General features: G+C 68.9%; 53 protein-coding genes, 2 tRNA genes and 1 pseudogene (2 of these 56 only partly in view). 21 read left to right on the top strand and 35 right to left on the bottom strand.

All coding sequences use genetic code 11. From position 1 onward, the window contains the following. From Aiant_RS28390 to Aiant_RS28370, 5 genes are all read right to left on the bottom strand, one after another. Positions 1 to 1563, bottom strand: partial view of a LamG-like jellyroll fold domain-containing protein gene (locus Aiant_RS28390; protein ID WP_212846532.1) — the 5' portion only. 900 nt of this gene lie to the left of the window's left edge; 1563 of the gene's 2463 nt are visible here — the first part of the coding sequence; the start codon lies at positions 1561 to 1563; the stop codon falls past the left edge of the window. Between the two features lie 96 nt (positions 1564 to 1659). Continuing rightward, entirely contained in the window at positions 1660 to 2196 is a 537-nt protein-coding gene (locus Aiant_RS28385) for a hypothetical protein (protein ID WP_189334682.1), read from the bottom strand. A 13-nt stretch (positions 2197 to 2209) separates the two neighbouring features. After that, positions 2210 to 2830 carry a hypothetical protein gene (locus Aiant_RS28380; RefSeq protein ID WP_189334681.1) on the bottom strand — a complete coding sequence of 207 codons (621 nt, stop codon included), beginning with the start codon at positions 2828 to 2830 and terminating at the stop codon, positions 2210 to 2212. A gap of 13 nt (positions 2831 to 2843) precedes the next feature. Then, positions 2844 to 4637 (bottom strand): hemopexin repeat-containing protein, encoded by a 1794-nt coding sequence (locus tag Aiant_RS28375; protein WP_189334680.1) that lies wholly within the window; start codon positions 4635 to 4637, stop codon positions 2844 to 2846. A 13-nt stretch (positions 4638 to 4650) separates the two neighbouring features. Then, positions 4651 to 5376, bottom strand: a complete 726-nt coding sequence (locus Aiant_RS28370; protein ID WP_189334679.1) for a hypothetical protein — start codon at positions 5374 to 5376, stop codon at positions 4651 to 4653. A gap of 82 nt (positions 5377 to 5458) precedes the next feature. Here Aiant_RS28370 and Aiant_RS46625 point away from each other — a divergent pair, with 82 nt between their 5' ends. The 4 genes from Aiant_RS46625 to Aiant_RS28350 all read left to right on the top strand — a co-directional run bounded on the left by Aiant_RS46625 (position 5459) and on the right by Aiant_RS28350 (position 11859). Further along, the gene (locus tag Aiant_RS46625) at positions 5459 to 8218 is read left to right on the top strand and encodes an AfsR/SARP family transcriptional regulator (RefSeq protein WP_189334678.1); all 2760 of its coding nucleotides are present in this window, start codon (positions 5459 to 5461) and stop codon (positions 8216 to 8218) included. A 10-nt stretch (positions 8219 to 8228) separates the two neighbouring features. Continuing rightward, positions 8229 to 8477 carry a hypothetical protein gene (locus tag Aiant_RS28360; protein ID WP_189334677.1) on the top strand — a complete coding sequence of 83 codons (249 nt, stop codon included), beginning with the start codon at positions 8229 to 8231 and terminating at the stop codon, positions 8475 to 8477. Positions 8478 to 8500: 23 nt separating this feature from the next. Next, positions 8501 to 10285: a RiPP maturation radical SAM C-methyltransferase gene (locus Aiant_RS28355; RefSeq protein WP_229831033.1), complete on the top strand. Its 1785-nt coding sequence runs from the start codon at positions 8501 to 8503 to the stop codon at positions 10283 to 10285. 110 nt (positions 10286 to 10395) lie between these two features. Beyond that, entirely contained in the window at positions 10396 to 11859 is a 1464-nt protein-coding gene (locus tag Aiant_RS28350; RefSeq protein WP_212846531.1) for an NF041680 family putative transposase, read from the top strand. Between the two features lie 131 nt (positions 11860 to 11990). Here the strand turns inward: Aiant_RS28350 and Aiant_RS28345 are convergent, their stop codons facing one another. Next, the gene (locus tag Aiant_RS28345) at positions 11991 to 13148 is read right to left on the bottom strand and encodes an FAD-dependent monooxygenase (protein ID WP_229831373.1); all 1158 of its coding nucleotides are present in this window, start codon (positions 13146 to 13148) and stop codon (positions 11991 to 11993) included. Between the two features lie 19 nt (positions 13149 to 13167). Continuing rightward, positions 13168 to 14460, bottom strand: coding sequence for a hypothetical protein (locus Aiant_RS28340; protein WP_189336115.1), 1293 nt, complete (start codon positions 14458 to 14460; stop codon positions 13168 to 13170). Positions 14461 to 14686: 226 nt separating this feature from the next. Here Aiant_RS28340 and Aiant_RS28335 point away from each other — a divergent pair, with 226 nt between their 5' ends. Further along, a complete protein-coding gene (locus Aiant_RS28335) occupies positions 14687 to 16081 on the top strand; it encodes a ricin-type beta-trefoil lectin domain protein (protein WP_229831374.1) in 1395 nt (464 codons plus the stop codon). A 6-nt stretch (positions 16082 to 16087) separates the two neighbouring features. Here Aiant_RS28335 and Aiant_RS28330 read toward each other — a convergent pair whose 3' ends face one another. Beyond that, the gene (locus Aiant_RS28330) at positions 16088 to 17119 is read right to left on the bottom strand and encodes a hypothetical protein (protein ID WP_189336117.1); all 1032 of its coding nucleotides are present in this window, start codon (positions 17117 to 17119) and stop codon (positions 16088 to 16090) included. Between the two features lie 160 nt (positions 17120 to 17279). Between Aiant_RS28330 and ppk2 the strand changes: the two genes are divergently transcribed. Further along, positions 17280 to 18095 carry a polyphosphate kinase 2 gene (ppk2, locus tag Aiant_RS28325; protein ID WP_189336118.1) on the top strand — a complete coding sequence of 272 codons (816 nt, stop codon included), beginning with the start codon at positions 17280 to 17282 and terminating at the stop codon, positions 18093 to 18095. Between the two features lie 4 nt (positions 18096 to 18099). Here ppk2 and Aiant_RS28320 read toward each other — a convergent pair whose 3' ends face one another. After that, the gene (locus Aiant_RS28320) at positions 18100 to 18690 is read right to left on the bottom strand and encodes a TetR/AcrR family transcriptional regulator (protein WP_189336119.1); all 591 of its coding nucleotides are present in this window, start codon (positions 18688 to 18690) and stop codon (positions 18100 to 18102) included. A gap of 79 nt (positions 18691 to 18769) precedes the next feature. Here Aiant_RS28320 and Aiant_RS28315 point away from each other — a divergent pair, with 79 nt between their 5' ends. Together Aiant_RS28315 and Aiant_RS28310 are read left to right on the top strand one after the other, a co-directional pair. Then, positions 18770 to 19810 carry an MBL fold metallo-hydrolase gene (locus tag Aiant_RS28315; RefSeq protein WP_189336120.1) on the top strand — a complete coding sequence of 347 codons (1041 nt, stop codon included), beginning with the start codon at positions 18770 to 18772 and terminating at the stop codon, positions 19808 to 19810. Between the two features lie 38 nt (positions 19811 to 19848). Then, a complete protein-coding gene (locus Aiant_RS28310) occupies positions 19849 to 21024 on the top strand; it encodes a cytochrome P450 (RefSeq protein WP_189336121.1) in 1176 nt (391 codons plus the stop codon). 24 nt (positions 21025 to 21048) lie between these two features. Here Aiant_RS28310 and Aiant_RS28305 read toward each other — a convergent pair whose 3' ends face one another. Further along, complete coding sequence (locus Aiant_RS28305) at positions 21049 to 21510, bottom strand: phage tail protein (RefSeq protein ID WP_189336122.1); 462 nt, start codon at positions 21508 to 21510, stop codon at positions 21049 to 21051. Positions 21511 to 22225: 715 nt separating this feature from the next. On the opposite strand from Aiant_RS28305, the gene Aiant_RS28300 reads away from it, so the two are divergent. From Aiant_RS28300 to Aiant_RS28275, 6 genes are all read left to right on the top strand, one after another. Beyond that, positions 22226 to 23515 (top strand): chymotrypsin family serine protease, encoded by a 1290-nt coding sequence (locus Aiant_RS28300; RefSeq protein WP_189336124.1) that lies wholly within the window; start codon positions 22226 to 22228, stop codon positions 23513 to 23515. 234 nt (positions 23516 to 23749) lie between these two features. Beyond that, positions 23750 to 24238, top strand: a complete 489-nt coding sequence (locus Aiant_RS28295) for a sigma-70 family RNA polymerase sigma factor (RefSeq protein ID WP_189336125.1) — start codon at positions 23750 to 23752, stop codon at positions 24236 to 24238. Between the two features lie 5 nt (positions 24239 to 24243). After that, complete coding sequence (locus Aiant_RS28290) at positions 24244 to 24993, top strand: hypothetical protein (RefSeq protein WP_189336126.1); 750 nt, start codon at positions 24244 to 24246, stop codon at positions 24991 to 24993. Positions 24994 to 25548: 555 nt separating this feature from the next. Then, positions 25549 to 25806, top strand: coding sequence for a hypothetical protein (locus Aiant_RS28285; protein ID WP_229831376.1), 258 nt, complete (start codon positions 25549 to 25551; stop codon positions 25804 to 25806). A 5-nt stretch (positions 25807 to 25811) separates the two neighbouring features. Further along, a complete protein-coding gene (locus tag Aiant_RS47050; protein WP_229831378.1) occupies positions 25812 to 28214 on the top strand; it encodes a hypothetical protein in 2403 nt (800 codons plus the stop codon). Positions 28215 to 28243: 29 nt separating this feature from the next. Then, positions 28244 to 28888 carry a hypothetical protein gene (locus tag Aiant_RS28275; RefSeq protein ID WP_229831379.1) on the top strand — a complete coding sequence of 215 codons (645 nt, stop codon included), beginning with the start codon at positions 28244 to 28246 and terminating at the stop codon, positions 28886 to 28888. On the opposite strand, the gene Aiant_RS45945 is transcribed toward Aiant_RS28275, so the two are convergent. The 10 genes and pseudogenes from Aiant_RS45945 to Aiant_RS28230 all read right to left on the bottom strand — a co-directional run bounded on the left by Aiant_RS45945 (position 28795) and on the right by Aiant_RS28230 (position 36789). Then, positions 28795 to 29151 carry a DEAD/DEAH box helicase family protein gene (locus Aiant_RS45945; RefSeq protein ID WP_229831380.1) on the bottom strand — a complete coding sequence of 119 codons (357 nt, stop codon included), beginning with the start codon at positions 29149 to 29151 and terminating at the stop codon, positions 28795 to 28797. The two genes, Aiant_RS28275 and Aiant_RS45945, sit on opposite strands and share 94 nt — an antisense overlap. A 144-nt stretch (positions 29152 to 29295) precedes the next feature. After that, positions 29296 to 30296: pseudogene (locus tag Aiant_RS45940) on the bottom strand (TOTE conflict system archaeo-eukaryotic primase domain-containing protein). Between the two features lie 215 nt (positions 30297 to 30511). Further along, complete coding sequence (locus tag Aiant_RS28265) at positions 30512 to 31687, bottom strand: hypothetical protein (RefSeq protein ID WP_229831383.1); 1176 nt, start codon at positions 31685 to 31687, stop codon at positions 30512 to 30514. Continuing rightward, the gene (locus tag Aiant_RS28260) at positions 31648 to 31866 is read right to left on the bottom strand and encodes a hypothetical protein (RefSeq protein ID WP_229831385.1); all 219 of its coding nucleotides are present in this window, start codon (positions 31864 to 31866) and stop codon (positions 31648 to 31650) included. Before Aiant_RS28260 ends, Aiant_RS28265 begins: the two co-directional genes overlap by 40 nt. A gap of 360 nt (positions 31867 to 32226) precedes the next feature. Further along, entirely contained in the window at positions 32227 to 32883 is a 657-nt protein-coding gene (locus Aiant_RS28255) for a hypothetical protein (RefSeq protein ID WP_189336129.1), read from the bottom strand. 64 nt (positions 32884 to 32947) lie between these two features. Continuing rightward, entirely contained in the window at positions 32948 to 33430 is a 483-nt protein-coding gene (locus tag Aiant_RS28250; protein WP_189336130.1) for a hypothetical protein, read from the bottom strand. A 155-nt stretch (positions 33431 to 33585) separates the two neighbouring features. Continuing rightward, a complete protein-coding gene (locus Aiant_RS28245; protein ID WP_189336131.1) occupies positions 33586 to 34236 on the bottom strand; it encodes a response regulator in 651 nt (216 codons plus the stop codon). Next, complete coding sequence (locus Aiant_RS28240; protein ID WP_189336132.1) at positions 34229 to 35365, bottom strand: sensor histidine kinase; 1137 nt, start codon at positions 35363 to 35365, stop codon at positions 34229 to 34231. The genes Aiant_RS28245 and Aiant_RS28240 overlap by 8 nt, the downstream gene beginning before the upstream one ends. Before the next feature lie 3 nt (positions 35366 to 35368). Further along, positions 35369 to 35908 (bottom strand): hypothetical protein, encoded by a 540-nt coding sequence (locus Aiant_RS28235; protein WP_189336133.1) that lies wholly within the window; start codon positions 35906 to 35908, stop codon positions 35369 to 35371. Further along, complete coding sequence (locus Aiant_RS28230) at positions 35905 to 36789, bottom strand: ATP-binding cassette domain-containing protein (RefSeq protein ID WP_189336134.1); 885 nt, start codon at positions 36787 to 36789, stop codon at positions 35905 to 35907. The genes Aiant_RS28235 and Aiant_RS28230 overlap by 4 nt, the downstream gene beginning before the upstream one ends. Positions 36790 to 37095: 306 nt before the next feature. On the opposite strand from Aiant_RS28230, the gene Aiant_RS28225 reads away from it, so the two are divergent. Both Aiant_RS28225 and Aiant_RS28220 read left to right on the top strand, forming a co-directional pair. Further along, positions 37096 to 37446, top strand: a complete 351-nt coding sequence (locus tag Aiant_RS28225) for a type II toxin-antitoxin system RelE/ParE family toxin (RefSeq protein ID WP_189336135.1) — start codon at positions 37096 to 37098, stop codon at positions 37444 to 37446. 3 nt (positions 37447 to 37449) lie between these two features. Beyond that, positions 37450 to 37749, top strand: a complete 300-nt coding sequence (locus tag Aiant_RS28220; RefSeq protein ID WP_189336136.1) for a helix-turn-helix domain-containing protein — start codon at positions 37450 to 37452, stop codon at positions 37747 to 37749. A gap of 742 nt (positions 37750 to 38491) precedes the next feature. On the opposite strand, the gene Aiant_RS47045 is transcribed toward Aiant_RS28220, so the two are convergent. Then, entirely contained in the window at positions 38492 to 39355 is an 864-nt protein-coding gene (locus Aiant_RS47045; RefSeq protein ID WP_368857329.1) for an HNH endonuclease, read from the bottom strand. Between the two features lie 697 nt (positions 39356 to 40052). Here Aiant_RS47045 and Aiant_RS28210 point away from each other — a divergent pair. Then, positions 40053 to 41096: a UPF0158 family protein gene (locus Aiant_RS28210; RefSeq protein ID WP_189336138.1), complete on the top strand. Its 1044-nt coding sequence runs from the start codon at positions 40053 to 40055 to the stop codon at positions 41094 to 41096. A 429-nt stretch (positions 41097 to 41525) separates the two neighbouring features. Continuing rightward, positions 41526 to 42461 carry a hypothetical protein gene (locus Aiant_RS28205; protein WP_189336139.1) on the top strand — a complete coding sequence of 312 codons (936 nt, stop codon included), beginning with the start codon at positions 41526 to 41528 and terminating at the stop codon, positions 42459 to 42461. Positions 42462 to 42503: 42 nt separating this feature from the next. On the opposite strand, the gene Aiant_RS28200 is transcribed toward Aiant_RS28205, so the two are convergent. From Aiant_RS28200 to Aiant_RS28170, 7 genes are all read right to left on the bottom strand, one after another. Continuing rightward, a complete protein-coding gene (locus Aiant_RS28200; protein ID WP_189336140.1) occupies positions 42504 to 42887 on the bottom strand; it encodes an aminoglycoside phosphotransferase family protein in 384 nt (127 codons plus the stop codon). 425 nt (positions 42888 to 43312) lie between these two features. Next, complete coding sequence (locus tag Aiant_RS28195) at positions 43313 to 44020, bottom strand: HAD family hydrolase (RefSeq protein ID WP_189336141.1); 708 nt, start codon at positions 44018 to 44020, stop codon at positions 43313 to 43315. Beyond that, positions 44017 to 45039 carry a winged helix-turn-helix domain-containing protein gene (locus Aiant_RS28190; protein ID WP_229831386.1) on the bottom strand — a complete coding sequence of 341 codons (1023 nt, stop codon included), beginning with the start codon at positions 45037 to 45039 and terminating at the stop codon, positions 44017 to 44019. Before Aiant_RS28190 ends, Aiant_RS28195 begins: the two co-directional genes overlap by 4 nt. Positions 45040 to 45076: 37 nt before the next feature. Continuing rightward, positions 45077 to 45153, bottom strand: a tRNA-Ile gene (locus Aiant_RS28185). A 47-nt stretch (positions 45154 to 45200) separates the two neighbouring features. Continuing rightward, positions 45201 to 45374, bottom strand: coding sequence for a hypothetical protein (locus Aiant_RS28180; RefSeq protein ID WP_189336142.1), 174 nt, complete (start codon positions 45372 to 45374; stop codon positions 45201 to 45203). Positions 45375 to 45398: 24 nt separating this feature from the next. Next, positions 45399 to 46661, bottom strand: a complete 1263-nt coding sequence (locus Aiant_RS28175; RefSeq protein WP_189336143.1) for an NAD(P)/FAD-dependent oxidoreductase — start codon at positions 46659 to 46661, stop codon at positions 45399 to 45401. A 221-nt stretch (positions 46662 to 46882) separates the two neighbouring features. Further along, positions 46883 to 46958: transfer RNA gene (locus Aiant_RS28170), tRNA-Asn, on the bottom strand. A gap of 221 nt (positions 46959 to 47179) precedes the next feature. Between Aiant_RS28170 and Aiant_RS28165 the strand changes: the two genes are divergently transcribed. Then, entirely contained in the window at positions 47180 to 47494 is a 315-nt protein-coding gene (locus Aiant_RS28165; RefSeq protein ID WP_189336144.1) for a hypothetical protein, read from the top strand. Between the two features lie 88 nt (positions 47495 to 47582). On the opposite strand, the gene Aiant_RS28160 is transcribed toward Aiant_RS28165, so the two are convergent. Next, entirely contained in the window at positions 47583 to 48449 is an 867-nt protein-coding gene (locus tag Aiant_RS28160) for an apurinic/apyrimidinic endonuclease family protein (protein ID WP_229831387.1), read from the bottom strand. A gap of 916 nt (positions 48450 to 49365) precedes the next feature. Between Aiant_RS28160 and Aiant_RS28155 the strand changes: the two genes are divergently transcribed. Further along, positions 49366 to 50544, top strand: a complete 1179-nt coding sequence (locus Aiant_RS28155; RefSeq protein ID WP_229831389.1) for a YihY/virulence factor BrkB family protein — start codon at positions 49366 to 49368, stop codon at positions 50542 to 50544. A 278-nt stretch (positions 50545 to 50822) separates the two neighbouring features. Here the strand turns inward: Aiant_RS28155 and Aiant_RS28150 are convergent, their stop codons facing one another. Genes Aiant_RS28150 through Aiant_RS28125 form a run of 6 tightly spaced genes read right to left on the bottom strand, consistent with a single transcriptional unit; the run spans position 50823 to position 57019 of the window. Beyond that, positions 50823 to 51632, bottom strand: coding sequence for an ABC transporter permease (locus Aiant_RS28150; RefSeq protein WP_189336146.1), 810 nt, complete (start codon positions 51630 to 51632; stop codon positions 50823 to 50825). Positions 51633 to 51651: 19 nt separating this feature from the next. Further along, on the bottom strand, positions 51652 to 52410 hold the full coding sequence (locus tag Aiant_RS28145; protein WP_189336147.1) for an ABC transporter permease: 759 nt from the start codon (positions 52408 to 52410) through the stop codon (positions 51652 to 51654). A gap of 2 nt (positions 52411 to 52412) precedes the next feature. Next, complete coding sequence (locus Aiant_RS28140) at positions 52413 to 53378, bottom strand: ABC transporter ATP-binding protein (RefSeq protein ID WP_189336148.1); 966 nt, start codon at positions 53376 to 53378, stop codon at positions 52413 to 52415. A gap of 10 nt (positions 53379 to 53388) precedes the next feature. After that, positions 53389 to 53913 (bottom strand): hypothetical protein, encoded by a 525-nt coding sequence (locus Aiant_RS28135; RefSeq protein ID WP_189336149.1) that lies wholly within the window; start codon positions 53911 to 53913, stop codon positions 53389 to 53391. Further along, complete coding sequence (gene dnaG, locus Aiant_RS28130) at positions 53910 to 55769, bottom strand: DNA primase (protein WP_189336150.1); 1860 nt, start codon at positions 55767 to 55769, stop codon at positions 53910 to 53912. The genes Aiant_RS28135 and dnaG overlap by 4 nt, the downstream gene beginning before the upstream one ends. A gap of 47 nt (positions 55770 to 55816) precedes the next feature. Next, positions 55817 to 57019, bottom strand: a complete 1203-nt coding sequence (locus Aiant_RS28125; protein WP_189336151.1) for a deoxyguanosinetriphosphate triphosphohydrolase — start codon at positions 57017 to 57019, stop codon at positions 55817 to 55819. A gap of 57 nt (positions 57020 to 57076) precedes the next feature. On the opposite strand from Aiant_RS28125, the gene Aiant_RS28120 reads away from it, so the two are divergent. Then, a protein-coding gene (locus Aiant_RS28120; protein WP_229831391.1) for a methyl-accepting chemotaxis protein crosses the window boundary here: on the top strand, positions 57077 to 57253 show its 5' end (the start). The gene runs 1389 nt beyond the window's last position; the window shows 177 of its 1566 coding nt (coding positions 1-177); its start codon is at positions 57077 to 57079; its stop codon lies beyond the right edge, outside the window.

Genomic DNA, 57253 nt, shown 5'->3' with positions numbered 1-57253 from the left:
CAGCCCGTACCCGCCGTGCTCGCCGTCGATCGACACCCGCTCGGTCGTCGGCCGTGGTGACGCCGGGCCCAGGTACTGGTGGAAGTCGATCACGTCGCCCCGGCCCGAGTCGCCCTTGGAGTTGCAGCAGTTCACCCCGCTGTGCGCGTTGACCAGGCGGGACGGGTCCTGCGCCTGGACCTCGTCGGCGATCCGGCCGGTGGCCGCCCGGTCCCACTCGCCCCAGCCCTCGTTGAACGGGATCCAGCCGACGATCGAGGTCCAGTTCTGGTGCTCGCGGACCATCTCGTGCAGCTCGGCCTCGAACTGACCGCGCCACTGCTCCGGGATCGGGCCGGTGTTCGACGACGGCATGTCCTGCCACACCATCAGGCCCAGCTTGTCGGCCCAGTAGTACCAGCGGTCCGGCTCCACCTTGATGTGCTTGCGCACCGCGTTGAAGCCCATCTCCTTGTCCTTCTTGAGATCCCACTTCAGTGCCGCGTCGGTGGGCGCGGTGTACAGGCCGTCCGGCCAGAAGCCCTGGTCGAGGTTGGCCATGTTGAACAGGATCTTGTTGTTCAGGGTGATCCGCAGCCGGCCGTCCTCGCCCTGGGCGGTGCCGACCGAGCGCATCCCGAAGTACGACCCGACCTTGTCGACGGTCGTCGTGCCGTCGATCAGGGAGACGTCGAGGTCATAAAGGTACGGGTCAGCGGGCGACCAGAGGTGCGGACGGGTGATCGGGAGTGCCAATGGCGTACCGGAAGGCCCTTGGATTTTGCCGGCCACCGCGCCGCTGCCTCGCGCAACGGCCTTGACCTGCAGGTCGTCGCGTCCCGCGACGTCGACCGTGAGGCGCAGGACGCCGGCGGCGAGATCCGGGGTGAAGCGCAGCCCGGTGATCGAGGCGGCCGGGACCGGCTCCATCCAGACGGTCTGCCAGATGCCGGAGCTGCCCTGGTAGAAGATGCCGTGGTCGCCGGTCCGGCGCTGCTTGCCGATCGGCTGGCCGGTGGCGTCGGTGAGGTCCTCGGCCCCGACGATCAGCTCCTGCTCGCCGCTGCCGGTGAGCGCGTCGGTGACGTCGGCGTCGAACTTGTCGTAGCCGCCGCGGTGCGTGGCGACCAGCTTGCCGTTGACGTAGACCTTGGCGTCGTAGTCGACCGCGCCGAAGTTGAGCTTGAGCCGGTTGCCGCCGCCGATGTTCCAGCCGCTCGGGACCGTGAAGGTGCGGCGGTACCACATCCGGTCCTCGTGCCGCTGGATGCCGGAGAGCGCGGACTCGATCGGATAGGGCACCAGCACCCGCTCGCCGAGGTCGGTCCCGGTCGGCACGGCCTGTCCGGTGGTGGCGCGGGCGAACTGCCAGACGCCGTTGAGGCTCTGCCACTTGCCGCGGGTGAGCTGCGGCCGGGGGTACTCGGGAAGGGCGTTGTCCGGGCCGACCTGGTCGGTCCACGGGGTGGCCAGCGGCGGGACGCCGGGGTGCCAGGCGGGCTCGGGATCGGCGGCGACGGCCGGTGGCGCCGCCGCCAGGACGGCGGCGACCACGGTCGCCACGGTGAGGATGTGTTTCTTCACGCGCGATGCTCCTTGAGGACGGTTCAGAAGCGCTCGTGTTCAACCGTGAGCAAACACAGTTGAACAATCGGCATCGACCGGCGTCAAGGTGTTCCGCTAGTCGGTTTGCGGAATCGGCGCCGAGCCGTCCTGGGCGAAGGTCACCGGGATGACCGTCCCGGCCGCCGCTCGCTCCAGGTCGAGGAAGAATTGATACAGGTCAACGCCACGGCGTTCGCCGTCCACGCCGCCGAGCACCTCGCAGACCGCCATGTGCAGGTGCGGCGGGATGCCGGCGTGGGCGAAGACGGTGCCGAGCAGGTCTCCGCGTTTCACCTCGGTGCCGATGCCCAGGCCGTCGGGGGTGCCGGTGAGGTGGGTGCAGAACGCGCCCATGCCGTCGTTCGGCGAGCGCATGAAGATCTGCGCGCCGTAGACCTTGCCGGAGTCGGTGGCCGGGTCGTGCGGCTGGAACTTGGTGATGTGCGCGTCGAACGGGGCGAAGACCTCGGTGCCCTCATCGGCGCCGAGGTCCATGCCGAAGGCGATGTACCAGTTCGGGCCGGTGTGGCCGCCCTGGCCCGGCCCGCCGAGGCCGTCCCGGGCACCGGCCGGGTCGACGGGCGCGGACATGTCGATGTCGAACGGTTCCATGGTGTCGGTCCTCTCAGGGCAGCAGGGCGGCGATCTCGGCGGGCAGGTCGGGCGAGTCGTACGCCAGGCTCTCCCCGGCCACCGCGCCCTCGATCTCGGTGATCTTGCTTTGCATGATCAGCATCTGGTCGTCGTCGAGGTCGCCGACGATCGCCGACTCGTCGACGCCGGCGGCGGCCGCGACGTCCTTGGCGTACCGGGCCGGGTCGTTGCCGTCCGAGGCGGGCGCGTACTTCTGGAACGCCGCCAGGACGGTGAGCCCGGCGTAGCCGGAGCCACGCAGCAGCTGGGCGATGGCGGCGAAGCCGGCGTCCCAGGTCGGGAAGATCAGGAAGTGGTGCCAGTTGAACTTGCCCGGGTACTGGCCGAAGTCCGGGCCGCCGGGCTGCCCGGTGATGTTGCCGGGGTTGTTGTTCAGCCAGGCGTAGGTGCCGGGGTGGTTGCGCATGTGCGGCTGCCCCCGGACGATCTCCGACTCGTACACGACGTAGTTGAAGATCTCGGTGCCGTGGCCCTGGTAGTCGGTCGGGCCCTGGAAGCCGGGGAACCAGTCGGCCTGCGGGATGCTCAGGTCGGTCGAGACGCGGCCGGTGGTGGACCAGTACCAGAGGTGGTCGCCGGGTTCGAGTGTCATGTCGGACTCCTGATCAGACGATGCCTGCGGTGGCGATGGCGGTGTTCGGGGTGAGGACGACCGGCCGCTCGACGTCGACGACGATCCCGTCGACCTCGATGGCGCGCACCAGGTTGCCCTCGGTGTCGGTGACCCGGAACGTGGTGCGCACCTTCGGGTCCACCGCGGTCCCGGCCTCGGTCAGCAGCGAGCGGTCGGTGCCGGTGGTCGCGTCGGTCACCGCGGAGAGCGCGGCGGTCACCGCCCGCGCCACGTCGGCGCGCACGGCCGGGTCGGCGAGGACCGCGTCGAGCAGCTTGCCCATGTCCCGGATCGGGACCGACTGGGCGGCCCGGTCGTCGCCGTTGCGGAACGCGAGCTGCGCGTCGACCAGACTGAGCACCAGGATGTACTCCTGGGTGAGCTGGAACAGCACGAAGTTGAGCGGCCGGTCACTGGCCAGGTTGTCGACCACCTGCCGGTACCCCTGCTCGGTCTGCTGGTCGATGCTGGTGTTCGTCTCCTCGGTGCGGACCTGCTGCGAGTGCCGGTCCTGGGACTCCTGCCGGGCGTTGTTGACCTGCCGCCCGACCGCCTTGGCGAACGACGAGCGCACGTCGTGGGTCTGCCCCTGCACGTGCAGCGTGGCGTCCACCTCGCCGCCGGTCAGCCCGGTCGCCTGGGCCTCGCCGTGGAACGAGGCGTCGGTGCCGTAGTCGTAGTCCTCCCGGCTCTGCTGCTCCGAGTCGTCGTGCCGGACCTGCTCGGAGAAGTTGTCGACGACCTGCTGCGAGCTGCTCTCCAGCAGGTTCGACGAGGTCTTCGTGTCGACCTTCTCCTGGCGGCGGGTGATCACCCAGACCTCGGTGCGGCTGCGGCCCTCGATCGTCCGGGTGCCGACCACGCCGCCGTTGCCGAGCCGGCCGTGGAAGGTGAACAGCTGGTACCGCTCGTCGAGGAAGAGCTGCGGGACCGGCATGTACCGGCCCAGGGCGGGCCAGCTCTCGACCGCCTTGGCGGGGCCCTCCACGACCCGGTCGGCGTCCAGGTCGTACCGGATGAACTGGTCGCCGCGGAAGAAGTAGATGTGGTTCTCGTGCGGCCCGGTGCCGTAGAACGCGAAGTCCACCCCGTCGGCGAAGGCCTCCGGCCAGTCCCGCCACAGCGGCGTGATGTCGGACGGGCCGAACTCGGTGACGTCGTCGCGCAGGTTGTAGCGGACGTACTTGCCGCCCTTGAAGAACCAGACGATGCCGAGGAACGGGCCGGCGCCGTGGATCACCGCGTCGAAGCCGGAACAGAACTCCGGCGGCAGGTTCCAGTTCCCGGCGATCGGCTGGGCCCCGATGATCACGGTGTCGCTGTTCGGGTCGTAACGCAGGTACTGGTCGCCGCTGAACAGCCAGACGTGCCCCTGGTACGGCGGGATGCTCCCGGTCAGCACCGCGTCGACCCGGTTGGCGAAGGCCGGCGGCACGTTCCAGTTGCCGGCGATCGGCAGCCAGCCGGACGTCTCGTCGTGGCGCTCCGGCTTCTCGAAGTACCGCAGGTACTTGCCGCCCCGGAAGAACCAGATGCGGTCGCCGGTCGCCCCGAACCCGCGGGCCGCGCAGCCGAAGGCGCCCTTGCGCCTGGCGTACGGCGAATCCGCCGGACCGGCGAACCCGCCGAGCCGCGCCGGAAACGCCGACGGCGGCACGTTCAGCGCGATCCGCACCGGCTTGAGCTGCGCCTCGATGCTCTCGGGCAGCGCCGGGGAGATCGCGAACAGTGGCTTGACCTCGGGCTTCGCCGGGTCCAGCGCCACGTCCGGTACTTGCTCGGTCATGGTCGTCCGCCTCTCAGGCCAGTTCGTCGATCTCGAGGTACAGCTCCCGCTCCACCTCGACGCCGACCGTGAAGCCGCGGGAGAAGCTGGGCGATCGGGTCAGCGCGAACGACCCGGTGGCGACCTCGCCGGCGTGCAGCCGCCGGTCGATGCCGTCGTCGCGGCCGAACGTGACCGGCTGCGCCTGGTCGAAGCGCAGCTCGGCGACGTCGTCGTCGAGCGGATGGCCGACCTGGGTGCGTACCGTGCCGGGTACGAACCGCACCGCGAGCACCTGGTCGAAATTCGGCCGGGTGGTCAGTTCGTGGGCCAGGAACACCTGCTCGCCGCGGCCGAAGCAGAGGTACGGCAACCCGCCGCCGGAGGCCGCCGCGTCCTCGATGTCGCGGAACCAGACGACGCGCCGCACGGTGACCCGCACGCCCTTGGCGATCGGGGTGCCGCCGCGTTCGAAGTGGCCACGGAACACCGTCCCGGTCAGCGTGGTCCGGGCCGGCCCGTCGTGCGGCCCCAGCTCGGCGATCGGGAACGGGTCGGGGTCGAAGGTGAACAGGCCGTCGCCGGTCACCTTCTCCAGGACGCCGGGCGGCAGTTCCGCCTCGAGCAGGACCTGGAAGTGGTGTGGACAGTGGTACATCGGCAGGTGCGACAGGTAGACCGGGCCGGCGCCGAACAGCAGCATGCCGTGGCGGCCGGTGGTGTCGCACTCGCCGCTCGGGTGATGGTGGTGGTCAGTCATGCCCGAACGGTCGTCCCCTGTCCTGCTCACGTACCTTGCGGCCACCTTGCGGCGCAGGCAAGCATGGGTGCGGGGGGGCACTATGGACGTCCGGTTGCTCGGGGAGGTGCAGCTGCTCGCCGCGGGCCGGCCGCTCGACACCGGGACCCCGCGGCAGCAGGCGGTGTTCGCCGCGCTCGCCGTCGACCCCGGCCGGCCGGTGCCGATCGAGACGCTCGTCGACCGGGTCTGGGGCGACGACCCGCCGGCCGAGGCCCGCAACGTCCTGTACTCGCACATCAGCCGGATCCGCGGGCTGCTCCGGCAGGCCGCGGTGCTCGGCGACGACGCCGCCGGGCGGCTCGACCGCCGGCACGCCGGCTACGTCCTCGACGTGGACCCGGACCTGGTCGACCTGCACCGGTTCGGCCGGCTCACCGACCAGGGCCGGGACCCGGACCGCCCGGAGGCCGACCGGGCGGCCGTGCTCGCCCAGGCGCTGAGCCTGTGGCGCGGCGCGCCGCTGGCGGCGCTCACCGGCGACTGGGCGGCCGGCGTCCGGCAGGCCTGGCACCAGCGCCGGCTCGACACCGTGGTCGCCTGGGCCCGCGCCGAGCTGCGGCTCGGGCACGCCGACGCGGTGATCGCCGCCGCTCCCCCGCTGATCGCCGAGTATCCGCTCGCCGAGCCGCTGGAAGCCCTGCTGATGGAGGCGCTGCACCGGACCGGGCGGGACGCCGAGGCGATGGACCGGTACGCCGCGGTCCGCACCCGGCTGGCCGAGGCACTCGGCGCCGACCCGGGCCCGCAGCTGCGCGCCCTGCACGAGGCGATCCTGCGCGGCGAGGCGCACGCCCCGCCACCGGTCCGGCCGGTGCCCGTCCCGGCCCAGCTGCCGCCGGACGTGTACGGCTTCGCCGGGCGTACCGCCCAGTTGCGTGAGCTGGAGGCGGTCCGGGCGACCACGCCGGCCCGGCCGGTGGCGATCGACGGGATGGCCGGCATCGGCAAGACCGCGCTGGCCGTGCACTGGGCGCACCGCGCCGCCCGGCACTTCCCCGGCGGCCAGCTCTACGTCAACCTGCGCGGCTTCGACGCGACCGGCGACCCGGTCCCGCCGGCCGAGGCGCTCCGCGGTTTCCTCGACGCGCTCGACGTCCCGCCGGAGCGGGTCCCGGCCGGGCTGGAGGCCCGGGCCGGGCTGTTCCGCAGCCTGCTGGCCGGCCGGCGGGTGCTGCTGCTGCTCGACAACGCCCGGGACGCCGAGCAGGTCCGCCCGCTGCTGCCCGGCGCGCCCGGCTGCCTCGCCGTGGTGACCAGCCGCAACCGGCTCGCCGGGCTGGTCACCACGGCCGGCGCGCACCCGCTGGCGCTCGGCCTGCCGCCGGCCGGCGAGGCCCGGGACCTGCTGGCGTACCGGATCGGCGTGCGCCGGGTGGCCGCCGAGCCGGACGCGGTCGACGAGATCGTCACCCGCTGCGCGCGGCTGCCGCTGGCCCTGGCGATCGTCGCCACCCGGGCCGCCGTCGCGCCCGAGCTGCCGCTCGCGGCGCTCGCCGGGGAGCTGCGCGAGGCGCAGGGCGGGCTGACCGAGTTCACCGACCCCGACCTGGAGAGCAACGTCCGGGCCGTCTTCTCCTGGTCGTACCGGCAGCTCGGCCCGGCGGCGGCGGAGCTGTTCCGGCGGCTGGCCGGGCATCCCGGCCCGGACCTCGGGGCGCCGGCCGCGGCCGCGCTGGCCGGGGTGCCGGTCACCGCCGTCCGGCCGGCGCTGGACGAGCTCACCCGGGCGCACCTGCTGGAGCGGGCCGGGGTCCGGTACACCCTGCACGACCTGCTCCGGGCGTACGCCACCGAGCTGGCCGGCACGCTCGACCCGGCGCCGGAGCGGGCCGCCGCGGCACGCCGGGTGCTGGGCTACTACGTGCACAGCGCGTACGCCGCCGACCTGCTGCTCAACCCGCTGCGCGACGAGCCGGTGGCCGCGCCGCCGCCGCTGCCCGCCGGGACCGTCGCGGAACGCCCGGCCGGGCAGCCGGAGGCGCGGGCCTGGTTCGGCGCCGAGTACCACGTGATGCTCGCGGCGCTGGGCGGGGCCGCGGACGACGAGATGGCGTGGCAGCTGGCCTGGGCGCTGACCCGGTACCTGTCGTACCACGGGCGCTGGCACGACTCGATCGAGGCGCTGTCCGCCGCGCTGGCGGCCGCCCGGCGGCGGGGCGAGCCGGCCGAGGCCGCGTTCGCCCACCGCTACCTGGGCTGCGCCTACGTGCGGCTGCGCCGGTTGGACGAGGCCGGCACGCACCTGGCCGAGGCGCTGCGGCTCCACCGGGCGGCGGGCGACGTCACCGGGCAGGCGCACGCCCACCGGCACCTGGCCTGGCTGCTGGAGGTGCAGGGCCGGTACCGGGAGGCGCTGGGGCACGCGGAACAGGCCGTCGAGCTGTTCACCGCGGCCGGGCACCGGGCCGGGCGGGGCCGCGGGCTCAACGCGATCGGCTGGTTCCACGCCATGCTCGGCGACTACGCCGAGGCGGTCACCGTGTGCCGGGCGGCGCTGCGCCTGCAGGCCGAGGCCGGGGACCGGTTCGGGCAGGCCGAGACCTGGGACAGCCTCGGATACGCCACGCAGCGGCTGGGCCGGCATCAGGAGGCGATCGACGCGTACCGGACAGCGGTGGCGCTCTATCAAGAGTTCGATGACCGGTACAACGAGGCGGACAGCACGGCCTCGCTGGGCGACGCGTACCACGCGGCCGGTGACGCCGCGGCGGCCCGCGCGGCCTGGCGATCCGCCGCGGACCTGCTCGACCTGATCGACCATCCGGGCGCGGCGGCCATCCGCGCCCGGGCCGGCACCTGAGAGGAGAGACATGGACGAGGTAGTCGTCAACCGGGAGGACATCGACGCGCTCGCCGAGGCCGTCGAACAGGGTGATCTGCCGGCACCGGAACTGCTGCGCGCCCTGGTCACCGCGATCCGCGAGTCGGTCGGCGAGGATTTCCGGGTCAGCGTGAGCGTCGAGGTGGACTCGGTGGACGATCAGTTCGAGGCCTCGTTCGCCCCGGAGCCGTCCGCGGATCGCACCGTCCGGGTCACCGTCATGAAGATCGGCCGCTGACCGCCCGCCGCACCGTGCGCACCGTGCTGGTCGCCATGCCGTTCATGAGCGTGGACCGGCCGTCGATCCAGCTCGGGCTGCTCCGGGCGATCGGCACGGCGCACGGCTTCCCGGTCGACACCCTGCACGCCAACCTGGACTTCGCGGCCCGCGTCGGCACGGACTTCTACCGGTCGGTCGCCGACGCGCGCGGGCCGCTGCTCGGCGACTGGCTGTTCGCGCCGGCGGCGTTCGGCGCGGCGGCGCCCGACCCGGACGGCCGGTTCCTCGACGAGCTGGGGATCACCGGGGCGCGGCGGGACCGGCTGCTGCGGGCCCGGGAGCGGGACGTTCCCGCGCTGCTCGACGACCTGGCGGCGGGGTATCCCTGGGCCGGGGTCGAGGTGGCCGGGTTCACCTGCACGTTCCAGCAGAACGTCGCGTCGTTCGCGCTGGCGCGGCGGCTGAAGGCGGACCACCCGGGGCTGGTCACGATCTTCGGCGGGGCCGGGTTCGACGACGAGATGGGGCTGGAGCTGCTGCGCCGGGTCGACGTGATCGACCTGATCGTGGCCGGGGAGGCGGACACGGCGTTCCCGGCCGTGCTGCGGGCGCTGTCCGAGGGTGCGGAGCCCGCGGCCGTACCGGGAATCGCCCGCCGTGCGGGCAGCGGTCTGAAAGTGACCGCGCCCGCTCCTCCGCAGGAGGATCTCGACGCTCTTCCGCCACCGGACTACCGCGAGTACTTCGCCCGCGCCGAGCGCCTCGGCCTGCTCTCCCCGGCCGAGCGCCGCGAAGTCTGGCTGCCCTTCGAGAGCTCCCGCGGCTGCTGGTGGGGCGCCAAGCATCACTGCACGTTCTGTGGCCTCAACGCGACCACGATGAGTTACCGCAGCAAGTCACCGCAGCGGATCCTCGCCGAACTCGACACCCTGTCGCGCCGGCACCGGACGCTGCGTTTCGAGGCGGTCGACAACATCCTCGACATGCGGCATCTCACCGAGCTGTTCCCGGCGATCGCCGACGGGCGGCACGACTACGAGTTCTTCTACGAGGCCAAGGCGAACCTGACCCGGGAGCAGCTGCGCGCGCTGGCCCGCGGCGGGGTGACCCGGTTGCAGCCCGGCCTGGAATCGCTGAGCTCAACGGTGCTGCGGCTGATGAACAAGGGCGTGCGGGCCGCACAGAACGTGAACCTGCTCCGCTGGGCCGGTTACTACGGGTTGGATGTGGCGTGGAGCATCCTGTGGGGCTTCCCGGGCGAGACCGCCGGCGACTACGCGGAGCAGACGGCCCTGATCCCGCACCTGGCGCACCTGCAACCACCCGAGGGATCCGGCCGCATCTGGCTGGAGCGCTTCAGCCCGCTCTTCACGAGCATCGAGAAGAAGACACCCACCCCCAGTTATCGGTACGTGTACCCGACCGGTTTCGACCACGCCCGGCTGGCCTACTTCTTCGACGACGCCTCCGGTGACGCCCTGCCGGACCACGTCTACGCCCCGCTGAGCGACGCGCTCGACGCCTGGTCGCGGGCCTGGTCGCGGGAGCCGCGGCCGGCGCTCACCTATCGGGCGGCGCCGGGCGTGGTGCAGATCCACGACACCCGGCACCCGGAGAGCGCGGGCACCTACACCTTCGACGGCGCGATCGCCGACGTGTACCTGTCCTGTGTGGATCGGCCGACCGGGGTCGCGGCGATCCACCGGCGACTGGGCCGGCCCGGCTTCGTGGACGAGGTGCTCGCCGAGTTCGCCCGGCGCGGGCTGATCTTCCGGGACGGGTCCCTGGTGGTCGCCCTGGCGACCCCGGCGGTGCCCGGCCGTTAACTTGAGTTTTAACGTGCGGCCTGGCGGTATCGACCCTGGCTGATCATGGAGACAGCCCTTGATTGATGATCTTCTTGTCTAGGGAAGAAAACCGAATCAAGGGCTGTCTGTTGATCAGTGTGCACGACGCTGTTCCGGCTGACGCGGTCGGGCAGCTGACCGCGTTTAGGCAGGAGTTCCACCGCTGCCTGAGCCGCCGTCCGGATGCTTTGTTCGAGCTGGTGGACGCGCTGTTGTGCGGGGACGGCCCGGTGATCTCGCTGCCCGAGCTGTCACTGACCGGTGAACATCGGCGCAGTCATGGTTCGCTGTACGCGGCCCTGAGCCGCGGCCGTATCGACGTCGACCGGCTACGGACCGCCTTGGCCTCGGTCACCGTCCCGAGAGCCGCTGACGGACGGATCGTCCTGGCCGTGGACGTGACCTGCTGGCTGCGACCCGAGGCCCACACCAGCCCGCAACGGGTGCTCTGCCACACCTACGGCCGCGGCAAGGACACCCACATCATGGTCCCGGGCTGGCCATACTCACTGGTCACCGCCCTGGAGACCGGCCGCAGCTCGTGGACCGCACCCCTGGACGCCCGCCGCCTGGCACCCGGCGACGACACTGCCACGATCACCGCCGGGCAACTCCGCGACGTGGTCGAACGGCTCATCGCCGCCGGACACTGGCAGCCCGGCGACCCCGACATCTGGATCGTCGCCGACGCCGGCTACGACGGACCCCGACTGGCGTTCCTGCTCACCGACCTGCCCGTGCAGATCCTGGTCAGGATGCGCTCCGACCGAGTCCTGCGCCGGCCCGCACCAGCCCGGACGCCAGGCACGACCGGCCGTCCGCCCCGCCACGGCGGCGAGTTCCTCTTCGGCGACCCTGCCAGCTGGGGCGAGCCCGACGCGGCTACCACGACCGACACCCGCCTCTACGGCGCCGCGACCGCCCGAGCCTGGCACCGGCTGCATCCGCGTCTGACTCACCGCACCGCCTGGATCAGCCAAAACGGGCAGCTACCGATCATCGAGGGCACCGTCATCAGACTGAGCGTCGAACAACTGCCGTCCGGCGGCAACCCGAAACCGGTCTGGCTCTGGTGGTCCCACCCCACCGCCGACAGCCACGAAGTCAACCTGGCCTGGCAGGCATTCCTCCGCAGGTTCGACATCGAGCACACCTTCCGCATGCTCAAACAGACCCTCGGCTGGACCCGCCCAAAACTACGCGACCCCGAGGCCGCCGACCGCTGGGCCTGGCTCGTGCTGGCGGCCTACACCCAACTGCGACTCGCCCGAGCAGCGGTCAGCGACCTACGCCGCCCCTGGGAACGACCCATGCCTGCCGAACGGCTCACGCCCGCCCGCGTCCGGCGCGGGTTTCGGAACCTGCACAGCAGGACCGGCAGTCCTACTGCTGCACCGAAACCCTCCCGGCCAGGCCCCGGACGCCCACCCGGCCGCCGCAACAACCAGCCGGCCACCCGCCACGACGTCCACATCGTCACCAGCCCAAACACCAGCCCAAGCGACAAGACGAAGAGAATCTCGAGCAGACCCAGACCACGCCGCACCGGTTAAAACTCAAGTTAAGGCCTGTTTCATAACCCGACCGGGGCTGCGGCGTGGCCAGGAGCGCGCCTGGCAGCGTCCGCCGTTGCCAGCCACACTCCTGACCTCGCCTCGCACTCGGCCGGGTTATGAAACAGGCCTTAAGCCCGGTGCTCGTAGAGCCAGGCGATCGCGTCGAACGACCAGCCGGTCGCGCCCGCCGCCAGGTCCGCGTCCCGGTCCCGCTGGTCCGGGCCGTCGGGCAGGTGGAACCGCGTCTTGTTCGCCGCCGACATGGCCTGCACCCGGCTGGTCCGGGCCAGGCGCGACGTCTCGTAGCGCCGCAACGCCTCGGCCGGATCACCACCGTCGGCGAGGCAGCGGGCCAGCGTGGCACCGTCCTCGACGGCCTGCGCGGCGCCCTGCGCCAGGAACGGCAGCATGGCGTGGCAGGCGTCGCCGAGCAGCGTCACCCGGCCCCGCGACCAGCGCTCCAGCGGCGCCCGGTCGAACAGCGCCCAGAGATACGTCTCGTCGGCGGCCGTCACGATCTCCCGCACCTGCGGATGCCACCCGTCGAACGCGGCCAGCACGTCGGCCAGGTCGCCGCGGTCGGTCCACGACTCGTGCGTCCAGGCGTCCCGCTCGAGCACCGCGACGAAGTTGAGCAGCCGCTGCCCGCTGACGAAGTAATGCACGAAGTGCTGCCCGGGGCCGAGCCAGGCCTGCGCGGACACCTCGATCGCCAGGTCGCGCACCCGGTCGGCGGGGACCAGCCCGCGGTACGCGACGCAGCCGGTGAACCGGGGGTTCTCGGCGCCGAACAGCTCGGCGCGCACCCGGGAGTGGATGCCGTCCGCGCCGACCAGCACGTCGGCGTCGTCGGTCCCGCCATCGCCGAAATGCGCCCGCACGTGGCTGCCGTGGTCGGTTATCCCGGTCAGCCGGTGGCCCAGGTGGAGCCGCTCGGCGGGGAACGCGGCGGCGAGCAAGGCGAGCAGGTCGGCCCGGTGCATGTGGTAGTACGGAAAACCGAACCGGGCCTGGACCTGGTCGCCCAGGGGCGCGCGTTGCAGGGTGCGGCCGTCGTCCCAGCGGCGCTGGTGGAACGCGAGCGGTCGCACCGCGGTGAGGGCGAGCTCCTTCTCCAGGCCGAGGCCGTGCAGGACGCGGGTCGCGTTCGGACTGAGCTGGATGCCCGCGCCGGTCTCGGTCAGCGCGGACGCCCGCTCGTGCACATGGACGTCGAAACCGGCGTCCAACAGCGACAGTGCCGCCGTCAGGCCGCCGATTCCGGCGCCGATCACATTGATCCTCATCGCTCGCGATTCTGCCATGTCAGCAGGCGTGCGCGACGACCTCCGGCTCGCCCGACGTGCTGGCCGGGACGGTCACGCACGCGACGCCGCCGGCCGAGGTGACCTCGGCGACGCCGCGCCGCACGACCTTCACGGTCACGCCCGGGATGGTCAGCTTGCGGGCGGCCTCCTTGAGGTGCGCCGCCGGCTTGCCGTCACTCACCGCGAGCAGCATGGCCTGCGAGCCGAGCAGCCCGGCCCAGGTCTCCGCCCCGCCGCCCGGGCCGATCGGGCCACCCGGGCCGCCGACGCCGGCACCGGCGCCCGCGATCTGCTCGAAGATCTTCGCGACGTCGAGTTTCGTGGCGTCGCCCGGAGCGGCGATGTCCGCCCCCGAGGCGATGTCGACTCGCAGGGTCGCGCGACCGGTGCTGCCCTCGGCGAACTGGAGCAGGTTGATCTCGAACGCCTTGAACCCGTCGTCGTCCACCCACAGGTCCATGACGATCGGCTTGTCCGCCGGCGGCTTGTCCAGCTCGGAGCCGAGCGACTTGTCGAGCAGCTCGGAGGTCGGCCCCCCGGCGATCGTCGCCATCGCCTCGACCAGGCGCTTGCCCTCGGTGTACGCCTTGACCGTGGACGTGGTGACGACCAGGTGGGTGTCGTCCTTGCCGTCGCGGACCACCTCGGCGCCCTCGATCAGGTTGTGCGCGCTGGCCTGCACCTCGGCGGCGAGCTTCTCGTTCTGCGCCGGGTCGGTGCTCGGCGCGACCCCGACGCTGCCCTCGCTGAGCTTCTTCAGGCCGGCCGCGTCGACCGAGACCCAGCCGCCGTCGAGCAGGGTCTCGACGCCCGGGACCGCGGCGCCCATCTCCTTGCGGATCTCGGCGATGTCGGCGGCCGAGGCGCCGAATTTCGCGGCCAGGTCGCTGACCGGCGCCTTCACGTAGGCGACCTGGTCGACCACCCGGATCTCGAGCCCGGTCACGCCGTCGATCACCGCGTTGATCAGGGCCTTGTCGTCGGCGACGCCGTCACCCGCCTTGTCCCAGGCGACCGTGAACGACGAGCGGTAGATCTTGCGGAGCAGGTCGGCGTCCTCGTCGGTGAAGGCGCCCTCACCGGTGCCGGACTCCTTCTTGGCCAGCGCGATCAGGTCGTCGACGCTGCCGCCCGCCTTGAGGGTGAAACCGGCCTTGCCGGTGGCCGCCAGCTTCTCCGCCGCCTTCTGGATCGCCAGCTTGGGCTCGAGCTGCTGCAACTGCTTGGCACACCCGACCGTGAGGGTCAGGGCGGTGACACCGGCGAGCGTGCCGGCCAGGAAGCGCTTCATGCGTCTCCGATCGAAGGGTGGGCCCGGGAGTGTACGACCCCCTATCGACCGGCATTGCCGTGTTTCATGGATTCCCGAATTTTAAGGTTCCCTTATGGTTGCCCGCGCTACCGCCTTTGAGCTGGGAAAACGCGGCGTTCGTGACACTCACGTGAGGTTGACGACACATCGACGGAGGCGTAATCGTAAGCCACCTTTCCAATCCCCTCGGCAAGGGAGATCCCCCGTGAAACGCTCCCGCATCCTCGCCATCGTGACCTCCGCGGTCGTCGTCGGCACTCTCGGCGCCCTCGGCGTCAGCACCGCCTCGGCGGCCAGCGCCGGCACCCTGAAGAGCGCCCTGAACGGCAAGTGCCTGGACGTCACCGACGGCTCCACCGCCAACGGCAACCTGCCCCAGCTCTGGGACTGCGTCGCCGGCAGCGCCAACCAGCTCTGGACCCTTGCCGACAACGGCTCGGTGCAGGGCAGGGGCAAGTGCCTGGACGTGGCGAACAACGCCACCACCGACGGCGCCGCCGTGCACCTCTGGGACTGCTACGACACCGTGAGCAGTCAGAAGTGGACGCTGAGCGCGGCCGGCGACCTGGTGAACCAGGCGTCCGGCAAGTGCCTGGACGTCAAGGACAAGAACACCGCGAACGGCGCGAAGCTCCAGATCTGGTCGTGCACCGGCACGTCCAACCAGAAGTGGACCTTCGGCTCCTCGGGCGGCACCACCCCACCCCCCTCCACCGGCGGGCCCGGCATCAAGGCCGTCGCGCCCTACTACTACACCGGCTGGGGCAACCCGCCGAACCTCACCGCGGTCACCACCGCCACCGGGGTCAAGTGGTTCACCATGGCGTTCATGCTGAACAGCGGCACCTGCGACCCGAAGTGGGACGGCGGACGGGCGCTGACCGGCGGCCAGGACCAGGCCGCGATCACCACCATCCGGGCCAACGGCGGGGACGTGGTGGTCTCCTTCGGCGGCGCCAGCGGTCCCTGGCTGGAGCACTACTGTCCGAGCGCGTCGGCGCTGGCCGCGGCGTACCAGAAGGTGATCAACGCGTACTCGCTCAAGGCGATCGACATCGACATCGAGGGGACGCCGTACAACAACGCGACCGACCAGCAGAAGACCGTCGACGCGCTGAAGACGATCAAGGCGAACAACCCCGGGATCACCGTCTACATCACGCTGGGCAGCGGGACGACCGGTCCGGACGACTCGCTGATCAAGCGCGCGGCGGCCGCCGGACTGGTGGTCGACGGCTGGGGCATCATGACCTTCGACTGGGGCAACACCAGCGGCAATCAGGGTCAGCTGACCATTCAGGCCGCGGACGGCCTGAAGAACAAACTCAAGTCCGCGTACGGCTGGTCCGACGCCGAGGCGTACAAGCACGTGGGCATCTCGTCGATGAACGGGATCACCGACGAGCACGCGACGGTCACCCTGGCCGACATGCAGACCATCACGGCGTACGCCCAGCAGCACACCATCGCGCGGCTGACGTTCTGGTCGCTGAACCGGGACCGGCAGTGCCCCGGCGCCTACCCGAACGACGACACGTGCAGCGGCGTGACCCAGTCCGCGTACCAGTTCACCAAGATCATTGGTGGGTACCGGGGCTGACCCGCGTCACCCCTCGACGAGTTTGCCGAGGGCGGCGACCAGGTCCTCCTCGCTGACCTCCATGTAGAGCTTCTTGTCGGTCGGGACGCTCAGGGCGTACGGGCAGGTCTTCACCGTCCCGGCGAGCCTGGTGTCGAGCACCCTCCTGCCGGTTGCCGTCTCGTAGACGTGCAACCGGTAGGAGGCGCGGTACATCGTCCCGGTCCCCGGCTCGGCCGGCGCCTTGTAGGTGCAGGTGCGCAGCTTCGCGCCGGCCGACACCCGGTCCACACAGGCCACCATCTGAATCTTCGCCGGGTCCTGCTGGGGCGACCAGACGGCCTCCTTCGCCTTGCCCTTCAGGAACCAGGTCTTGAACATCGTGAACGGCAGCCGGTCGCCGTTGCCCTGGTCGCCGTAGACCAGCACCGGGTGCGGCGCCCTGCCGGTCCGCTTCGGCTGCATCGGCCAGTAGGCCTCGCCGGCGCAGATCGGATCCACATCGAAATTGCTGCTCAGCGGCGTTTCCCGCGGCTTCGGCCCGGCGGGGGTCGCCGGCGGGGCCGTCGTCTCCGCGGGCTTCGTCGCCACCTTTTCGGTGGGTGCGCCGGTCGGCGCCGCCACCGGACCCGCGTCCTTCTCCGGCCAGAGCGCCACCAGAACGCCGGCCGCGCCCATCAGGAGCGCGACGGCGACGGCCGCCAGGATCGCGCCCAGCCGGCGCCGGGGCTTCGGTGGCACGGCCTCCGGGACGGCAAGCCGCAGCAGCTCCGCCGCCTCGAACGGCGGCTGGCCGAGCGGCGGCACCAGGCCCTGGATCGGCTCGGGCCACGGGTCGGCCGGCGTCTGGAGCTCGCCGGAACCGGGCGCCGGCTGCGGTCGCCCGCCGGCCCGGATCGCCCACTGGGCCAGGGGTGCGTACGCGGTCTTGTCGGCGTCCCCGGTCGTGGTCGGCTCGTCCTGTTCGGCCGCGTTCCCCGCCAGGGTGTCGGTGGGCACCGGCGCCACCGTCTCGTCACCGGCCGCCGGATCGGCCCGCTCGTCCCCCGTGTCAGCCATGCCGCGCTCAGCCTCTTCCCTCGCCTGGGAGCGTGACTGTATCGAAGAACTTGTCATCAGCGATGTCCGGCCGGTTGTTGCACCATCCGAACCGGCCCGGGTCCGGGCGTGGAACGAGGGAGGATGCCGACTGAGGGCGGGCTCGGAGGAGGTGGGCCGCGTGGCCAAGAAGGATCGGGTCGAACGACTGCCGAAGAAGGCGTACGAGGCGGAGCTGTTCCGCCTGCAAGGGGAGCTCGTCAAGCTCCAGGAGTGGGTCAAGGTCGAGGGCGCCCGGGTCGTGGTCGTCTTCGAGGGACGGGACGCGGCCGGCAAGGGCAGCACCATCAAGCGGGTCACCGAGTTCCTGAACCCGCGCCTGGCCCGGATCGCCGCCCTCCCCGCGCCGACCGAGCGGGAGCGCGGGCAGTGGTACTTCCAGCGCTACATCGAGCGCTTCCCGGCCGCCGGCGAGATCGTGCTGTTCGACCGGAGCTGGTACAACCGGGCCGGCGTCGAGCGGGTGATGGGCTTCTGCACCCAGGCGGAGTACATGCGCTTCCTGCACCAGTGCCCGATCTTCGAACGGCTGCTGATCGAGGACGGGATCCTGCTGCGCAAATACTGGTTCTCGGTCAGCGATCACGAGCAGGAGGAGCGGTTCCGATCCCGGCTGACCGATCCGATGCGCCGCTGGAAGCTCTCCCCGATGGACCTCGAGTCGATCAGCCGGTGGGAGGAGTACTCCCGGGCCAAGGACGAGATGTTCCTGCACACCGACATCCCCGAGGCGCCCTGGCACGTCGTGGAGAGCGAGGACAAGCGGCGGGCGCGGATCAACATGATCGCCCACCTGATCTCCACGATCCCGTACCACGAGGTGCAGCGGGTGCCGCTGTCGCTGCCGCCCCGGCCGCCGTCGAGCGGCTATCAGCGGACGCCGCGCGACATGCAGACGTTCGTGCCCGACCACGCCGCGAAACTGGCTCGCTCCTAGCCGCTCAGGGCCGGTAACCGCGCCGGATGAAGTCGATCATCTCGACCAGTCCCTCCTCGACCTGCTCCTCGGTGAATCCGCCGCTCAACGCCAGATCGGTCATCCCCTGGAGGACGGCGGCGAGCGGCACGGCGAGCCGGATCACCGGCCCCTCCCGGACCTCGCCCCGGCGCTGGCCGTCCTCGATCAGTCCGGTGGCCATCGCCATCAACCGCTGGGTGGCCTCGATCAGCTCCGCGGGCGCGGTCGGCTCGTGCTTGCGCGAGAACATCAGCTCCAGCAGCGCCGGGTTGCCGATCGCGAACGTCACATACGTCCGGGTGAGTGCGGTGAGCCGCTCGCCGAACGAGTCGCCGGTCCGTGCCAGCGCCTCGGTCATCGCGGCGGTGAGCCGGTCGAAGCCCTCCAGCGCCAGCGCGTCCAGCAGCGCCTGCTTGGTCCGGAAGTGCCGGCTCGGCGCGGCCGGACTGACCCCCGCCGCACGGGCCAGCTCACGCAGCGACAGCTCGCCGGGCCCCCGGTCGCGCAGGGTGTCCTCGGCGAGGGCGAGCAGGGCGGCGCGCAGGTCCCCGTGATGGTACGGACGGGTCTTCATGCCACCAGCCTACCGTGATGTAGGCGACGAACACATTGTGATCGTTGCCTACATTGTTATCACCGCCTACATTGAGGGCATGCCTTCGAACCTCGCCGCCCAGCTGGGCGGAAAGTCCACCGGAGCCCGCCGCGCCCGCGTCGAAGCCTCGCCCCAGTTCGCCGACGGCAAGTTCCGCAACCCCGTGCCCACCGCCTCCTCCGTGTCGCTCACCGCCCTCCCGCGGATCGCCGTCGCTGCCTTCACCGGCACCGAGGCCCGCCGCCCGCACCAGGACATCCCCCTGGTCAGCGCTGCTCCCGCCGACGCCGAGGGCCTGCACGTCACCTGGTACGGGCACTCCACCGCGCTGATCGAGATCGAGGGGCGCCGGGTGCTGCTCGACCCGGTGTGGAGCGACCGCTGCTCCCCCTCCCAGCTGGCCGGCCCGCGCCGGCTGCACCGGCCGCCGGTCCCGCTGCACGAGCTGCCTGCGGTCGACGCCGTGGTGATCTCCCACGACCACTACGACCACCTCGACATGGCGACCGTCCAGCACCTGGCCGCGCACCACCCGGCGACCTTCGTGGTGCCGCTCGGCGTCGGCGCGCACCTGGAGCGCTGGGGCGTGCCCGAGGATCGCATCGCCGAGCTCGACTGGCACGAGAGCACCCGGGTGGCCGGCCTCGACCTGATCGCCACCCCGGCACGGCACTTCTCCGGGCGCGGGTTCAGCCGGGACGAGACGCTCTGGGCCAGCTGGGTGATCAAGGGACCGGCCCGCCGGGTCTTCTACTCCGGCGACACCGGCTACTTCCCCGGCTTCGCCGCGATCGGCGCGGAGCACGGCCCGTTCGACGTCACGCTGGTGCAGGTGGGTGCGTACGGCGCCGACTGGCCGGACATCCACATGGTCCCGGAGGACGGGGTGGCCACCCACCTCGACGTCCACGGCGGCCTGCTGATCCCGGTGCACTGGGCCACCTTCGACCTCGCGACGCACCGGTGGGCCGAGCCCGCCGACCGCACCTGGCGCGAGGCCAAGGCCCGCGACGTGCGGCTCGCCATCCCGCGCCCCGGCCAGCGGGTCGACGTGGACGGCCCGCCGGAGATCGACGCCTGGTGGCAGCAGGTCGCCTGAGACTTCTGCTCTTGGTGGACGGCGCGGCACACTCGGTTATGCCGTACCTCGATGTCGTTGATCCCGACTTTGATCTGACCGCGCCGGAGGTGTTCGCGGCGCAGGCCGCCGGCTGGTACGCCGACAGCCCGCTCGGCCCGTTCGTGCTGCGCCACGCGCAGGCGCACGAGCTGCTCCGCGACCGCCGGTTCGACCACGGCGGCGACGACTACCTGCGCCGCAACGGCATCACCTCCGGGCCGATCTACGACTGGTGGGTGCCGATGATCGTCAATCGGGACGGCCCCGACCACCGGCGGCTCCGCGGCCTGGTCTCCCGCTCCTTCACACCCCGCACCATCGGCCGGCTGCGGCCGTTCGTCCGCGCGACGGCCGAGGCGCTGGCCGACGAGATCGCCGAGGCCGGCGAGGTCGAGTTCGTCGGCGCCTTCGCCGACCGCCTGCCGCTGGCGGTGATGGGCGAGCTGCTCGGCGTGCCCGCCGCCGACCACGACGTCTTCAGCGTCTGGTCCAGCGACCTGGGCCTGATCTTCGCCCTGGCCACCGGCGGCGACAAGGCGGCCCGCGTCGAACAGGCCGTCACCGGCCTGGACGCCTACATCGACGCGCTGATCGACGAGAAGACCAAGAACCCGGCCGACGACCTGATCTCCGCGATGGTCGCCGAGCAGGCGGTCACCCGCGAGGAGCTGCGCAACCTGCTGGTCACCCTGGTCTTCGGCGCCCACGACAACACCCGCCAGCAGTTCTCGAACGCCCTGGTCACCTTCGCCGAGCACCCGGCACAGTGGACGCTGCTGCACGACCGCCCGGACCTGGCCGGGAACGCCGTCACCGAGACGATGCGCTGGCGGCCGGCGGCGGCCAGCATCTTCCACCGCGCCGTCGAGGACTTCGAGTTCCAGGGCCTGTCCGTCACCGCCGGAAGCTTCGTCACCATCGCCGCACAGACCGCCCAGCGCGATCCGCGCGCCTATCCCGGGGGCGAGGTCTTCGACATCACCGCCGGGTTCGAGGCGCCGCTGCTCCAGTTCGGCGCGGGCCCGCACTATTGTCTGGGCGCCGCTCTGGCCCAGGCCGAACTGGCCGAGTCCCTGCCGATCCTGACGCGCCGCTTCGGCCCACCGGTCATCACCGGCGAGGTGACGTGGCGCCCGGCCATCGGCACCCACGGCCCCGACCGGCTCCCGCTCCACTTCCCGGTTCTCGCCTAGCCCTTCGCCCGGGAGGTTGCGCGGTCAGTACTCGTTCTTGATGACGAAGTACGACCCGCGGATGGTCCCGGCCAGCTTCGACTTCTGCCGGGCGAACTTGAACGCCCCGAGCTCCGCGGGAACCTCCATCCCGTCGGAGAGCTTGAACCCGACCGCCCGCTTCCCGCCCTCGTCGACGGTGTACATCACGTTGATCGACAGTCCGTCCTCGTAGAAGACGTACGCCATCCGGATGTTCTCGACCTGGAACGCGGTTGCCTCCAGCGGCCGGGCGGCGACGACGATGCCGCGCTCCTCCGCGAGGATCCGGCTCACCCACGCGATCGTCGCCTCGGCGTCACTCGCGGCCTCGACCGTGAAGACGTGCCCGTACTTGTTCTTGAAGTACCGGGCCTCGTTCGCCCGCAGCCCGGCCAGCGCCTCCGCGACCGGCGACGACTCGAGGCCCACGGTCGAAACGGTCTCGAAGTCCACGACATAGCTCATGACGAATCATGGTGTCATCCCCGGCGGCCACCCACCCACAGTTTGATTCACAGCTGCGCAGGGACTTCGGCCAGTCAATCCCCGGCAACGGCAAGGTCCGGGACCGCCTGCCCCCATCAACCGCGCAGAGATCTCACACCGGCGCGGCTCCGCGCCATCTCCTGCCGTCCTGGCCAGCAGGCGCTTACGGCAGCTTCGCTCAACAAGCCTCCCCGGTGCGCCTCGCAAAGTAGTGCGACAGCCAAAAATTGAGGTTAGTTTCTTAAAATAAAATGGCCCCTAATGCGTTCGCCTCCCCGGAAGTCAAGCGTGACTTTTATCTATGCGGCGAGCACTTTATTTCGTTTTTTCGGCCCGCAGGGCAAGGCGTCACCTTTAGCGACCGCAGCATCACTCCGCGCCATATCAGCGTAAAGTCCCCGTGAAGTGCACACCCCAGATGAACCTAGATCACAAGCGGCACCGATCCACAATGGCTTGGTCGGTTCGAATACTGCTGCGAACGACTGCCGATAAGAAGACGAACGAGCAATCTCGCCAGAATACGGGCGGATGCGCTCGACGTTCGGCGGATGACACCATTTCGCCGTTTCGCCATAACGTTCATCAGCTCGATTGAATGCGAGCGGAAACGTAGCCACGGGGGCTACGTACGACGAAACAGGTTTCCATGTTCCACAATCTCCGACGTAAATCGCTCGCCTTGAGCCTCGTCGTGACCACAAGTGCCACCCTGGTGGCATTCACCGGTTCTCCGGTGCTCGCCGACGACGGCAAGCCGAAGGCTCCGCCCGCGGGCCAGCCGGACCTCATCGACTCGCAGGACCCGAACGGGCAGCAGAACCGGCTTACGGACCTCAAGACCTGGATCATCCAGCAGCCAAGCCTCGGGCACAGCGGTTACATCGAGTCGGTGAACGACGCCGCATCCCTGTCCACCACGCTGCTCTGGCACGGTCCCTCCGACGACACGCAGCGCAACATCATTGCCGAGGGCCGGCGCCGCGGGATCTCGGTCAAGGTCGAGCAACGCAGGTACAGCCGCGAGCAACTGGTCGAGGCGGTCGAGACGCTCGCCAAGCGGGGCAAGACCGCGTACAAGAATTTCGATCTGAATTCGATCAGCGGGATCACCGCGGAGTTCGACGGCATCAAGGTGCAGGGCGTGCCGGACGGCGGCTCGGCACGCACGCTCGCCGACGGCTCCCGTGAGGAGACGCCGCAGACGACCATCAGCAAGGTGGCCCGGGAGGCCAGCGAAGACCTGGGCGTCGCGGTCAGCGTGGAACTCGGCGGCGGCGACGAGACCTTCGCGGCCACCCGGGACACGGACACGCCCGCGTTCAACGCCGGCGGCGTCATGTACAGCCCGGCTACCCGGGAGATCTGCTCGACCGGCTTCTCGGTCAGCGTCGGAGGCACCCGGTACACGACGACCGCCCGTCACTGCACGGCGCATGACTATCGCCCGCTCAACAACAGCCGGAACAACTACGGCGACGGCGTGCGCAACTCCACGGACGGCGCGGCACGCCAGATGAGCGCCAAAGGATCGCCGCTGATGTTCGACGGCTCCCGCAACGACGCCAACGGCTACAAGAAGACGGTCGTCGGATACGGCGACGTGAGCCTCCGTGACAGCGTTTGCACCAGCGGGGCCAACTCCGGTGTTCACTGCGGCATCCGGATCACCCAGATGGTGCACTGGTTCGACGACGGCTACCCGCATGGCGGCAACTCCACCTTCTCGACGATCGTCGGCGACCAGGAGAGCCACAAGACCGCGGCCTGTCAGGGCGACAGCGGCGGTCCGGTGCTGGTGACCGCAGGCAACATGAAGGTCAAGGCGGTGGGCATGATCCAGGGCGGCCCGGCCACCGACACGCGGTACCACACCTCCTCCACCACCTGGTCCGGTGGCGCCGTCTGCACCTGGCGCTTCTACTTCACCGCGATGCGTACGATCGTGAATACGCTGCCGAACGCCTCACTGGTGACCGGCTGACCGGCTGACCGGCTGACCGGCTGACCGGCTGACCGCCGTCGCCGGTGCGGAACTCGGCCTCCGGCAGCGACGGTCCGTCCTCAGGACACCGCCGTCGCGGCCGGTGGCCGGCCCGCGCAGTCGTCTTCCCACAGATTTCTCCGCGGCATCCTCCACAGGAAGGCCGGGTCGTGGCGTTATCAAGCTGAACCGTGCCGGTCCGCCTGGTCCGGCAGTACCACCGAATGGGGTCCCGTGACGTTCGAGGAATTTCTCCGTGCCGAGATGGCCGGCCTTGCCCGGTTCGCCGGCGCGCTGACCGGGGATCACCATCTGGCCGAGGACATCCTGTCGGACGCGCTGATGGTCGTCTCGACCCGGTGGGGCCGGATCCGGCGGATGGAGAACCCGCTGGGGTACGTGCGCCGTACCGTAGTCACGACCTTCCTGTCCGAGCGGCGAAAGACCCGGCGACGCCGGACCCAGGCGACCGCCGACCTCGGCGTCCTGGACCGCGCCGGCGACGATCCGCACGCGACGGTGGACGCCCGTGACGCCGTCGTGCGCCTGCTCACCCACCTGAGCGCCCACCAGCGCGTAGCGGTCGTCTTGCGCTACCTGTTCGACCGCACGGACGAGGAGATCGCCGACGCCCTCGCGTGTTCGCCCGGCACGGTGCGGTCACACCTGTCCCATGCCCGTGCGGCCCTGCGGCTGGCCGCGACAACCGCGGAACGAGGCTGATACCGATGGATCCGGCCCACCTGCGCGACGTGCTGTCGCGTCACGACGCCGACCCGGACGTGGTCCTGACCCAGCTGCGCGTCAAGCAGCGCGCCCGGCGCCGGAGGCAGACGATGATCGCCGTGGCCGCCGGGGTCGTGCTCGTCGCCGGTGGCGTGGGCATCTGGTCCCGCCTCGGCGAGGCGCCGGGGACGACGAGTTCGACAGCGGCCGAGTCACCCACGAGTGCCGAGACGGGTCTGGCCGCCAGCGCCTGCCTCGCTCTGCCGGAGTCGTTCTCCCGGGCACCGTCCGAAGGAGTGTCGGTCATCGTCGCCCGGGGGAAGTTGACCGGGCGCACCCGCCTCGACGGCTACCGGTATCACGAGATGACGCTCACCCACGTCCGTACCCTCACGGGTCCTGCCGTGGGTGAGGGCGCTACCGTCTGGACGCAGGCCGCGAGCGGGTCCGCCGACGCCGGACCGGAGGGACCGTTGTGGGGCCCGGACGGGGCTCTGCTCGGCTTCTACGCACCACAGAACGTGAACCGGGGATCGCTCGGGGCCGTCGTCAGCCACGTGCCGGTCGTCGGCAACAACGCCATTCTCGTCGCTGACGGGTGCTGGAACTCGTTCACCGCGGCCGGTCTCCAGGGGGTGCCGTATCACGGGCCGCTCACCGGCGTACCGGGCAGCGACACCTATACCCGGCTGGAACGACGCGGCTTGGTCGCGGTCCCGTTGGAGACCATCGAGAAGTTGGCACCACAATGATTTACCGGTGGTGCTGCCGGCAGTCCAGCCGGCCGCTGTCCACCGGACTCCGGCCGGACGTGGACCTGCCTGCGGGAGTACGAGGCCTGACACGCTCCCCGACGTGGGTGAGCCACTCCGGCTCATGATCCTCGACTCATCGCCGGAACCGACACCCGTGGATCTCAGCGAAATGTTGGTCAGTGGTACCCGCGGGTTTCGATCTCGGTGACGCCGGGTTGTTCCTGTGCTGCTCATAAGTGGCCGCGACGATCGACCAGGGCGTGGTGGTGCCAAGTCGGAGCAAGCGCTGAACCGGTGGGACGCCGGCGGCGTGTACCACTGCGAGCGTCCACAACGGCTTCAGCGCTGTTGGGTTCTGGCCTCTCATGCATCAGAGATAGTCGAATGACTATGGATCGGTCGTGGACTGGCTTATCGCTGTCCGCAGCGCCGTCCGTAGCGGAGTTGGCATGACGGCGCGGGCCGCCGTGATGTTCCCTTCGAAGGGGGAGCGCTGTGCACCCTGGGGGTCTACAGGTTGATGCCGATGCCTTGCGCGGTATCGGACAGGACGTGGCCGAGGCCGCAGCGACGATGAAGAACGCCGTGAAGGCGGCCGGCTCCGGCCTGGCGCCCGCACCGCGTCCGGTCTCCACGGCGACTACCGCGGCGCAGGCTGCGCAGAAGGCATGGCTCGCCGACCTGCGGCGACTCACCGGCCAAGCCGACGAGTACGGCACAAGCCTGATCACCTCGGCACGGACCTATCGGGCCACGGACCAGTCGAACGCGCACGAGCTGCGGTCCAGCGGAGCGGGGGTGGCTCAGTGAGTGGCATGACGCTGCATGATCTGCTCGAGTTCGACGCCGGACCGTGGCATTCCGTGGCCGACGCCTGGCAGCGCCTGGCCCGGGGTATCGACACCGCGTCGGATCAGTTGATCGCCGGCACCCGTGACCTGGGTGCGGTGTGGCCGGACGGCAAAGGATCGGCCGCGGCCTTGCAGAAGGCGGCCATGCTGCGGGCCGAGGTGGAGAACACCTACCCACCGGCAAAAGCCCTGGCCGATGCGTTCGACCAGCATGCGTACGCGATGAAGGGTCTGCGCAGCCAAGCGGAAGGGATCGTCGCGTCGGCGCAGCAGGCCGGCTACACCGTGGATACGGCAGCCGTGACGATCACCGCGCCGGCGTCCGCGTACATGGGCGGCAACCTGGACCAGACCGGCCGGGAAACCGGCGCGCTGCTCAACGATCTGCGTACGGTCGTGGAGTACGCACGAGCGCAGGACGACTCCACGGCCGAGATCATCAACGGCAACGTGCCGTCGCCCCGGACCGGGTTCGGGGCCAGCCCGCCCGGCGCGATCGCCCGGGCCACCGAGCTGGCGAACAAACTCAAGAACCCGGCATACCAGCCGACCGCCGCCGAACTCGACGAGCTGCGCAACCTGATCAAGCTGTACGGCCGGGACGAGGCCTTTGCCCACGACGTCCTCACCGTCCTGGGACCCCAGGGCCTGCTCCAGCTCAACGGCACCCTCGCCACCTACCAGCCCGACAACCCCGGCAATGACCCCGACGGCTTGCTGTTCAGCAACAACACCGCCGACATGGTGCGGGATCTGCAGTACGGACTCGGCGTCATGCTGGCCACCGCGACCACGCAGACCGGCACCCACGGCGGCTTCCGCGGCGAGACCTACACCCCCGGCGACCACGAGCTGCCCAGCCAGTGGATCACCGACCTGATGGCCGCCGGACGCAGCGAGATGACCGTCATCAGCCCCTACGGCCCGCCACAAGACGTGCACGTAAACGGGTACCAGCTACTCGCCCCGCTGCTGCACAGCGGCACCTACGACGCCGGTTTCCTGTCGACGGTGGGCGGCGACATGGTCGATTTCGAGATGTCACAGGGCAAGAACAGCGCCCTGTGGACCGGGGAACGCGGCGAGTACCTGCGCCTGGACTGGACCCGGGGCCACACCGACAACACCGTGCCGGCCGGCTACGACCCGATGAACGGCCTGATGGACGCCCTGTCACGCAACGGTGACGCCACCCGGGACCTACTCACCGGCACCACCACCTTCACCAGCGACGGCCCCGCCGACGGCCGGCTGCCCCGGCTCGACTACCTGCTCACCGACCGGAACTGGAGCGCGACCGCCGACGTCCCCGGCGGCGGAGGCTGGTTGTCCGAGGTGACGCAGCACAGCGACGACTACCGCAACACCGCTCTCGACAAGTTCGGCATCGCGCTCGAACACGCCACCACCGAACAGCCCGGTCCGCAGGCCCGGCACATCGTCGAATCGATCATCTACGAGGGCAACGTCGACGAGCAGGCCATGGGCTATCCCAACGGCACGATCCCGGGCCACGGCCAGACCGGCACACCCGAGATCATCAACCCGCAGCTGCGCCAGCCGATCGCCGCCATCACGTCGGCGTACATCTTCGACGTGAACCTCAACATCGCCGACTCGCACGCCGCCATCCCCGGGCAGACCATCGACGTCGATCGCAACCACCTGGTGAAACTCCTGGCCGACCTGGGCAGGGATCAGGGCGCGCACGACACCATCGCCAAGGCCGAGGCGGCGTACGCCGCGGGCAGCTACGACAACATCCTGTCCGGCCAACAGAACCCGCACGACGACATCAACGGGAACCTGCGCGCGATGGAGAACGTCTCACACAACTACGGCAGCGTGATGGGCGCACTCGACCACGGGGCGCACGATGTGCATCACACCACCAGCGCACAGCAGGACGAGGCCACCAACAAGATCATCGAGGATCGGTACAAGGTTGTCGGTCTCGTCGTCGATGAGGTGATGGGCAAGGTGACCGGGAAGATGCCGGTGCCGGTCGTCGGTGACCTGGCCAAGGACTACGTCAACGACCTGGTGACACAGGCCGAGGAACACGCGACGGTCGACAACTCCGGCAAGGCGACGTATGAGGTCGGTGCCGCGCTCGGCGCCAGCCGAACCACCGCCGTCGACCTAACCGAACTGTCCCTCTACAACAGCGGCAAACTCGACAATCTGCCAGACAACTTCACCGAGAACGGCAGCTTGAAGCCGGTGAGCCGGTGGAACGAGGCGGACTATCAGGCCTGGCAGCAGTACAAGGCGGGGCACGGCATGAGCACTGTTGGTAACGCCGCCACTCACGCGGGGGACTCCTACCAGAACGGCTACGAGTGGGCGGGAGACATCTTCGAATGAGAAGTAGTGCTGGCTCATCCAAACTGAAGATGTTCGTCGCGATGCTCGTCGCCGCGACCGTTGGTCTTGCTGCGGCGGGCTGTACCGATGATCGCCGCGCCGAGGAGCCGACGCCGTCGAGCAGTACCGTCGCACCCTCCATGACGTTCGAGGAGGCGTACCGGAAACTGCCGATGAACGGAACCAAGGCCCTGCCGATCACCTGGGACCTATCGGCGCTGCCGGATACCGACGAGGTGCTCGCCGCCCGACGGAGTCTTGCGTTCATCTACTGGGAACGGCAGGCGACCGACTGGACCGAAGTCATCCCGATCGGACGATTCGTCTACACCGAGGCGTTCTACGAAGAGTTTCTCGCACCGTTTGCGAGGTCCTCAGCGGTCCAGGATCCGCTGATCGGCCCGATCTGGGTCAAGGTCATGGGTGTCGAGCGGACCGGCCCAAATCGAGCAACGGTCACCTTCTGTACCGATCACGGATATTGGCGCCACGCCGAGGAGAAGCACTTCAAAGTGCGGCAGGACCGGGCGAACCTTGAGTCGTATGTGATGGAAAACGTTGAGTCCGGGGACGGTGAACGTCATTGGCTCGCCGACCATCTGATCGACAACGACGGCGACCGCCAGGCGAAATACGGCGCGGAGTGCACGAAGTGGGCTCGGCACCAGGCCTGACGAGGCGTCGCGACAGGCACGGTGAACGGTGCGGCGCACTGGCGCACCATCATGTCGCCGGTGAGCTTGCGCCGGCCGCCGCCGATCTGCTCCGGCCGTACGCCGAGGAACTGCTCGATGCGTGATCGCCACTGTCCGGCCAGCGCTTTGCGATCGACGAGAATCAGAGTCGAGGTGGCACGCTCGGCGATCATCGCGCAGGCCATGACGGTCTTGCCGGAGCCCGGTGGAGCCACCAGCATGCCGTCGTCGTGGCCGAGCATGCACTCACCCCGGTGCTCTGCCTGGTGGTCAGCTCAGCGGTGAAAGCTGGTGGTCAGCTCAGCGGTGAAAGCAACCTCGATCTCCCGGCCAGCATCCCGCGTATCCGTGATCACCAGACGGGATCCGGCCTCCTCGACGATTCGTCACACAGCGGGCCGCAACCCGCGCGGCAGGACCAGGCGACCGTCCAGCGTGATGTCGTACCCACGAAGAAACCGTGGCGTGGCCCAGGTCGACTTGCGAAGCCGCTGCAATTCGTAGAACTTCGGATTGGCCAGCGAGGCCGCGTGCTTGAACGTGGCCAGCGCGGCCGCCGGCAGTTGCGAGATTTCGATACTCAGTCCCGCCGCGAGATCTGCCTGCACCGTCATCGGCAATGGCGGGTGGACCCTCGTTGCATCCGACCTGCTCATCTTCGCCACACCGGCGCCCACAACGGCCTGTTTGGCACGGCGGGCGATTCTTTCCGCGTCGCCTGGGCTGAGCCGGTCGAGGACCGACAGGAAGGCCCATTGGTCCTCGTACGGTTCCAGAGTTGCCAGATCGAGGAAGAGCGTTAATCCGTCCTTGCGGCGCCTGCCCTGCAGCGGGGCAGCGATCAGGTTTCCGAAACCTCCGTCCGGTAGAACGTCCTGGTTCGGGAACAGCCGGTCGTACGAGCGCAGGTCCATCGAGCCCTGAAGGACCATTGCCTCGTGCAGCAGAACCGTTCCTATCGACCGGGCCGTAGTCGCGGGTATCGGGTCGGTGAAGAAGATCCAGGCATGCGCTCCACGCCCTGACTGGGAGATCTCCAACGCCGCGGGCACCCCACTGGCACGAGCCGCCTTGCAATAGGCAAGCGCATCGAGCATCGCGGTGCTGCCGTCGAAGTCGGCGGCCAAAATTGGCAGGTGTTGTCGGTGAGCAGCGGATACAGGCCCATGAACACGTCACCGACCAGATGAGCGGCAACCACCTCCGCGGTGAGCGGCAGATAGGCCGCCGCGCGCCGGTCCATCCCCTTACGCCAGCCACCCGCCACTGCGGGAGACCACCCCGCCGTACCGAGCCGGTGGTTCTTACACCTCTTCGCATAAGCATCCCGCCGCGCCTGGAACAGGTTGGCGTAGAACGCGAGCTTCTCCCCTACCGGCGACGCCATCGTGACCGGCCCTGGTGTGGCCGTCGCGGCAAGTTGCTCGGGAGCCGGAGCGGTGTCCTGGCCCCGCAGATCCAGCAGACGCGACAGCCGATGGTTCTCCGCCCGTAACCGCTCCAGCTCACGACGCAGCCGAGCGACCTCGTCATCAGTCACCGCGTCAACGGACACCACCGGCCAATCTTCACACGCCGGCCACCGCCAACCCGGCAGCCGAATCAGTCAAGCCGGGCCCGGTCGAAACGGTCGATCAGGCTCGGCTTCCGCGCATGACGCTCCCGCAGCAGGGTCATCTGCTCCGCGAACTCGAAGATCTCACCTTCCCGTATCGCCAGCGCCTGTAGATCCAAAAGCAGTGCCACCGCGGTGTCGTAGTCCTTCGGACGCTTCGTCGCGATCAACTCGTCCACCCGGTTCCAGGTGCGGACCGGGTTTCGTGCCAGCTCGTCCAGACGCTCCTCGCGGGCCGCTGCGGCCGCTTCCTCGCTGCGCTGACGCTGGGCCGCCTCTCGCTCCCGATTCTGCTGCTGCCGTGCCACCCAGCGCTCCTCAGCGGCGGCGAGCAGATCCCCGGCGGTCCGCCCCTCTCCGGCAGGCGACTCCTCCGTCACACCATGAAACGTCCGCAGCAACTCCGACCGCAGCAACCCGGCATCGCCACGGAACACCCGGAGCAGCATCTCGTCCTTGTCCGCCTCCGGCAGATCCGCCACCCAGCGGCGCAATTCAGCGGCGGACGGAATCTTCTCGGCCAGTGGCCGGCTCGCCACTGCCGCCGCGTCCAGCAGATCGAGATCCAGGCGAAGGAAATCGGCCAGGGATTGCAACGGCCCGCTCAGGTTCGCCAGTCCGGCTGGAACCGGCGGCTCCAGCTCGTCATCTTCCAGGTCCCGGTTCTGCACACACAGCAGCCAGGCCAGATACAGCAGCCGCCGATCACCGCCGGCTAGCTCCGCCCGGACCGGAACGATGGCCGCGAGCCGTCCTTCCTCGTTCCACGAATTCTCGTCACCGTCCTCATCTTCACTACGAAGATCGAGGATCACATGGGTACGTGTCGTCCAGCAGCCGGCCGACTCCCCGACACAAAACGCTTCCGCCGTCTCTGGAGCCAATGCCGCCTTCGGCAACCGCAGCATGATCCGCCGCGTTCCCCAGTTCGCCAGATACAGATGCGCGTCGAAGTACCGCTCCATCCACTTGGCCGGGTCAGCCTTGAGATCGCCCCACTGATAGTCGTTGACGAAACCCGACGACGTGATCCGGCCTCGCGACGACACCGCCCGCAACTCGCCCTGCTGCTTCGCCGACAACGCCTGATCGAGCGCCACGAACTCGTAATACTGGTATTCGCTCACCGGCCCGCCGCCCACCAGCGGTACGCCCCGATCCACCGCGCACCCTCCGGCGCGAGATCCGGCAACGGAAGGTCCAGAACCCCGATCGCCTGCCGCAGCCGGTCATGATGGCAGTTCGCGACGATCCCCGACGAGCGCAGATCCACCTTTCGGACGGTCACCGGTACGCCGAGAACCTCGGTCTCGAACGGCACCGCCAGATCGCCCTCAATCATGCGACCGCCTCGGCGACCAAGGCATCGAACTCGATATCCCTGAGCGAAGACATCCGCGCAGGATAATGAACCGCCCCCGGCGCTTCGCCAGCAGTCGACGACAGCGAACCACGGACCAGTGGTTCGCATACAAGATCAACGTAGACCGGACGTTGACCATGCGAACCACGCCACCGTGGTCGTCGGTGACCCGCTGATGGGTTTAGCCAGGTCACGAGCACGCATTGGCACGCGATGAGCAGCCTGGACGCAGTGGCGCGAGTCTCGGCCGGCTCAAGCGGCCGCACGAATTTGATCTTGATTTGGAGAACCGCCCGATGCCCGGCCGTGGTGGGCCGGGCATCGGGCAGTTCGGTCCGGTCAGTCGAGCGGCTCGGAGCCCTTCACGACGAAGGTCCAGTGGCCGGGCTCGAAGTCGGAGGTGACGTCGAACGACGCGACGTCGCCGACGCCCTGGTACAGGTACTCGGCGTGCTTGCTGCCGATGTAGTAGCCGTCGGCGGCCGGCGTGATCACGAACAGCTGCTCGGCCTTCTCGATGTCGCACGGCTTCAGCCGGAGACTGCCGAACGGGTCGAGGGCCTGTTCCAGGCACAGATTCTTGGGGCCGGCCAGGCTGAACTGATAGTTATCGGTCTTGTCGTCGGTATGGATCAGGTGGAACTGAAGCGCCGTGCCGTTCTTCGAGGCGCTCAGATAACCCTTGCCCCGGTCGGTGATCGAGGCGCCGGAGTCCGCAGCCGTGACCGTGACGAGGGATTGCGCCTCCGGCAGCTTCGGCTTCTTGCGGGTCGGCTTGCTCCGCGGGGTGCTCTTGACGACCGGCTCCACGCGCTTGGTGGCGGCCGGAGCCGCCGAGGTCGTGGCGGCCGTGGTGCCGGCGGGGGCGGCAGTGGCGCCGGCGGGGGCGGACGGCGCGGTGGTGGTCGTCGTCGTCCCGGACGAGCACGCCTGCGCGGTGGCGGAGACAACCACAAGGGCGGCGAGGGCAGCGATTCGGGAGATTGTGGTATTCATCGGACTTCCCGTTCTCTAAAAGGGCGCAACTGAGCCACGGACGTCGTGTGATTCGGGAGTGGGGCTAATCCACCGGGGCAGCGGTGGCCGGACTGGCCAGGGCGACGACCGCGACCGCGGTGCTGTCCTGCACCAGCAGGACGCGGGTGGTGTGCTGTTCGGTGCCGGCGTCGGCCTCGGTGGCCCAGACCTTCAGCGCGGTCTGCGACGCGTCGGGCAGCGAGATCTGCTTGTCCCTGGTGTTCACGGCGACGACGCCCTTCGGGCCGTCCAGCACCGCGCACATCGCGGTGTTGTTCGCCTCGACGTACCACGCGTCGGTGCCGCACGGCAGGCCTAGACCGCCGAACCAGCCGTCGGTCTGGCCGCGCTCTGCCGGCTTGCTCAGCTCGTCACTGATCAGATAGACGTCGACGATCGAGGCGCCTTCCGGCAGTCGGGCGGGCTGGACCGGCCAGCCGATCCACGCCACGAACACGGCGACGAGCAAGGCGACCGAGACCGGCGCCCAGATCACAAGGGGGTTGACGCGGGTTCTGGTGGTCATGACACATTCCTCTTCCGGCGAGACGCGGGGCGAATTTCTCCTGGTCAGAGGCCGTTTTCATCGACCTCGTTCATGGGAATGACACTACGGACGCCCCGCCGGGCAGCCATCCGACCACGGTGCTCATCGTGTGTGGTACCGCGGTACCACACGGCTCAGACGAGCCCGTTGGTGTGCGCCCAGATCACCGCGTGCACGCGGTCGCGGGCCCCGAGTTTGGCCAGCACCCGGCCGACATGGGTCTTCACCGTCGACTCGGACAGGAACAACTCCCCGGCGATCTCCGGGTTGGACAGTCCACGGCCGATCGCCACCAGCACCTCGCGCTCCCGGGCGGTCAGCTCCTCCAGGAGGCTCGTGCCCGCCGGGTCGGGGGCCCGCCCGCCCTGGTAGTGGTCGAGCAGGGCGCGGGTGATCCGAGGCGAGACCACCGCCGCGCCGGCCGCGACGGTGCGGACCGCGTCGATCAGGTCGGCCGAGGGCGCGTCCTTGAGCAGGAAGCCGCTGGCCCCGGCGCGCAGGGCGGTGAACGCGTACTCATCCAGGTCGAAGGTGGTCAGGATGAGAACCCGGGTGCCGGGACAGTTGGCGACGATGTCCCGCGTCGCCTCGATCCCGTCCATGATCGGCATCCGGACGTCCATCAGCACCACGTCGGGGCGGCGGTCCCGGGCCAGCAGGGCACCGGCCCGGCCGTCGCCGGCCTCACCGACGATACGCAGGCCGGGTGTCGCGCCGAGGACCATGGCCATGCCCTCGCGCAGGAGTTCCTGGTCGTCCACGAGCAGCAGGGTTATCTCAGACATCGGCACCTTCTGCGGGATGGGGCAGGTCCACTCGTACGGTCCACCCGACCACCTGACGGCCGGCTTCGACGGTGCCGCCGTACATGGCGACTCGTTCGCGCATCGCGTTCAGGCCCTGCTCGCTGCCGACCGACGGGGCCGGCGTGGTGCCCCGGCCGTCGTCGGCGACCACGATCCGGATCGGGTCGTCGCCGTAGTCCAGGTCGACCAGGACGTCGGTGGGCCGGTCGGCGTAGCGCAGCGCGTTGGTCAGTGACTCCTGCACGACCCGGAACACCACCCGCTGCAGACCCGGTGAGGACGGATCCGGCCCGTGGCGGCGCAGGGTCACCGGCAGGCCGGCGATCCGGAACGTCTCGATCAGGCTCTCCAGGTCACCCGGAGTGTCCGGGCTGTCGTCGCGCAGCACGCCGAGCAGCCGGCGCATGTCGGTCATCGCCTCCCGCCCCAGGGCAGCGACCCGCTGCACGGCCTTTCGGGAACGCTCCGGGTCGGTGTCGGCGACCGCGGTCGCGCCGTCGGCCAGGCGGACCATGATGGTCAGGTTGTGGGCGACGATGTCGTGCATGTCGTGTGCGATCCGCACGCGCTCGCGGGCGGCGGCCAGCTTGCCCTCCTGCTCCTTCTCCCGGGCCAGCCGGGCGGCCCGGTCCTCCAGCGACCGCACGTGACGACGGCGGGTGGCCACGGTCCCGCCGACCAGCACCGGAATGATCACCGCGAGCCCGTAGAGGCCGATGAAGGGGCCGAGCCCGTCGTGGCCCTCCTGCTGGAAGGTGACCACCCCGAGCACGGCCACCGAGAGGACCGCGCCGATCGTCGCAGCCTGCAACGAACGGTGCACCACCAGCGAATACATCACTACGGCGAACGCGAACAGCTGGGTGTCGCCGGACAGGGCGTCGCCGGTCACGGTCACCGCCAGCACCGCCCACGGCCACGACCGCCGCCAGATCAGCGCCAGCGAGATCACCGTGTTGACGACCACCGCCCACCAACTGGCGCGGGTCATGTCGCCGGTCAGCATGTCGAAGTCGAGGCCGGCGAAGAGGCTGACCGCGACGACGATGACGGTGGCCAGGTGGGGATGGTTGGCCCAGAAGACCCGGATCCCGGTGTCGGGCTCCACGGGTCAGAGATTCCAGGAAGCCGTCGACGGGTCGGCCCCGACCATCATGCTCACCACCATCAGCACCAATCTGACCAGCAGGACGGCGCTGAGGGCGAGGCTGACAGCGGACGCCGTGTGCTTGACGGCGAGCGTGACGGCGAACGCGAACAGCGCCACGAGCACGCAGTGTCCGATATCGACGGCCGACCGGCTCACGACTGTGCCGTACCGCACATCGACCAGCGTCACGACAACGTACGCCAGCATCAGGCACACGGCCCCGAGCACCGCCGCGACCACGGCCGCCACCAGGGCCTTCGCGGTCATCACGGCGATCCGGCGGGGTGCGGCCAGGAAGGTCGTCCGGATGGTTCCGGTGGCGTACTCCGAACCGGGCACGACAGCCGCCAGCACGATGATCACCGTTTGAAGGACCCCGGCGGCCAGGAGTCCGGACAGCGTCGCGGCCGCGGGGGTGAAGACCAGCGCGGTTCCCGCGCAGATCCAGAACGACTTCAGGGTACGGAGTTTCAGCCACTCGGCAGCGACGAGGCGGATCATCGGCCGCGGGCCAGAGCCAGGTAGACGTCTTCGAGGGAGGCGTGCACCGGGGCGTTCTCGATCAGCAGGATGCCGGCGCGGACGGCCAGCCCGGCGACGTCGGCCGAGGTCAGCCCGGTGATCTCCAGGCGGCCGTCCGGGCGCAGGGCGACGGCCGCGCCGTGCCCGCGCAGCAGCTTCTCCAGGTCGTCCGGGCGGTCCGGGCGGACCCGCACCGCCGGGACCGTGTTCCGCGAGATCACCTCGGCCGCCGGAGCGTCGGCGAGCACCCGGCCTCGCCCGAGAATGACCAGCCGGTCGATGTCGCCGGCCAGTTCCCCGGTCAGGCGGCCGGTGACCAGGACGGCCCGGCCCTCGCGGGCGAGCGTGCGGAGCAGGGCGCGCAGCCAGGCGACACCGTCCGGGTCCAGTCCGGCCGCCGGATCGTCGAGCAGCAGGGCCGGAGGGTCACCCAACAGCGCGCCGGCCAGGCCGAGCCGCTGCCGCAGGCCGGAGGAATAGACGCCGGCCCGCAGCCGCGCGACGTCGGCCAGCCCGGTCATCTCCAGGACCTCGTCGGTGCGGCGGTCCGGGATCCCGTGGGTCCGGGCGAGGATCCGCAGGTGATCGCGGCCGGTACGGCCGGGATGAGCCGGCGGCGGGGCGAGCAGGATGCCGACCTCCCGCAGCGGATACGCCAGATCACGGTAGGACCGGCCGTCGAACAGGCACCGGCCGGACGCGGCCCGGTCCAGCCCGACCATCAGGCGCAGCATCGTGGACTTGCCGGCGCCGGCCGGGCCGACGATCCCGTGCAGGCCACCGGGTCCCAGGCGGAACGACACGTTCCGCACTGCCGAGACGCCGCCGTACCTCCCGGTCAGGCCGTGAACTTCGATCACCGGGCCGACGTTACGGACGGCCGAGCCGCCCGCCAGCCGACCACGGTGCTCATCCGGCGTGGTACCGCGGTACCACGCGGGGGTGGGTGTCGGCACTCACGAACCGCTACAGGCGGGGAATGCGGAGGGCGGTCCCGGTTACGGATCGGCCCCCTCCGCACCGCCGGTTCGGAATGCTCGGTCGTCGCTGACGAGGTCGATGACGTCCGCCATGTCCTGATACCAGTTGCACGACGGCAGGGGCCGGATCACGGGGCGTCCAGTTCGTCGAGGCCCTTCCGCACTCATGGGTATAGCATTGCTGCTATGGCATGGGGTGCTGTCGAGCTCGAACCGGAGGTGGAGAAGTGGCTGGAGAGTCTGCCTACCGCTCAGTTCGCCCACGCGGCGTTCTACGTCGATCTACTCGCTGAGCAAGGGCCGCTGCTGGGTGAGCCGTACACCAAGCAGCTTGATCGAAAGCTGCGTGAGCTGCGATTCCACCTTGGTAGGCAAGCGGTCCGGATCACGTACTGGATCGCATCGGACAGGAGGATCATCTTGCTGACGGTCTTCTACAAGACGCGTATGCGCGACGAGCGAGAGATCGACCGAGCGCGTCGGGCATTGGCGCTGTGCATCGACGAGGCGCACCAGGTTGTGGACGAGGAGGGCTAGGCCATGAGCGAGAATGGCGGTTGGGCCGCTATGCGGGAGCGGCGGTTGGCTGAACCGGGAGCTGCCGCGGCTTACGACGCGGCGCGTTTGGCGTTCGAGCTCGGTCGTTCTGTTCGCGAGCTTCGTGAACGACGAGGCTGGAGCCAGACGCAACTTGCTAAGGAAGCGGGAATGACTCAGTCGGCGGTCGCTCGGTTCGAGGCAGGGGGTACCGTGCCGACCTTGCCGGTGCTGGAGCGGTTGGCGACGGCGCTCGACGTGGGCCTCAAGGTGGGTTTCGAGCCGCGCGGTGAAGCTGCTTGAGGGGTAGTCGAACGACGCAGAGGAGCAGGATCGGTTCGGGGTCGGCTAACGGAACGTCGCCGGGTTGACCTCCGGCAGATCGCCTGCTGTTGACTGGTCCTGCGAGGTTTGAGAGTTTCGGGCGGCCATCGTCAACATTCAGGCAATGTCCAACCTGCTGCGTGAACTGGTCAAGCGTCCCGGTAAGCGATTGCCGGAGACAGCGGTGGGTCGGTTCGCATGGCGCAACGTCCCGTCCACGGTATTGGCCTGGGGCGCCCCCAGACCCCACATTACGTGGGGTGCGGTGGGCGGATCGGTTTCGGTCCGCCCCCGAAGGGCGCCTGCTACGGGTGTCATAGTTCCGGCTTGAACTGTGCGAGAAGCGGTAATCGCCGGCCTCAAATCCTGGCCGGGTTCCGGGTTACCCAGTTGGCCCACCCCGCGACCGAGGAATTATGAGATCGAAAACCGCACTCGATCTACTGGCACAAACATCCGCCGAACAGCGAAAACGCTTGCCATGATCTGATAGCGTTCCACTGCCTTTGCGGACCTCGTGCGGACTGATTGCGGACTCTTCGACCTCGGCCACGCGCTGCTCGTGCACCGCCCACCCCGCAGCCCCGCCGGCATTGACCGCCAGTGCCGGCGTTCGGCAACCCGCGACACCACCGCGCCCACCCTTTCGGTGGCAAGCCGCGAAGCGGCGCGGCAGCCTCTTCGCTCAGGAAGCGCACGGGCCCCTCCCACTCAAACTCTGCTACGGCTGATGCTCATCATGCGAGTTCTGGCGGCTCACATTGCAGGTAAGGTGCGCCAACCGGAGGTTGGAGCGCTCGTCCGTCCCGCCGTTCGATACATGCACCACGTGGTCAACTGAGCCAGCCCACCGGTGCGGCCAGTAGAGCGCGGGGTCCACGGGCGCCTTGCAGAGCCAACATGTCCAGCCGTCTTCCGCTCCGAGCTTTTCGACCCAGCTTCGCTTGTTGACGCTACCCGCGATCCGCCCACTGGGCTTGCACCGCTTGCCGCAGTACAGCCGGACGGAACTGGCACCCGGATCGAACTCGCGGCCACAGGTCACGCAAGCCCGCGGCCCGAACTGGTATACGGGCTGTCGTATCCTTGGGCGGTTCTTGGAGATCAGCGGATCGCCGTAACGCCACCACCGGTAGTAATGGCTTGAACAGAGTCCTCGGCCGTTGGTGACCTCATCGCATCCGTCGATCGTGCATTTCCTCACCGCCTGCGGCGGATGAAACTCGGGATCCCCGAAACGTCGCCAACGTTGGTAGTGAGCTCCGCACAGACCTCGGGAGGTCGCACGCTCTTCGCAGTTGTCGAGGAAACAGACCCTCCGGATCGGCAAGGAGAGCCGGCTGCGGGCATAGTGCTTGTCGCATAGACCCAAGCCGTGCACGGGAAGGCCGCAACCTAACTCCGTACATTCGGTCGGCTTCGGCGGGACCAGGGGCGCTCCGCGTCTCTGCGCGTAGTAGTGACGGCGGCAGAGATCCTTCGCAAGGCTCTGCTCATCGCAACCTGCGACGACGCAGTAGGCCGGCTGCCTGCGCCTACCTGGCGCCAGCGGGTCGCCGTGGGCCTTGAACCTCGAATAGTGCATCTCGCACCATCCGCGCTTGCGCGAGGGGTTGGAGCAGCCTTCGATGCTGCAAATTCGGCCTGCCGCCACCTAGAAGTGCCTCTCGCCCGTACCGTGTTCTACCGCAGTGTAGATACGGGAAGCTGAACGCCTGGTGACCTGCGAACTCCTACCAGCCTCTTAGCCCTAATCCGCCGGCGCTGGCCGATGCCGGCCGCAGGCCGCCAGCAGGCCGGGCGCGGTCGGCCGCGGCGCGCCTGCGCGGCGCCTTGATCCCAAAGAGATCGATTCGGCAGTGGCCAGTGGTTGACTAGGTCTAGGCGCCCAGGAGCTGGACACCAAGCCCTTAAGCGGACACCAAACCCACAATCACCCTAGACACTCAGCTACCACCCCAGTAGTATCGAGCGAGCGCCTACCCCTGGGCGAGCCGCTGCATGCCCCAGCAAGTGCTTGCAGTTTGGTCTCGCATGAGAGACACTAGCGGCTGGAGGGTGCTAAGGCTTGGTTCTCTTACCACCTGAAGAGGACCGAGCATGGATGATCTACCAGCCGCAGAACACCAAGTTCGCTGATGCACAGTAGGCGACACCCACGGTGGACTGAGGCCCCTGCGGGGAAGCATGGAGATCATTTGCTGGCGCTGGCGCTACTTCCGTAGTCGAAGCTGTAGGCCGGGGTCAATTGACCCCGGCCTAGCTCAACCATGGAGTAGCACATGCAATCTGAGCATACTGAGTCGGTAACTGAGACGCACAAGGTCGAAGCTTCAGCGGTGGCCAATCCCGTAGAGCAGGCGTTCGAGGTGCTCGCAGACTCTCTTGAGGGGCTTATATCCTCAACAGGCAGGTACCCAACTGCAAGTGAAGTACGCCTTGAGATGAAGCGCCGCACCTATGGTGGATTTGATCCTAAGGGCATGGGATACAAGCGTTTCCGGGACTTTCTAGAAGATGCACAGAGCCACGGAGTCGTAAAGCTCGACCCGTCTCGCGCCGGCGATATTGCCGTCTTCCCTAGCCATGTTTACTCTGCAACAATAGATCACGCGCCATCTATCCGGCGAGATGTCTGGAAGGCATTTGTCGACTGGACACCCGACCGGCTCCGATTTTTTGATTTAACCAGCGATCGCGCCTTAAGCATCCCTTCTCGTCCCGCCCCACTCGAACCGAAAAACTTCCAGGACGTCCGAGTCCGCCGCGCTACCCACCCGGAAGAATTTATCGATATTACACCGATTGATGTCCAGCAGCAGATTGCATGGATGCGGGAATGGTCCAGCAAAATTCCCGATCCTCAAGTGCAAGTCTTGCTGCAAGCATCTCTCGATGCAGACAAGCCAGTTAAAGCGTTTAACGCTATTCTACGCGGACTTCCTGAAAACTTTTCAGCAGGCTGGAAAAGGGAGTTTCAGGAAGATGTTCGACAAAAGATTATAAATTGGCAGTCTTCAGATCCGCGAGCCAGTAAGATCGCGATCTACAGGAAAGAGCAAGAAGACGCTCCTAAACCGAACGCAGAAGTCTCAATAATGAACCCTGAAGCCAGGCCAAAAATCCAGGTCAAGAGCAATCAGGTACTCACCAATTCCGTTCAAGGCATCTTCGCGGAACGCATATTGATGACGACGGAACGCCCTTCATCGAATGTCAGTCAGCTTGCAGTGCTTCGATCACGGCTACACTCGGCGATTGACCGGATGCCGCTAGAGGAGATAAGGAAAATCAGCATTCCTGTCGGCTACCTTTTTGAAGACTAGTCGGCCGTGCGGACTCTTAAGGACCTTGTCGACAATACCCAGAACTTACCTTGGCGCGGGAATACGGCCGCCACCACCTGGCCTTACGGAGCCAATCCTAAGGTCAAGCTAGCAGTCGGTGGAGGGGAGAAGCCACTTGTTCTCCCGAAGGACATAGCTGGGCTGTCTCGGGTTGACAATTCCGGGGAAGGTGTAGGGCGCCTTCCCCGGGGGGATGCGCGAACCGCGCGATCTTTGCTAATATATTCTCCTACTTTTATAGTCCCCCTTCAACGACCCAGCGACTCCGAGCTGCACAGCCTGGGCGTAGATCCTTCGAGATTTAGAAACGAGAATCCGCGAGCTGTCTGTACAGCCGTCGCTGTAAATGCGGGTGGCACAGTTCTCTACGGAGCATCTCGAATAATCGTAATCGAGAACGGTCTCCGAATGGGCAGCTCACTCGTCTTGAAAAACGAGGATCTATGGACGGAGAATCTCGAAGAAGTCGAGAGTGCCATGGTCCAGAAGGCTAGGCTAATCCCTAGCTCACTAGCCCTGGCCCCAGAGCCTGGGCAGAAGCCCTGGCCAACGGTAGTCGCCCTTCTCGGCGGCTCAGACCAGCCAGGGGATCTTCCAGAGGGTTGGAAGCGGCTGTTTCGGTTCACAGCCGCGTTGCGTCAAGTCAACCTCGACATCAGGCCCAGTCCGGATTCGTCTCGGCAGTATATTCTTCATGACTTGAGGACAAAGCCTCCAGCGGGATTGCTTGTATGGGCGGATTGGGTGCCTGCGCCTGAGATTTACCTCCTGCCCTTTAAAGCAGCCCGCCCGGACGCGTATGCTGAACTCCTTGGCACAAATACAGCTGGGATGATGAACTTCGACGACCACCTGGCTGAACTGCAAATGCACCTCAGAGAAGTCGCTCCCCTAGCCGTACCTCGGGACCAACCTGAGTTGGTCGGAGTTCAGAGCTGGGAAGATGCCGCAAAAGAAATTAGGGATCTTGTTGGCCCTCACTTCTTCTTGACCGAGCGAGCGCACAAGATGCTTAACAACAACCCTTACCCAATGCCCCAAAGAATGCTTTCCTTTGCAGCGAAGCTTGCCAAAATCGCAGAAGATTTTCGCCAGAGCTCCGGGAATCTAGGCGGACGACTATCGGACTACGCCATGGAACAGTACGGCATAGAGATCGCACTCTTTGACTCTAGCCTCAACTCACCAAGTATTTCACTCGACGGAATCACCCTAGACACCACACCTCATGTTAAGGTGGACGATGCAAAATCGCCGGACAAGTGCGGTAGAATTTACTTTGCAATAGATAAAATCAATTTACGCATTGTGGTAGATCACATTGGCCTGCACAATTACGCCTAGATTCACTCCCGACATCTACGCCCCTCAGGCTCAGGCAGGACCTCAAACGCGAGCAGCGGATGCGACCTGAACCCAGGCGCGCAAACGCTCCTCTGCTACGCCTGCGATGTCGGCGGCAATCGCGACAACTTCGGCACCAGCATATGCCTGAGCAACACGTATCGACAGAACAGCAACGTCGTACACATGCTCGCCTGCGACGCCGCGTGGATCGATATACATCCTTCTACTATTGCCGCTGGCGATTATATTCCCGCTAGAGGCATCCCCGTGGCACAGCCCAGGAACGTGATCGCGTACCAAATCATCCAAGACCGCAAGAGCAGCTTGACGTTCGTGTAGTGGCGCGACGCTTGTGCCGGGTCGCAGGTCGGTTAGAGAATCGTCCTCTAAGCGATCACGAAGCCAATCCAATACCGAAGGCATACTGGGCAGTGGGGCGGGTTGATCCCGCATCGAGGCCAACGGCGCGAAAAGCTTCTGCGGATTTACTGTTGTCGGGTCAGTCCGACTAAGAGGCGTTCCGGGCCGCACACGGTCGGCCACAGTCCAGGTCCCGTGATCGTCGACAATGATTTCGTGTATTCGCGGACCGGCGCCCAGGTCGGCAAGCGCTACGGCTACCGCGGCCGCGGGGGCCCGGGCTGCTGCGCAGCACCAGCGGGCCGTCTGGGGTGTCCACGGCTGCGACGAATCCGTAGCGGGCTGGGAGGATGCAGCGCGGTGTCGCTTGGTAGCGCTCGCAGAGGGTTTGGAACTCTTCAGGGACATTGGCTGCCCATGAGTCCGCGACATCTGGCAGCGTCTTTGGATGTTTGCGAGTACGTCGGCCGGCAAGGCGAGCTGGTCCGTCATCGGGTCGACTTCGCGGAGAGGCTGTGCAGGGCGTCGGAGATGGCGTGCATTGAGTCGATCACTACGTCTGCTCCCGCCTCGGTGAGTCGCTGGTGTTTGCCGGGCTTATTGGCGTAACCGACGGTCGGGATACCAGCGGCCTGGCCGGCATGGATGTCGGTCACTGATTCGCCGATGAAGACGGCGGCGTCTCGGCTGGCGCGGGCGGTGGTCGGGCCTCGCTCAACCAGGTACGGGTTCGGCTTGAGCAGGCGTGGATCCATGCCGTCGTAGCGGGCCGCGATGCCGTCTATGCAGCGGAGCAGGTCGTGCCGGTGAAGGTAGGCCTCGATCGCCGCGCCGCTGTTGTTGCTGACGATGGCGACCGAGCGGCCGGCGGCGTGCGCTGCGCGGAGCACGTCCGCGGCTCCAGGCGTGGGGGTGGCCGACGCGACGGCTTTCACCTCGGCGTCGCGGCAGGTGTCGGAAACCTCGCGGAGCAGGTTCTCGTCGGCGACCGCGGCGACCGCTACCAGGATCTCCAGCGGGTCGAACGGCAGGTCAGCAAACGGCCGCGCCAGGTCGGCCCCGCCGAGCTTCTGCGCGAGGGCGCGCATTTCCTCGGCGATGGGGCGGGCAGGGTAGCCGGCGAAGACGGAGCAGATGGGGCCGTCGAAGTCGATCAGCAGGCAGTCGGCGCTGGTGACCAGGTCGGTGAGGGTCACGGCTTGTACTCGCGGGCGATCGTGGTCCAGGCGCTGTCGAACCAGGCTCGGGACTGCTTGATGAACTGGTCGTTGGCGTCGCCGTCGTCGCCGGTGATGACGTAGTGGAAGAGCGGCACGTCCTTGCCCAGCACGTCGAAGATCGAGACCGGCTGTTTGTCGACCGAGACGGTGTTGCGGACGACCGGGTAGAAGCCGAAGAAGACCTCTTCGCGGTTGATTATGTAGAGCTTCGACAGCACCGTGGTGCCGTAGGCGCGGACCTCGGTGGTGGCGCTGCGGACCAGGCCGAGCGTCGCCAGCTCGCTGACGGACTCCTCGATCGCCTCGGTATGCCGGCGCGCGATGCGGGCAGCGCGCTCGCGGACCGCGGAATCGTCACCGGCTGGTTCGGCGAGGGAGGGCACGACCGCGGGCTGGGTCAGGTCCGGCAGCAGGATGCGGATCGCGATCGACTCGGGCGTCAGGCGACCGGCGCGGATCTTGTCCAGCGGCTCCTGGATGGCGCCGTGCAGGGTCTCGCTGGAGAAGCCGGCGAAGTCGAGCGTGATGTGGAACTGCTCGAACGCGGCCTCGATGTGCGGCCGCAGCCCCACCGGGCGATCGGTCTGGGCGCGGACGAACGCGCCACTCCCCTGCCGACTGACGATCAGGCGATCGTCGCGAAAGATGCGGAGCGCGGACTTGACGGTCTCGCGGGCTACGCCGTAGCGCTCGGCGAGGTCGTTCTGCGACGGCAGGCGCTCGCCGAGAGCGGACCGGCCAAGGCACCAAGACGGACACTCCGGCGCAACGAAACGAACCGTGACGCAGTCCTCGCACGTCACCATCGCGACGTGGAGCAGGCGGTCGTCGGCGTGCCGGGCACGATCGCACCGCGCAGCACGATTGCGACGCGCCGAGAGCCTGCCCAACGTCATCCCACCCGCCAGATCGCCGGCTTCGACGTCGGCGACCGGGCAGCCCCAAAGGTGCCCAGCCAGGTCTCCCACCGTGACCGGGCCGTCCCCCGCGCCCACCGTAACGTGGGGTCTGGGGGTCGCCCCCAGGCAAAAATGGTGGGGCGGGCGGGACTCGAACCCGCGACCGAGGGATTATGAGTCCCCTGCTCTAACCCACTGAGCTACCGCCCCGTACCGGCGGCGATAGTAACCCGCGGCCCGCTCCCGCAGCTAGCGATCTATCGTTCCACCAGCGTCTGTGGCAACAAAACAATCTGAACCCGAGGGTCTGTCACCATGTCGGGCGGTTGCAGGTCGACCACCGCCGGCACGTCTTCCTCGCCGATGCTCCAGGACTCACCGTCGTCCTGGGTGGTGAATTCGGCGAAATTCTCCGGGTTGATGTCGCTCATGATGACAAGCCTCCAGACAGGGTCCTATACCCCGACCCGGGCGCCGAGTGACGCCAGGACCTCTCCAGCCGTGCGCCAGCCCCCGGCCATCGCTCCCTGGATGGACGGGCTGTCGCGGTGATCTCCGGCGACGAAGAGGCCGTCGCCGAGGGCGACCGGCTTGCGCAGCGCGGCCTGCGGCACGCGGGCCGCGGGCAGGGCGTTCGGCAGGCTGATCACGTTGAGCAGTTCCCAGTCGTCGGTCGGCGTTCCGTACATCCGGGCCAATTCCACCCGGATGACCGCCTCGGAGGCGCTGGACGGGGCGGAGACGCCGACCACGGTCGCGGCGATCAGGCTGCGGCCGCTGGGGGCGTACTCGGGTGCCGCGTTGCTGATCACTACGGTGTTCGCGATGATCTCCCGCCGGTCGCCGTCGAGCAGCAGGATGGGCTCGTCCAGGGGCGCGTGGTCGGCGCCGAAGTAGAACGTGGTCAGCCCGTGCATGTCCGGTTTCGGCAGCTGCGGGAGCAGTTCGGCGGCGGTGAGCGGGTCGGTGGCGACGATCACGGCGCGGCAGCGGAGTTCGCCGCCCTCGGTGACCACCATGCCAGGGCCGATGCTGAGTGTGCGGGCGCCGATCAGCAGTTGCGGGAACGGCAGCGGCCCGGCCACCGCGGCCGGCAGCGCGGCCATGCCGAGGGCCGGCACCCCGATCCGGCCGCGGGCGAAGGACCGCAGCACCATCGCGGTGACGTGGCTGGAGGTGTCCAGCGACCGGTCGGCGAAGACGCCGGAGAAGAACGGCCGCAGCACCTCCTCGATGATCCGGTGCGACAGGCCGGCCTTGCGCAGCATCTCCTGGGTGGTCGTCTCGGGCGCGTCCAGCAGCCGGTCCGCCGGGGTGGTGGCGCATCGGGTGACCAGCGCGGCGAACTTCAGCCGGTCGGTCAGCGAGCCGACCCCGGAGAGCAGCGTCTGCGGGGTGGTGAGCGGTTCGCGTATCGGGTTCTCCAGCCGGTGCAGGCTCCCGCCGCGACGGACCAGCACTCCGGACGTGAAATACCTCAACTCCAGCGCGTCCACGTCGACCAGCGCGGGCAGGCGGGGGTAGGCGGTGTTCAGCACCTGGAAGCCGCGGTCCATCCGCCAGCCGTCGTGCACCTCGGTCGCGATCCGCCCGCCGATCCGGTCGGAGCCCTCGACGAGCAGCCATTCCACGCCGGCGCGGTCCAGTCGGCGGGCGGCGGACAGCCCGGCGAGCCCGCCGCCGACGATGACGACGTCCACCTCGACCGGCTGCGACATAACCACCTCACTGAGAGCGAACAACGCGAGCCTCAGCGTAACCGCGCACTTCGGGCCAAGGAGGCGAAAGCACGACCACCCCCAGAAACCCCGAACCAAATTCCTTTTCGTACGCCATGAGCACCGTGCCCGGACGGTGGACACGGGACGGTGCTCATCGCGTACGAAAAATGGATCTTGGAAACGACGAAGCCCCAGACCGTGGTCTGGGGCTTCGTGGGTGGCTCCCCCGATTGGACTCGAACCAATAACCTGCCGGTTAACAGCCGGCTGCTCTGCCAATTGAGCTACAGGGGATCGTGCTCGTTGCCGGGTTTCCCTGGCGACGGAGAGAAGATTACACGACCCTCCCGGTGCCGTGCGAACGGGATACCCCTGTGCCGCGCGGCGGGGTCGTCGTGACTGGTGCGACTTCCGGCAACAGGAGTGAAACCAGGATGGAGGGCATATCGGCGAGGCAGGATGGGTATGCACGCCGCAGGACGCGTGCGCGTCACGAAACGGAAGGAGCCGCCATCATGCGCGGAAAGTTGATGTTCCTCACCGGCCTTGCGGCGGGCTTCGTCCTGGGCAGCCGAGCCGGCCGGGAGAAGTACGAGGAGATCCGGGCGAACGCCCAGAAGCTCTGGGAGCATCCGACGGTTCAGGAGGCGGCCGGCGTCGCGCAGGCGCAGGCCAACAAGCTGTACAGCGAGGGCAAGGACAAGCTTCAGTCGTCCAAGCTCGGGGAGAAGCTCGGCACCACCCACCACGACACGAGCACGGACGAGTTGCTGGCCCCGACCGACACCCTGTCCGGGTCCGGTAGCAAGGGATCCAGCAGCACGCTCTGATCCGCCGTAGAACGCTGAAGGCCGCCTCTTCCCGAGGCGGCCTTCAGCGTTCCCGCCTCTCAGCGTCCGCGGCCTTCGGCGTTTCCGGTCAGGGCGTGGTGCAGGGCTCGCTCTCCGGCGTCAGGCCGAGGGCGGTCAGTTCGCCGATCACGTACGCCATCTGCTGCGCCGCGGCCGAGCCGGGCGTGTCCACCTCGATGTACTCGGTGCGGGCGGTGTCCGCGGCGAGCAGGTGCCGGAGCACCGGCTGCCAGGCGGCCGACGGATCGGTGACGCGCACCGTGATCACCGAGAGGCCGGCGTCGGTGAGCCGGTCGACGCCGTCCTGCGGGGCGGGCCAGTCGCGCACCACCCGGGCCAGGTCCAGGCTGAGGCCGAGCCGGTCCTTGTCCACCCGGGTGAGCGCGGCGACGGTGTCCTCGGGACTGTCCAGGACCTGCCCCGGAGCGGGCTCAAAGCCGGCACGGACCGCGCGCCCGACCCGCCAGGCCAGGTCGGCGAGCTTGCCGGAGAGCCGGGACAGGTGTCGCGCGGCGGCTTTCTCGTGTGCCTCGTCCCAGTCCGCGCGGCGGCCCAGCCCGCAGCTGCCGACGGCGCCCCGGACCTCGTCGTCGGGCAGCAGGTCGACCAGGATCCGGGCCAGGTCGAGGGTGTGCTCCAGACGGGCCGGCTCGCTCCAGTCGGGCAGCGGGGGCAGGCCGCCACCCCCGGCATCGGGCCCGCCGTTCAACGTGACGACCTCGAGGCCTCGGGCGTCGAGCTCGGCACGCAGCCGGGTGCGGGCGCGCCCGTCGGTGACGAGGGCGGCGGCAAGCGGGTAGGGCAGGCGCAGCGCGACGCTGATCCTGCCGGGGTCGCCGCCGCGGGCGGCGCACAGGCCGGCGCGCAGGTCCGCGGCGGCCGCATCGATCATCGCGAAGGCGTCGGACGGGGTCCGGGCTTCGATTACGCTCACGCCGCAGGTGAGGCGCACGATCCGGCCGGAGGGATGTCGCAGCCGCATCAGTTTCCTCCCCGGACGAGACCACCCGTGCAGGTGCACGTGCATTCGCCCGTGCCGACGTTTCCAGTATGGACCATCCGGGGTACCCGCCTTGATCCGCCAGTACCCAGCCACCGGGGTGCCATGGCTGCCTCCATCCTGGAATGTGTTGCCCTCCGATACGAGCGTGCGACGCGTCACGGATCATCGGCGTACTTGCCGTGCGACACCGTGACCGGCGGATTCATGATCAAAAGCCGTCACGGTCATCGGTGGGTGACTATGTCCCGGGTGGGGGTGACCAGCGAGTAACCCTGTACTGGAAGGGCCGGGAGAGCGTTTTCGGACGGGTGATCGGGTGCACTATCTGAACAAATGGACATGCAACGTTCGGCTGCTCGTGCGTACGGCGCGTGCCAGCGCACGCGGCAAATGCCCGTCTTGCGATCCCCTCCGCCGGGGGTCGCACCGGTGATGGTGGGGTGGTGATGCGGTTCCGGCTCGTTCGGTTCGCCGCCGGCCGGGTCGGCAAGCGGCACCGTATGCAGCGGCAAAGCCGAGTGGGGCCGGAACGGAGACGGTGGTGCCGTGAGATCGGTTCAGCGGGGCGATGTTGTCCACAGAAGCGGGTTGTCCACAGGCTGAGCGACGGGATCGGCGCGTTGGGGGAATGCTGGGTCGTGGGTGGTCTGCCCCCGGTTGGGGTGGGGACTGCTCAAGGTCGGCTTCGGACGGGGCATCGGGCAGGCCGCGCGTCCAGCCCCGGGCAGCGAAACGGATGGTTAGCAACGCGGTCCGACGGGCATCACCCTCGCAGGTCGTATTCGCACGTCGCAGCGGGGAGGGCGGCACGAGTACGGCCCGACGCTTCGCCGAAGGGAAGCCCCGCATGAGACTCCGTAACCACGAACCCGACGAGCAGCACCCCGGGACCGTGAAGTCCGGTGACACCGCGGCCGGATCGGCCACCGACACCGAGCAGACACCCCCGGCCGGTGCGGACGCCGCCGACGCACGGCGGCGTGGCGCCGAGGACTTCGATCTGTCCGCGGCCAGCAATACCGAGGTGGGCCGCTCCCCCGGCCGCCAGGATCTCGACGCGCCCGGACCCGACGCCGGCCCGGACCGCCCCTCCCAGCTCCGGCTGCGGGGCATCGTCGCCGCGCTGAAGCGGACCTTCAAGCAGTTCTCCGAGGACAACGTCTCGGACTGGGCGGCCGCACTCACCTACTACGGCGTCCTGTCGATCTTCCCGGGCGTCCTGGTGATCGTCTCGGTGCTCGGCATGCTCGGTCCGGCCGGGCAGCGCACCTTCAACGACGCGGTCGCCGAGATCACCCCGAACGCTCAGTTGCGGGAGCTCATCAACACCGTGGTGAGCCAGGTGAAGGGCACCGGCGGCGCCGGGGTGGCCGCGATCATCGGTCTGCTGGTCGCGTTCTGGTCCGCGTCCGGGTACATCGCGGCGTTCATGCGCGCGTCGAACGCGATCTACGACGTGCCGGAGGGCCGGCCGATCTGGAAGACCCTGCCGATCCGGGTCGGGGTGACCGCCGTGGTCGGCGTGATGCTGACCGCCTCGGCCGCGATCGTGGTGTTCACCGGTGACCTGGCTCGCGTGGTCGGCGAGAAGCTCGGCCTTGGCGGGGTGGCCGTGACCACCTGGAACATCGCCAAGTGGCCGGTGCTGGTGGTCCTGGTCAGCCTGATGTTCGCGATACTGTACTGGGCCTCGCCGAACGCCAAGACCGGTGGTTTCCGCTGGGTCAGCCCGGGCGGCATCTTCGCGGTGCTGCTCTGGGTCGCCGCGTCCGCCGGTTTCGCGATCTACCTGGCGAACTTCGCCAACTACAACAAGACCTACGGCACCCTGGGCGGCGTCATCGCCTTCCTGGTCTGGCTGTGGATCTCCAACATGGCGATCATGCTCGGCGCCGAGCTGGACGCCGAGCTGGAACGCGGCCGCGCCATCGCCGCCGGCCACCCGGCCGACGAGGAGCCGTTCCTGGAGTTGCGGGACGACCGCAAACTCAAGAAGGGCTCCGAGCAGGGTCTCAGCCAAGGCTGAACCCCGGCCGCCCACGGGCGGCCGGGCCAGAGCGGACCGGCGCCGACCGGCCGGGCACGGGGCGGCCGGCCGGTGCCGGTCACCACCGCGCCCGGCCGCGGTAGCCAAAGGCCGCGCTCGCAAAAAGCCGCGGACACGCACAAGGCCGCGGACGCACGAGACCGCGGACGCACGAGCCTACGAACGCACGAGCCCACGAACGGGCACGAAGCCGCATTCGCACAGGCCGCAGACGCACCAGGCCGCAGACCCAAAAGACCGCAGACGCCAAGGCCGGCCTACTTGCAGAGCAGCTTGCCCATCCGGCGACCGGAAACGGTCAGACCGACCACCAGCAGCGCCAGCAAATAGACCACGTCGACGACCTGGCTCCAGCCGACCGCCCCCAGGCTGATCCCGCGAATGAGGTCGACCGACCGGTACAGCGGGGAGACCTCGACCAGCCAGCGCAGCAGCGCCGGGTAGGACTCGGCCGGGACGAACGTGCCGGAGAACAGGAACAGCGCGAACTGCCCGGCCCCGATCAGGTCGAAGTCCTGCCAGCTGCGGATCAGCGTGGCCGTGGTCATGCCGAGCGCGCCGAACGCGAAGCCGACCAGCACCGTGGCCGGGAACGCGGCGAGCGCCCGCAGCGGCGTGGTCAGATCCATCGCCACCATGATCGTCAGGAATGCCACCGAGTAGATGCTGCCCCGGGCCATCGCCCAGATCAGCTCCCCGACGGCGATCTCGAACGGCCGGATCGGCGTGGCGAGAATCCCGTCGTACAGCCGCATGAACTTCATTTTTCCGAAGAAGTTGAAGGTGGTCTCGGCGAGCGCCCCACTCATCGCCGAGGCGGCCAGCATCGCCGGCGCGACGAACTCGGTGTAACTCACCAGCCGGCCGCCGGGCAGCGCGATGTCGCCGATCAGCGCGCCCACCCCGACCCCGATGGAGAACAGGTAGAGCACCGGCTCCAGCAGGCCGCCGGCCAGCACCACCCAATACGCCGATTTCAGCGCGTTGACGTTGCGCTCGGTGACGCGCACGGACCGGCCGGCGCTGCCCTCGAACGACACCAGTTTCGGCAGGACCAGGGTCAGCACGGGAGAGCACCTCTCATCGTCAGATCACCAGCCGGCTCTTGAACCGCCACCGGGCCAGGAACCAGCCGGCCACGCACCAGGCCAGCAGGTAGAGCACGTGCCACAGGCCGGCCGTCCCGGGGTTCAGCCCCAGCGTGGCGGCACGGGTGAGGTCAACGCCGTGCCAGAGCGGCAAGGCATATGCCACCCAGCGCAGCAGCGGGGGCAGCGACTCGATCGGGAAGAACACCCCGGAGAAGAGCGACATCGGCAGCACCGCGAACCGGAACAGGATGGCCAGGTAGCTGTCGCTGCGGACACTCGCCGTGTACGCCACCACCGGCGCCGCGACGGAGAACCCGACCAGCGCCGCGATCGGCGGCACGGCCACCACCCAGGCCGAGTGCAGGGTGCCGAAGCAGGCCGCCACCGCCAGGAACGCGGTGATGCTCACCAGCACCCGGAACAGCATGAAGGCCAGGTGCCCGCCGAGGATGTCGGCGATCCGCAGCGGCGCGGCGGCCTGCGCGAAATACGTTTTCATCCACTCGAAGCTGCTCAGCACCGGCCAGGTGGCCTCGCCCAGCGCGGTCTGCGCCGCGGTCGAGGCGATCAGGCCGGGCACGATCCAGTCGAGATAGGCCGCGCCGTCGATGTCGGCCTGCACGTAACCGCCGACGCCCAGGCCGAAGCCGACCATGGTGAGCAGCGGCAGCACCAGCGTCGACAGCGCGCTGGACCGCCAGGTCCGCTTGTAGTTGACGAGGTGATACTCCAGCACGTAGCCCGCGGAGGTCATGGTCAGTCCACCAGGGTGCGGCCGGTGAGGTGGAGGAAGACGTCCTCCAGGCTGGAGCGGCGGACCAGGGCCGAGGCCGGGCTCAGCGAGCGGCGGTGGACCTCGGCCAGGGCGTCGTCGCCGTCGGCGACGTAGAGCAGGACGCGGTCGGGCAGAACCTCGATCCGGTCGGCGATGCCGGCCAGCTTGCCGGCATAGGTCCCCTGGTCCTCGGTGGCGAAGCGGAGCTCGACCACCTCGCGGGTGGAGTGCCGCTCGATCAGCGAGCGCGGTGAGCCCTCGGCCACGATCTTGCCACCGTCCATCACCACCAGGCGGTCGCAGAGCTGCTCGGCCTCATCCATGTAATGCGTGGTCAGGACCAGAGTGACGCCCTGCTGCTTGAGCCGGAACAGGCGCTCCCAGACCAGGTGCCGGGCCTGCGGGTCGAGGCCGGTGGTGGGCTCGTCGAGCAGGACCAGGTCGGGCTCGTTGACCAGGGCGCGGGCGATGGTCAGGCGCCGTTTCATGCCGCCGGAGAGCGGCTCGACCTTGCTGCCGGCGCGCTCGCTGAGCTGCACGAACTCCAGCAGCTCGTCGGCCCGGCGGCGGGCGGTGGCGCGCGGGATGCCGAAGAAGCGGGCGTAGGTCGTCAGATTCTCCCGGACGGAGAGCTCGACATCCAGGTTGTCCAGCTGGGGGCAGACGCCGAGCCGGGCGCGGATCGCGGGGCCGTCCCGCCGCGGATCCATGCCGAGGATGCGCAGGACCCCGTCGGTGGGCGGCGAGACGCACCCGATCATCCGCATGGTGGAGCTCTTGCCGGCGCCGTTGGGCCCCAGGAAGCCGAAGGCCTCACCGGGCTGCACGTCGACGTCGATGCCGTCGACCGCCGTGAAGTCGCCGAACCGTTTGATCAATCCACGGGCGTGGATAAGGGAGGAGTCTTTGTTCTGTTTTAGGGTGGTGGGGTGGTTGGACGGGGTCACGCCACCGACCCTACGGAGGGGGTGCGACAGTTTTCTGCGCCGCGCCGACCAGGTCGTCGGTCGCCTGGACGATCTCCGGCTGGTCCACCGGGGTGCCGGCGTCGTAGCGGACCGCCCAGCTCAGGCCGTCGAGCCCGGCCACCCGGCGGCCGACCACCCGGACCGCGCCCTCGGGCAGCTCGTGATGTGTGGTGTACGCCACAGACCGCGTCACCCGGGAGCGCACCTGATCGGGCACCTCCCCCGGCTCCAGCAGCAGGAACGACGTCACCGGCCCGTCCACCAGCACGGTGTACCCGTCCCGCTCCTCGGCCACCTCGGCCGGCGTGATCCGCAGCTCCCGCCCGGACCAGGAGGCCTTGTGGATCTCGTGCCAGCCCAGCCGGTCGCTCGCGGCCGGCAGCCAGATCCCCCGGTTCGTCGCGACGACGACGCCGCCCTGCTCGCACGAGCACCAGGCGACGACGCGCTCCTCCCCGTCGAGCGGAGGACGGGACGCGGCCGGCAACGCGGGCCGGCGCCGGAAGAGCTTCACATTCCACCTGCCGCCTGTTCACGCAGGGCTCGCGCCTGCTGTTCCAGCGAGAAGAGCTCCCCGGCCAGGGCAAGATACTGATCCTTGCTGGTGACCGGATTGAGCCGCTGCAACTTCGACTTGATGTCGCGGATCACCTGGGTGACCCGGGGCAGCTGCAACTTGGCCAGGGTGACCTGGACGTAGTGCGGGTCCGGGACGCCGTCGAGCAGCAGCGGCTCGACCGAGAGCTCGCTGACCGCGACCTGGCCGGCCAGGTCGGCGCAGGCGGTGCGCACCTTCTCGATCCAGACCACGCCGCTGACCGCGGAGCCCGCGCCGCCGGCCGCGTCGATCGCCTCGCGGACCGCGCGCAGCACCGGGTCGCCGTAGTTGTCCGGCCCGACCGCGTCGAACATCGGGCCGGCCAGCACCGGCTCCTGGAGCGCCAGCTTGAGCGCGTCCCGCTCGACCAGGCGCTGCGGCGAGTGGGCGGCGGCCCGGGGCGCCTGCTGCTCGGCCGCCACGGTGCCGCGCAGCGCGTTGTTCACCGCGCGCTGCACCGGCTCCAGGTCCATGCCGAGGTCGCCGGCGAGTTTCCGCGCGTACTCCGGCCTTTTCTCCCGGTCTTTGATCTTGGCGACCAGCGGGGCGGCGCGGCGCATCGCCTCCACCCGGCCCTCCACCGTGTCCAGGTCGAACCGGGAGATGGTGTGCCGCAGGGCGAAGTCGACGAGCGGCTCCCGCCCGGCGATCATGTCGCGGACCGCCAGGTCGCCGCGGGCCAGGCGCAGCTCGCACGGGTCCATGTTGTCCGGGCTGACCGCGATGAAGGTGCGCCCGACGAAGCGCTGGTCCTCCTCGAACGCGCGCAGCGCCGCCTTCTGCCCGGCCGCGTCGCCGTCGAAGGTGTAGATGATCTCGCCGGTGAAGCTGTCGCTGTCCATCAGCAGCCGGCGCAGCACCCCGATGTGGTCGACCCCGAACGCGGTGCCGCAGGTGGCCACCGCGGTCGGCTCGCCGGCCTCGTGACAGGCCATCACGTCGGTGTAGCCCTCGACGATCACCGCCCGGCCGCGCTTGGCGATCTCCCGCTTGGCGTGGTCGATGCCGTACAGGACATGGCTTTTCTTGTAGATCGGGGTCTCGGGGGTGTTCAGGTATTTCGGGCCGTCGTCGTCGTCGAACAGCTTGCGGGCGCCGAAGCCGATCACGTCGCCGCTCAGGTCCCGGATCGGCCAGAGCAGCCGGCGGCGGAACCGGTCGATCAGCGACCCGGACCGGGCCGTCTTGGACAGGCCCGCGGTGATCAGCTCGTCGGCGGTGAACCCCTGCAGGCGCAGGTGCTTGCTGAGCGCGTCCCAGGAGTCCGGGGCGAAGCCGCAGCCGTATTTCTCCGCGGCCTCGCGGCCGAAGCCGCGCTCGGCGAGGAACTCGCGGGCCTTGCGGGCGCCGGGCGAGCCGAGCTGGTCCTGGTAGAACTCGACGGCCGAGGCGTGCGCGGCGATCAGCCGCTGCCGCTGCCCGGCCTGCGGGCGCGGTCCGGCCGGGGCGGCGCCGTCCGTGTCATACCGCAACTGGATGCCGGCCTTGCCGGCCAGCCGCTCCACCGACTCGATGAACGACAGGTGCTCGGCGTCCATCAGGAACTTGATCGCGTCGCCGCCCTGGCCGCAGCCGAAGCAGTAATACACCCCCCGGGCCGGGGCGACGTTGAACGACGGGCTCTTCTCGTCGTGGAAGGGGCAGAGGCCCTTGAGGTTGCCGCCGCCGGCCGAGCGCAGCGTCACGGTCTCGCCGATCACGTCGGCGATCGACGTCCGGTCACGGACCAGCGCGATGTCCTCGTCCTTCACCCTGCCCGCCACGGCATACATCCTGCCTCGCGCCGGCCGGGAGCCGCCAGCAGGGTCGGGGCGCGCCGTCAGCAGAGGTCGCGGTGCCAGGCCACGGCCGCGTGGTCGGTGAGCGACGCCACCTGATCGATGATCACCCGGAGGGCGGCCGCGTCCGACGAGGCGGCCGCATGCTGCGGCCGGAAGAGCGGATCCAACTTCTCCGGGGTACGGCCGAGCGCCGCCACCAGCTCGACGAGGATGATCCGCTGCTGCTCGTACCACTGCTCGGCGGCCCGGCTGCGCATCACGTAGCGGAACGCCATCCCCTTGAGCAGCGCGCACTGGTTCCGCACGGTACGCGGGACGACCAGGTCGGCGTCGTAGCGGCGCATCGGGTCGGTGCCGTACTGGCTGTGCGTGGCGCCGACCGCGGACGAGACGAACCGGCCGGTCAGCACGCTGGTCATCCGCTTCAGGGTGATCTGCGCGGCGTACGAGCCGTCGTAACCGCCGACGGCGGCCACCGCGGGGTCGGCGAGCAGCTGGTCGAGGGCCTCGCCGAGCTGCCCCGGGGTCTCGTCGGAATACGTGGCGGCCACGTCGGCGCAGAGCGCGGCACGCTCGGCCGGGTCGTGCAGCAGCGGGCCGAGGTCGAGGTACCCGCCGTGCACCCCGTCCTCCACGTCGTGCACCGAGTACGCCACGTCGTCGGCCCAGTCCATCACCTGGGCCTCGAGGCAGCGGCGGTCGTCGGCGCGGCCGTCGCGCAGCCAGGTGAAGACCGGCTCGTCGTCGGCGTAGACCCCGAACTTGCGGGTGCCCGGCCTGCGGAACCACGGGTACTTCGAGCAGGCGTCCAGCGAGGCGCGGGTCAGGTTGAGGCCGGCGCCGGGCACCTTGGCCTCCAGCCGGGTGAGCACCCGCAGGGTCTGCGCGTTGCCCTCGAAGCCGCCGCAGGGCTGGGCGACCTGGTCGAGGGCGGCCTCGCCGTTGTGCCCGAACGGCGGGTGCCCGATGTCGTGGGCCAGGCCGGCGACGTCCACCACGTCCGGGTCGCAGCCGAGGCGGGCGCCCATCTCCCGGGAGATCTGGGCGACCTCCAGGGAGTGGGTCAATCGCGTACGCAAGAAGTCGTCGACGCCGGCGGTGTGCACCTGCGTCTTGGCCGCCAGCCGGCGGAAGCCGGCCGAATGCAGCACCCGGGCACGGTCCCGCTGGTAGGGGGTCCGTCCGTAGCCGCTGTCCTTGGCGGGCTCGGAGGCCCAGCGCTGAGCGTCGGCGGCCGTCATGAGATCACCTTAGGGCCCGTTCCTCAGGCGGTTGTCCCGGTTGCCGATGGGATAGGCGTGAACGTCACCATCGTCGGCCGCCTCGTCGTCATGGGCGTCGCCGGACTCGTCTCGGTCGGCCTGGTGACCGGGTTCGCGGTCCGCAACGCCTCGGACCAGTCGGCGGCGAACAAGGAGATCGCCGTCGTCAGCCAGGCGATGAGTGACCAGTGGAACGCCGACATGATGCACGAC

The sequence above is a fragment of the Actinoplanes ianthinogenes genome (assembly GCF_018324205.1).
GTDB lineage: Bacteria > Actinomycetota > Actinomycetes > Mycobacteriales > Micromonosporaceae > Actinoplanes > Actinoplanes ianthinogenes.
Note: the sequence above shows the minus strand (reverse complement) of the source record. Positions and strands in the feature narration are given on the sequence as shown.

Coding starts and splice junctions, on each gene's coding strand:
- Aiant_RS28385 (WP_189334682.1), bottom strand. CDS start 2,196: ATGGAACCGTTCGACATCGACATGTCCGCGCCCGTCGACCCGGCCGGT.
- Aiant_RS28380 (WP_189334681.1), bottom strand. CDS start 2,830: ATGACACTCGAACCCGGCGACCACCTCTGGTACTGGTCCACCACCGGC.
- Aiant_RS28375 (WP_189334680.1), bottom strand. CDS start 4,637: ATGACCGAGCAAGTACCGGACGTGGCGCTGGACCCGGCGAAGCCCGAG.
- Aiant_RS28370 (WP_189334679.1), bottom strand. CDS start 5,376: ATGACTGACCACCACCATCACCCGAGCGGCGAGTGCGACACCACCGGC.
- Aiant_RS46625 (WP_189334678.1), top strand. CDS start 5,459: ATGGACGTCCGGTTGCTCGGGGAGGTGCAGCTGCTCGCCGCGGGCCGG.
- Aiant_RS28360 (WP_189334677.1), top strand. CDS start 8,229: ATGGACGAGGTAGTCGTCAACCGGGAGGACATCGACGCGCTCGCCGAG.
- Aiant_RS28345 (WP_229831373.1), bottom strand. CDS start 13,148: ATGAGGATCAATGTGATCGGCGCCGGAATCGGCGGCCTGACGGCGGCA.
- Aiant_RS28340 (WP_189336115.1), bottom strand. CDS start 14,460: ATGAAGCGCTTCCTGGCCGGCACGCTCGCCGGTGTCACCGCCCTGACC.
- Aiant_RS28330 (WP_189336117.1), bottom strand. CDS start 17,119: ATGGCTGACACGGGGGACGAGCGGGCCGATCCGGCGGCCGGTGACGAG.
- Aiant_RS28320 (WP_189336119.1), bottom strand. CDS start 18,690: ATGAAGACCCGTCCGTACCATCACGGGGACCTGCGCGCCGCCCTGCTC.
- Aiant_RS28315 (WP_189336120.1), top strand. CDS start 18,770: ATGCCTTCGAACCTCGCCGCCCAGCTGGGCGGAAAGTCCACCGGAGCC.
- Aiant_RS28310 (WP_189336121.1), top strand. CDS start 19,849: ATGCCGTACCTCGATGTCGTTGATCCCGACTTTGATCTGACCGCGCCG.
- Aiant_RS28305 (WP_189336122.1), bottom strand. CDS start 21,510: ATGAGCTATGTCGTGGACTTCGAGACCGTTTCGACCGTGGGCCTCGAG.
- Aiant_RS28290 (WP_189336126.1), top strand. CDS start 24,244: ATGGATCCGGCCCACCTGCGCGACGTGCTGTCGCGTCACGACGCCGAC.
- Aiant_RS47050 (WP_229831378.1), top strand. CDS start 25,812: ATGACGCTGCATGATCTGCTCGAGTTCGACGCCGGACCGTGGCATTCC.
- Aiant_RS28275 (WP_229831379.1), top strand. CDS start 28,244: ATGTTCGTCGCGATGCTCGTCGCCGCGACCGTTGGTCTTGCTGCGGCG.
- Aiant_RS45945 (WP_229831380.1), bottom strand. CDS start 29,151: ATGCTCGGCCACGACGACGGCATGCTGGTGGCTCCACCGGGCTCCGGC.
- Aiant_RS28260 (WP_229831385.1), bottom strand. CDS start 31,866: ATGATTGAGGGCGATCTGGCGGTGCCGTTCGAGACCGAGGTTCTCGGC.
- Aiant_RS28255 (WP_189336129.1), bottom strand. CDS start 32,883: ATGAATACCACAATCTCCCGAATCGCTGCCCTCGCCGCCCTTGTGGTT.
- Aiant_RS28250 (WP_189336130.1), bottom strand. CDS start 33,430: ATGACCACCAGAACCCGCGTCAACCCCCTTGTGATCTGGGCGCCGGTC.
- Aiant_RS28245 (WP_189336131.1), bottom strand. CDS start 34,236: ATGTCTGAGATAACCCTGCTGCTCGTGGACGACCAGGAACTCCTGCGC.
- Aiant_RS28235 (WP_189336133.1), bottom strand. CDS start 35,908: ATGATCCGCCTCGTCGCTGCCGAGTGGCTGAAACTCCGTACCCTGAAG.
- Aiant_RS28225 (WP_189336135.1), top strand. CDS start 37,096: ATGGCATGGGGTGCTGTCGAGCTCGAACCGGAGGTGGAGAAGTGGCTG.
- Aiant_RS28220 (WP_189336136.1), top strand. CDS start 37,450: ATGAGCGAGAATGGCGGTTGGGCCGCTATGCGGGAGCGGCGGTTGGCT.
- Aiant_RS47045 (WP_368857329.1), bottom strand. CDS start 39,355: ATGCACTATTCGAGGTTCAAGGCCCACGGCGACCCGCTGGCGCCAGGT.
- Aiant_RS28210 (WP_189336138.1), top strand. CDS start 40,053: ATGCAATCTGAGCATACTGAGTCGGTAACTGAGACGCACAAGGTCGAA.
- Aiant_RS28205 (WP_189336139.1), top strand. CDS start 41,526: ATGGGCAGCTCACTCGTCTTGAAAAACGAGGATCTATGGACGGAGAAT.
- Aiant_RS28200 (WP_189336140.1), bottom strand. CDS start 42,887: ATGCCTTCGGTATTGGATTGGCTTCGTGATCGCTTAGAGGACGATTCT.
- Aiant_RS28180 (WP_189336142.1), bottom strand. CDS start 45,374: ATGAGCGACATCAACCCGGAGAATTTCGCCGAATTCACCACCCAGGAC.
- Aiant_RS28175 (WP_189336143.1), bottom strand. CDS start 46,661: ATGTCGCAGCCGGTCGAGGTGGACGTCGTCATCGTCGGCGGCGGGCTC.
- Aiant_RS28165 (WP_189336144.1), top strand. CDS start 47,180: ATGCGCGGAAAGTTGATGTTCCTCACCGGCCTTGCGGCGGGCTTCGTC.
- Aiant_RS28155 (WP_229831389.1), top strand. CDS start 49,366: ATGAGACTCCGTAACCACGAACCCGACGAGCAGCACCCCGGGACCGTG.
- Aiant_RS28145 (WP_189336147.1), bottom strand. CDS start 52,410: ATGACCTCCGCGGGCTACGTGCTGGAGTATCACCTCGTCAACTACAAG.
- dnaG (WP_189336150.1), bottom strand. CDS start 55,769: ATGTATGCCGTGGCGGGCAGGGTGAAGGACGAGGACATCGCGCTGGTC.
- Aiant_RS28125 (WP_189336151.1), bottom strand. CDS start 57,019: ATGACGGCCGCCGACGCTCAGCGCTGGGCCTCCGAGCCCGCCAAGGAC.